Source organism: Corynebacterium lubricantis DSM 45231 (assembly GCF_000379425.1).
GTDB lineage: Bacteria > Actinomycetota > Actinomycetes > Mycobacteriales > Mycobacteriaceae > Corynebacterium > Corynebacterium lubricantis.
In genome coordinates, this window is sequence record NZ_KB902235.1 from 1 (window position 1) to 57529 (window position 57529).

54 protein-coding genes are annotated in these 57529 nt (G+C 59.9%); 23 read left to right on the plus strand and 31 right to left on the minus strand.

The features are described 5' to 3' along the window. Nucleotides 1-265, plus strand: a 265-nt coding sequence (locus A37O_RS0111500) for an integrase core domain-containing protein (RefSeq protein WP_018297649.1), incomplete at its 5' end; no start/stop codon positions are given. 222 nt (nucleotides 266-487) lie between these two features. Here A37O_RS0111500 and A37O_RS0111505 read toward each other — a convergent pair. The 4 genes from A37O_RS0111505 to prpD form a co-directional block, all read right to left on the minus strand. Beyond that, nucleotides 488-3901 (minus strand): pyruvate carboxylase, encoded by a 3414-nt coding sequence (locus A37O_RS0111505; protein ID WP_018297650.1) that lies wholly within the window; start codon nucleotides 3899-3901, stop codon nucleotides 488-490. 237 nt (nucleotides 3902-4138) lie between these two features. Continuing rightward, nucleotides 4139-5278 (minus strand): bifunctional 2-methylcitrate synthase/citrate synthase, encoded by a 1140-nt coding sequence (locus A37O_RS0111510; RefSeq protein ID WP_018297651.1) that lies wholly within the window; start codon nucleotides 5276-5278, stop codon nucleotides 4139-4141. Between the two features lie 33 nt (nucleotides 5279-5311). After that, nucleotides 5312-6232, minus strand: a complete 921-nt coding sequence (gene prpB, locus A37O_RS0111515) for a methylisocitrate lyase (RefSeq protein ID WP_018297652.1) — start codon at nucleotides 6230-6232, stop codon at nucleotides 5312-5314. Further along, nucleotides 6233-7744, minus strand: coding sequence for a 2-methylcitrate dehydratase PrpD (prpD, locus tag A37O_RS0111520; protein ID WP_018297653.1), 1512 nt, complete (start codon nucleotides 7742-7744; stop codon nucleotides 6233-6235). Between the two features lie 240 nt (nucleotides 7745-7984). Here prpD and A37O_RS0111525 point away from each other — a divergent pair, with 240 nt between their 5' ends. Next, entirely contained in the window at nucleotides 7985-9313 is a 1329-nt protein-coding gene (locus A37O_RS0111525) for a short-chain fatty acyl-CoA regulator family protein (RefSeq protein WP_018297654.1), read from the plus strand. Here the strand turns inward: A37O_RS0111525 and A37O_RS0111530 are convergent. The 4 genes from A37O_RS0111530 to upp all read right to left on the minus strand — a co-directional run bounded on the left by A37O_RS0111530 (nucleotide 9310) and on the right by upp (nucleotide 13300). After that, nucleotides 9310-10716, minus strand: coding sequence for an NAD(P)H-quinone dehydrogenase (locus A37O_RS0111530; protein ID WP_018297655.1), 1407 nt, complete (start codon nucleotides 10714-10716; stop codon nucleotides 9310-9312). The genes A37O_RS0111525 and A37O_RS0111530 overlap by 4 nt on opposite strands. A gap of 59 nt (nucleotides 10717-10775) precedes the next feature. After that, nucleotides 10776-11978: an amidohydrolase gene (locus tag A37O_RS0111535; RefSeq protein ID WP_018297656.1), complete on the minus strand. Its 1203-nt coding sequence runs from the start codon at nucleotides 11976-11978 to the stop codon at nucleotides 10776-10778. 94 nt (nucleotides 11979-12072) lie between these two features. Further along, entirely contained in the window at nucleotides 12073-12525 is a 453-nt protein-coding gene (locus A37O_RS0111540; RefSeq protein WP_051077995.1) for a helix-turn-helix transcriptional regulator, read from the minus strand. Between the two features lie 139 nt (nucleotides 12526-12664). Then, nucleotides 12665-13300, minus strand: a complete 636-nt coding sequence (gene upp / locus A37O_RS0111545) for a uracil phosphoribosyltransferase (protein ID WP_018297658.1) — start codon at nucleotides 13298-13300, stop codon at nucleotides 12665-12667. A 69-nt stretch (nucleotides 13301-13369) separates the two neighbouring features. On the opposite strand from upp, the gene A37O_RS0111550 reads away from it, so the two are divergent. Genes A37O_RS0111550 through A37O_RS0111560 form a run of 3 tightly spaced genes read left to right on the plus strand, consistent with a single transcriptional unit; the run spans nucleotide 13370 to nucleotide 15894 of the window. Then, nucleotides 13370-13681, plus strand: coding sequence for a hypothetical protein (locus tag A37O_RS0111550; RefSeq protein ID WP_018297659.1), 312 nt, complete (start codon nucleotides 13370-13372; stop codon nucleotides 13679-13681). Further along, the gene (locus tag A37O_RS16910; protein ID WP_018297660.1) at nucleotides 13678-14634 is read left to right on the plus strand and encodes a C40 family peptidase; all 957 of its coding nucleotides are present in this window, start codon (nucleotides 13678-13680) and stop codon (nucleotides 14632-14634) included. The genes A37O_RS0111550 and A37O_RS16910 overlap by 4 nt, the downstream gene beginning before the upstream one ends. Before the next feature lie 21 nt (nucleotides 14635-14655). After that, on the plus strand, nucleotides 14656-15894 hold the full coding sequence (locus A37O_RS0111560) for a hypothetical protein (protein WP_018297661.1): 1239 nt from the start codon (nucleotides 14656-14658) through the stop codon (nucleotides 15892-15894). Nucleotides 15895-15935: 41 nt separating this feature from the next. Here A37O_RS0111560 and A37O_RS0111565 read toward each other — a convergent pair whose 3' ends face one another. Next, nucleotides 15936-16652, minus strand: a complete 717-nt coding sequence (locus A37O_RS0111565; protein ID WP_018297662.1) for a VIT1/CCC1 transporter family protein — start codon at nucleotides 16650-16652, stop codon at nucleotides 15936-15938. A 169-nt stretch (nucleotides 16653-16821) separates the two neighbouring features. Between A37O_RS0111565 and A37O_RS0111570 the strand changes: the two genes are divergently transcribed. Beyond that, on the plus strand, nucleotides 16822-18102 hold the full coding sequence (locus A37O_RS0111570; protein ID WP_033378173.1) for a D-alanyl-D-alanine carboxypeptidase family protein: 1281 nt from the start codon (nucleotides 16822-16824) through the stop codon (nucleotides 18100-18102). On the opposite strand, the gene A37O_RS0111575 is transcribed toward A37O_RS0111570, so the two are convergent. Next, entirely contained in the window at nucleotides 18062-19147 is a 1086-nt protein-coding gene (locus A37O_RS0111575; protein WP_018297664.1) for a YhjD/YihY/BrkB family envelope integrity protein, read from the minus strand. The genes A37O_RS0111570 and A37O_RS0111575 overlap by 41 nt on opposite strands. Nucleotides 19148-19297: 150 nt before the next feature. Between A37O_RS0111575 and A37O_RS0111580 the strand changes: the two genes are divergently transcribed. Next, nucleotides 19298-19594: a hypothetical protein gene (locus tag A37O_RS0111580; RefSeq protein WP_018297665.1), complete on the plus strand. Its 297-nt coding sequence runs from the start codon at nucleotides 19298-19300 to the stop codon at nucleotides 19592-19594. Between the two features lie 73 nt (nucleotides 19595-19667). Here the strand turns inward: A37O_RS0111580 and trpS are convergent, their stop codons facing one another. Continuing rightward, on the minus strand, nucleotides 19668-20678 hold the full coding sequence (gene trpS / locus A37O_RS0111585; protein WP_026196333.1) for a tryptophan--tRNA ligase: 1011 nt from the start codon (nucleotides 20676-20678) through the stop codon (nucleotides 19668-19670). A gap of 79 nt (nucleotides 20679-20757) precedes the next feature. Beyond that, nucleotides 20758-21015 carry a hypothetical protein gene (locus A37O_RS0111590; RefSeq protein WP_018297667.1) on the minus strand — a complete coding sequence of 86 codons (258 nt, stop codon included), beginning with the start codon at nucleotides 21013-21015 and terminating at the stop codon, nucleotides 20758-20760. Nucleotides 21016-21102: 87 nt separating this feature from the next. On the opposite strand from A37O_RS0111590, the gene A37O_RS0111595 reads away from it, so the two are divergent. Genes A37O_RS0111595 through A37O_RS0111605 form a run of 3 tightly spaced genes read left to right on the plus strand, consistent with a single transcriptional unit; the run spans nucleotide 21103 to nucleotide 22855 of the window. Next, nucleotides 21103-21459: a GntR family transcriptional regulator gene (locus tag A37O_RS0111595; protein ID WP_018297668.1), complete on the plus strand. Its 357-nt coding sequence runs from the start codon at nucleotides 21103-21105 to the stop codon at nucleotides 21457-21459. Beyond that, a complete protein-coding gene (locus A37O_RS15465) occupies nucleotides 21456-22145 on the plus strand; it encodes an ATP-binding cassette domain-containing protein (protein WP_018297669.1) in 690 nt (229 codons plus the stop codon). The genes A37O_RS0111595 and A37O_RS15465 overlap by 4 nt, the downstream gene beginning before the upstream one ends. Continuing rightward, the gene (locus tag A37O_RS0111605; protein WP_018297670.1) at nucleotides 22142-22855 is read left to right on the plus strand and encodes a hypothetical protein; all 714 of its coding nucleotides are present in this window, start codon (nucleotides 22142-22144) and stop codon (nucleotides 22853-22855) included. Before A37O_RS15465 ends, A37O_RS0111605 begins: the two co-directional genes overlap by 4 nt. Here the strand turns inward: A37O_RS0111605 and A37O_RS0111610 are convergent. Both A37O_RS0111610 and A37O_RS0111615 read right to left on the minus strand, forming a co-directional pair. Beyond that, nucleotides 22852-23658, minus strand: a complete 807-nt coding sequence (locus A37O_RS0111610) for a trimeric intracellular cation channel family protein (RefSeq protein ID WP_018297671.1) — start codon at nucleotides 23656-23658, stop codon at nucleotides 22852-22854. The genes A37O_RS0111605 and A37O_RS0111610 overlap by 4 nt on opposite strands. A 49-nt stretch (nucleotides 23659-23707) precedes the next feature. Then, entirely contained in the window at nucleotides 23708-24604 is an 897-nt protein-coding gene (locus A37O_RS0111615) for an exodeoxyribonuclease III (RefSeq protein WP_018297672.1), read from the minus strand. Between the two features lie 231 nt (nucleotides 24605-24835). On the opposite strand from A37O_RS0111615, the gene A37O_RS0111620 reads away from it, so the two are divergent. Together A37O_RS0111620 and A37O_RS0111625 are read left to right on the plus strand one after the other, a co-directional pair. Beyond that, on the plus strand, nucleotides 24836-27052 hold the full coding sequence (locus A37O_RS0111620) for an NADP-dependent isocitrate dehydrogenase (RefSeq protein ID WP_026196334.1): 2217 nt from the start codon (nucleotides 24836-24838) through the stop codon (nucleotides 27050-27052). A gap of 88 nt (nucleotides 27053-27140) precedes the next feature. Continuing rightward, on the plus strand, nucleotides 27141-27737 hold the full coding sequence (locus tag A37O_RS0111625) for an MBL fold metallo-hydrolase (protein WP_018297674.1): 597 nt from the start codon (nucleotides 27141-27143) through the stop codon (nucleotides 27735-27737). A 13-nt stretch (nucleotides 27738-27750) separates the two neighbouring features. Here the strand turns inward: A37O_RS0111625 and A37O_RS15735 are convergent, their stop codons facing one another. Beyond that, on the minus strand, nucleotides 27751-29529 hold the full coding sequence (locus A37O_RS15735) for a BCCT family transporter (protein WP_018297675.1): 1779 nt from the start codon (nucleotides 29527-29529) through the stop codon (nucleotides 27751-27753). A 449-nt stretch (nucleotides 29530-29978) separates the two neighbouring features. Here A37O_RS15735 and A37O_RS0111635 point away from each other — a divergent pair, with 449 nt between their 5' ends. Together A37O_RS0111635 and metX are read left to right on the plus strand one after the other, a co-directional pair. Beyond that, nucleotides 29979-31301, plus strand: coding sequence for an O-acetylhomoserine/O-acetylserine sulfhydrylase (locus A37O_RS0111635; protein WP_018297676.1), 1323 nt, complete (start codon nucleotides 29979-29981; stop codon nucleotides 31299-31301). 68 nt (nucleotides 31302-31369) lie between these two features. After that, nucleotides 31370-32512 (plus strand): homoserine O-acetyltransferase MetX, encoded by a 1143-nt coding sequence (gene metX / locus A37O_RS15470; protein WP_018297677.1) that lies wholly within the window; start codon nucleotides 31370-31372, stop codon nucleotides 32510-32512. On the opposite strand, the gene A37O_RS0111645 is transcribed toward metX, so the two are convergent. Both A37O_RS0111645 and A37O_RS0111650 read right to left on the minus strand, forming a co-directional pair. After that, nucleotides 32509-32832: a DUF3017 domain-containing protein gene (locus A37O_RS0111645; RefSeq protein WP_018297678.1), complete on the minus strand. Its 324-nt coding sequence runs from the start codon at nucleotides 32830-32832 to the stop codon at nucleotides 32509-32511. The genes metX and A37O_RS0111645 overlap by 4 nt on opposite strands. A 2-nt stretch (nucleotides 32833-32834) precedes the next feature. Further along, nucleotides 32835-33695, minus strand: coding sequence for a bifunctional methylenetetrahydrofolate dehydrogenase/methenyltetrahydrofolate cyclohydrolase (locus A37O_RS0111650; protein ID WP_018297679.1), 861 nt, complete (start codon nucleotides 33693-33695; stop codon nucleotides 32835-32837). 24 nt (nucleotides 33696-33719) lie between these two features. Here A37O_RS0111650 and A37O_RS0111655 point away from each other — a divergent pair, with 24 nt between their 5' ends. Further along, nucleotides 33720-34190 carry a tRNA (cytidine(34)-2'-O)-methyltransferase gene (locus A37O_RS0111655; protein ID WP_018297680.1) on the plus strand — a complete coding sequence of 157 codons (471 nt, stop codon included), beginning with the start codon at nucleotides 33720-33722 and terminating at the stop codon, nucleotides 34188-34190. Between the two features lie 25 nt (nucleotides 34191-34215). On the opposite strand, the gene A37O_RS0111660 is transcribed toward A37O_RS0111655, so the two are convergent. The 4 genes from A37O_RS0111660 to A37O_RS0111675 are packed head-to-tail and all read right to left on the minus strand — an operon-like array spanning nucleotide 34216 to nucleotide 39933. Then, nucleotides 34216-34878 carry an MOSC domain-containing protein gene (locus A37O_RS0111660; RefSeq protein WP_026196335.1) on the minus strand — a complete coding sequence of 221 codons (663 nt, stop codon included), beginning with the start codon at nucleotides 34876-34878 and terminating at the stop codon, nucleotides 34216-34218. Nucleotides 34879-34882: 4 nt separating this feature from the next. Further along, nucleotides 34883-36274, minus strand: coding sequence for a PH domain-containing protein (locus A37O_RS0111665; protein WP_018297682.1), 1392 nt, complete (start codon nucleotides 36272-36274; stop codon nucleotides 34883-34885). Continuing rightward, nucleotides 36271-36774: a PH domain-containing protein gene (locus tag A37O_RS0111670; protein ID WP_018297683.1), complete on the minus strand. Its 504-nt coding sequence runs from the start codon at nucleotides 36772-36774 to the stop codon at nucleotides 36271-36273. The genes A37O_RS0111665 and A37O_RS0111670 overlap by 4 nt, the downstream gene beginning before the upstream one ends. Before the next feature lie 30 nt (nucleotides 36775-36804). Then, on the minus strand, nucleotides 36805-39933 hold the full coding sequence (locus A37O_RS0111675) for an error-prone DNA polymerase (RefSeq protein ID WP_026196337.1): 3129 nt from the start codon (nucleotides 39931-39933) through the stop codon (nucleotides 36805-36807). Nucleotides 39934-40073: 140 nt separating this feature from the next. Between A37O_RS0111675 and A37O_RS0111680 the strand changes: the two genes are divergently transcribed. From A37O_RS0111680 to A37O_RS0111695, 4 genes are read left to right on the plus strand one after another with little or no spacing between them, the layout of a single operon-like run. Then, on the plus strand, nucleotides 40074-40958 hold the full coding sequence (locus tag A37O_RS0111680) for a MetQ/NlpA family ABC transporter substrate-binding protein (protein ID WP_018297685.1): 885 nt from the start codon (nucleotides 40074-40076) through the stop codon (nucleotides 40956-40958). After that, entirely contained in the window at nucleotides 40958-41986 is a 1029-nt protein-coding gene (locus A37O_RS0111685; protein ID WP_018297686.1) for a methionine ABC transporter ATP-binding protein, read from the plus strand. Before A37O_RS0111680 ends, A37O_RS0111685 begins: the two co-directional genes overlap by 1 nt. After that, the gene (locus A37O_RS0111690) at nucleotides 41983-42663 is read left to right on the plus strand and encodes a methionine ABC transporter permease (protein ID WP_018297687.1); all 681 of its coding nucleotides are present in this window, start codon (nucleotides 41983-41985) and stop codon (nucleotides 42661-42663) included. The genes A37O_RS0111685 and A37O_RS0111690 overlap by 4 nt, the downstream gene beginning before the upstream one ends. 32 nt (nucleotides 42664-42695) lie before the next feature. Beyond that, the gene (locus A37O_RS0111695; protein ID WP_018297688.1) at nucleotides 42696-43472 is read left to right on the plus strand and encodes an HAD-IIB family hydrolase; all 777 of its coding nucleotides are present in this window, start codon (nucleotides 42696-42698) and stop codon (nucleotides 43470-43472) included. A 3-nt stretch (nucleotides 43473-43475) separates the two neighbouring features. On the opposite strand, the gene A37O_RS0111700 is transcribed toward A37O_RS0111695, so the two are convergent. After that, a complete protein-coding gene (locus tag A37O_RS0111700) occupies nucleotides 43476-44417 on the minus strand; it encodes a ferredoxin family protein (protein ID WP_018297689.1) in 942 nt (313 codons plus the stop codon). Nucleotides 44418-44543: 126 nt separating this feature from the next. Between A37O_RS0111700 and A37O_RS15475 the strand changes: the two genes are divergently transcribed. Next, entirely contained in the window at nucleotides 44544-45122 is a 579-nt protein-coding gene (locus A37O_RS15475) for an AMIN-like domain-containing (lipo)protein (protein ID WP_156802597.1), read from the plus strand. Between the two features lie 10 nt (nucleotides 45123-45132). On the opposite strand, the gene A37O_RS0111710 is transcribed toward A37O_RS15475, so the two are convergent. The 3 genes from A37O_RS0111710 to A37O_RS0111720 form a co-directional block, all read right to left on the minus strand. Beyond that, nucleotides 45133-46674 carry a Y-family DNA polymerase gene (locus A37O_RS0111710; protein ID WP_018297691.1) on the minus strand — a complete coding sequence of 514 codons (1542 nt, stop codon included), beginning with the start codon at nucleotides 46672-46674 and terminating at the stop codon, nucleotides 45133-45135. Further along, nucleotides 46675-47409 carry a hypothetical protein gene (locus A37O_RS0111715; protein WP_342661962.1) on the minus strand — a complete coding sequence of 245 codons (735 nt, stop codon included), beginning with the start codon at nucleotides 47407-47409 and terminating at the stop codon, nucleotides 46675-46677. Nucleotides 47410-47489: 80 nt separating this feature from the next. After that, on the minus strand, nucleotides 47490-48071 hold the full coding sequence (locus tag A37O_RS0111720; protein ID WP_018297693.1) for a cadmium resistance transporter: 582 nt from the start codon (nucleotides 48069-48071) through the stop codon (nucleotides 47490-47492). A 107-nt stretch (nucleotides 48072-48178) separates the two neighbouring features. Here A37O_RS0111720 and A37O_RS0111725 point away from each other — a divergent pair, with 107 nt between their 5' ends. Then, a complete protein-coding gene (locus tag A37O_RS0111725; RefSeq protein WP_018297694.1) occupies nucleotides 48179-48886 on the plus strand; it encodes a pirin family protein in 708 nt (235 codons plus the stop codon). A gap of 10 nt (nucleotides 48887-48896) precedes the next feature. On the opposite strand, the gene A37O_RS0111730 is transcribed toward A37O_RS0111725, so the two are convergent. Then, nucleotides 48897-49214: a hypothetical protein gene (locus A37O_RS0111730; RefSeq protein ID WP_026196340.1), complete on the minus strand. Its 318-nt coding sequence runs from the start codon at nucleotides 49212-49214 to the stop codon at nucleotides 48897-48899. A 64-nt stretch (nucleotides 49215-49278) separates the two neighbouring features. Between A37O_RS0111730 and A37O_RS0111735 the strand changes: the two genes are divergently transcribed. Further along, nucleotides 49279-49692 (plus strand): hypothetical protein, encoded by a 414-nt coding sequence (locus A37O_RS0111735; protein WP_018297696.1) that lies wholly within the window; start codon nucleotides 49279-49281, stop codon nucleotides 49690-49692. 15 nt (nucleotides 49693-49707) lie between these two features. Here A37O_RS0111735 and A37O_RS0111740 read toward each other — a convergent pair whose 3' ends face one another. Then, nucleotides 49708-50358, minus strand: a complete 651-nt coding sequence (locus A37O_RS0111740) for a response regulator (protein WP_018297697.1) — start codon at nucleotides 50356-50358, stop codon at nucleotides 49708-49710. Between the two features lie 6 nt (nucleotides 50359-50364). Further along, a complete protein-coding gene (locus A37O_RS0111745) occupies nucleotides 50365-51537 on the minus strand; it encodes an ATP-binding protein (protein ID WP_051077994.1) in 1173 nt (390 codons plus the stop codon). 110 nt (nucleotides 51538-51647) lie between these two features. Here A37O_RS0111745 and A37O_RS0111750 point away from each other — a divergent pair, with 110 nt between their 5' ends. Further along, complete coding sequence (locus tag A37O_RS0111750) at nucleotides 51648-52778, plus strand: PspC domain-containing protein (RefSeq protein ID WP_018297699.1); 1131 nt, start codon at nucleotides 51648-51650, stop codon at nucleotides 52776-52778. An 80-nt stretch (nucleotides 52779-52858) separates the two neighbouring features. Here the strand turns inward: A37O_RS0111750 and guaA are convergent, their stop codons facing one another. The 3 genes from guaA to A37O_RS0111765 form a co-directional block, all read right to left on the minus strand. Continuing rightward, nucleotides 52859-54415: a glutamine-hydrolyzing GMP synthase gene (gene guaA, locus A37O_RS0111755; RefSeq protein WP_026196341.1), complete on the minus strand. Its 1557-nt coding sequence runs from the start codon at nucleotides 54413-54415 to the stop codon at nucleotides 52859-52861. 23 nt (nucleotides 54416-54438) lie between these two features. Beyond that, nucleotides 54439-56214, minus strand: coding sequence for an APC family permease (locus A37O_RS0111760; protein WP_018297701.1), 1776 nt, complete (start codon nucleotides 56212-56214; stop codon nucleotides 54439-54441). Nucleotides 56215-56356: 142 nt separating this feature from the next. Next, a complete protein-coding gene (locus A37O_RS0111765) occupies nucleotides 56357-57490 on the minus strand; it encodes a GuaB3 family IMP dehydrogenase-related protein (RefSeq protein ID WP_018297702.1) in 1134 nt (377 codons plus the stop codon). Nucleotides 57491-57529: the final 39 nt, after the last annotated feature.

The window sequence follows — 57529 nt, forward strand, 5'->3', positions numbered from 1 at the left end:
AGCTGGGATCGATCCGTCCGTTGGCACCGTCGGCGATTCCTACGACAACGCGTTGGCGGAAACGGTCAACGGTCTCTACAAGACCGAGCTGATCTATCCCCACCGGCCGTGGGCGTCGGTTGGGGAAGTCGAGATCGCGACCCTTCGCTGGGTGTACTGGTGGAACAACCACCGCCTGCACGAGTCATTGGGATACATCACCCCACAAGAGATGGAAGACGCCTACTATCAACAATCACACGCCCAGCCGTTGGGCGTTCAATAAGCGGAACGAAAACCAGGACGCTTCATTGTGTATAGCTAATTAGCTCGGTTCTTGGCCCAAAACGGTGCTAATTAGCTATACACAATTAGCCCAAGTGCCGCATCAGGCCACCCAAACACCGGATCAAGCCCCCTTCCCCAACCAAAGCAGCAAGAAGGGGCCTGCCCGAGTCAGAATCAACTCGAACAGACCCCAAGGAACCAAGGCCCCGAAAAACGAACCCTAGCTAATCACGGCAACCAGGTCCCCGCCTTCCACCTTGGTTGGCTGGCTCAGCGCAACGCGCTCAATCGTGCCGCCCACCGGTGCTGAAATTGTGGCTTCCATCTTCATGGCCTCGATGGTGGCAATTGGGTCGCCAGCCTTGACTTCCTGGCCCACCTTCACGTTCGGGGTGACGGTGCCTGCGAACGGCGCTGCCACGTGGCCTGGCTTGGACGAGTCTGCCTTCTCTACCTCGGCAACGGTGGAGTCGACGTTTTCGTCGCGAACCTTGATCGGACGGATCTGGCCGTTAACGGTCAGCACAACCTGGCGCATGCCCTTCTCGTCTGCTTCGCCGACAGCATCCAGGCGCACGACCAGCGGGGTGGAGCCGGTGTTTGGCTCACCGTAGACCACGATGGTCTCCTCGCCCTCGCGCAGACCGTAGAAGAAGGTCGAGTCGGACAAGGTGTCGGTGTAGCCGTACTTGCGGCGGTGCTCCAGGAACTCCTCGTACTGCTTCGGGAAGAGCAGCTTATCCAGGGCAGCACGGCGAACCTCGTGGTCGTCGGAAAGCAATTCCTCGCCGAGCTCTGCTGGGACCTCAACCAAGTGATGATTGATCTCGCCGCGGCCTGCGAGTGCCTTCTCGCGCAGCGGTGGCCAGCCTCCCGGAGGGGTACCGAGCTCGCCGGAGAGGAAGCCGATGACGGAATCCGGGATGTCGAATTTCTGCGGATCAGCCTCGAAATCGGCCGGATCAACGTTGGCACCCACCAGGTGCAGGGCGAGGTCGCCGACGACCTTGGAGGATGGGGTGACCTTGGTTGGGCGACCCAGCATCTTGTTCACGGCAGCGTAGCGATCTTCGATGAGCTCGAAGCGGTCCTCGAGGCCAAGTGCCTTTGCCTGCGTGCGCAAGTTGGAGAGCTGACCACCTGGAATCTCGTGCTGGTAAACGCGACCGGTAGGTCCCGGAATGCCGGACTCAAATGGTGCGTAGACCTGGCGCACGGCCTCCCAGTAAGGCTCCATGTCGGCGACAGCCTTCTCGGAAATGCCGGTGTCGCGATCCGTGTTCGCAAACGCTGCAACCAGCGCGGACATGGATGGCTGCGAGGTGGTGCCAGCCAGCGGTGCGGAGGCAACGTCGACGGCGTCGGCGCCTGCTGCTGCAGCAGCGAGGTAAGTGGCCAACTGACCGCCGGCGGTGTCGTGGGTGTGCACGTGGACGGGCAGGTCGAATTCCTTGCGCAGCGCGGTCACCAGGGTGCGGGCGGCCTCTGGACGCAGCAGGCCTGCCATGTCCTTGATGGCAATGATGTGGGCACCGGAGTTGACGATTTCCTCAGCCAGCTTCAGGTAATAGTCCAGCGTGTAGATATCCTCGGCTGGGTTGAGCAGGTTGCCCGAGTACGCCATGGCTACCTCGGCGACGGTGGTGCCGGTTTCCAGCACGGCGTCGATGGCTGGGCGCATCTGGGACACGTCGTTGAGCGCGTCGAAGATGCGGAAGATGTCAATGCCCGACGATGCCGCTTCCTTGACGAAGGACTTGGTCACGGACTCTGGGTACGGGGTGTAGCCCACGGTGTTGCGACCACGCAGAAGCATCTGGATGTTCACGTTCGGCATGGCCTCGCGCAGGATGTCCAGGCGCTCCCAAGGAGATTCGTGCAGGAAGCGCATAGCAACGTCGTAGGTTGCGCCGCCCCAAGCCTCAACAGAAAGCAGTTCTGGGGTGAGGTAACCGGTGTGCTTTGCAGCGGCGAACAGGGTCTTGGTGCGCACACGCGTAGCCAACAAAGACTGGTGTGCGTCGCGGAAGGTCGTCTCGGTAACGGCAAGTGCGGACTGGTTGCGCAGCTTCTCAGCGAACGCCTTTGGGCCGAGCTCGAGGAGCTCGTCACGGGAACCGCGAGGGATCGCATCGTATTCCCACTTTGGCAGCTTGTCGGAAGGACGCACGGTTGCTGGGTGCGCGCCGTTGGGCTGGTTCACGGTGGTCTCGGCCAAGTAATCCAGGATGCGACCAGCTTCGTCGGTGGCAGGAGGCGCCTCAAGCAGGTGGATGTGCTCGGCGATGAAGCCGGTGGCAATGCGCTTTTCCTTGAAGTCTGCCTCGTTGAGCAGGGCACGCAGAAAGCCAATGTTGGTGGACACACCGGAGACGGTGAACTCGTTGAGTGCGCGCTGGGCACGTGCCACGGCAGTGGCGAAATCGGAGCCGCGGCAGGTCATCTTCACCAGCAACGAATCGAAGTTCGGGGTGATCTCGGTACCCACAGATACGGAACCGTCCAGGCGCACTCCAGCGCCACCTGGGGAACGGTAACCAGTAATGGTGCCGGAATCTGGGCGGAAGCCGTTGTTCGGGTCCTCGGTGGTGATACGGCACTGCAGGGCGGCACCGGTAACCTTAATGTCTTCTTGGCGCAGGTCAAGCTCCTCTAGCGTTGCCCCGGCTGCGATGTAGAGCTGGGACTTCACAATATCCACGCCGGTGACCTCTTCGGTCACCGTGTGCTCTACCTGCACGCGAGGGTTCATCTCGATGAAAACGTGGTTGCCGTTCTCGTCGACAAGGAACTCAACGGTGCCGGCACCCTCATACTTGATGTGCTGGCAGAACTTCACTGCGTCGGCGCAGATCTCGTCGCGAAGCGCTGCGTCGATGTGCTGTGCCGGAGCGATCTCTACCACCTTTTGGTGGCGGCGCTGCAGCGAGCAATCGCGCTCGTAGAGGTGGATCACGTTGCCCTGGGCATCGGCGAGGATCTGCACCTCGATGTGCTGCGGGTTGATCACGGCCTGCTCAACGTAGACGGCAGGGTCGCCGAATGCGGCCTCAGCTTCGCGGGAGGCCTCGGTGGCTAGGCGCTCAACGTCTTCTAGCTTTTCGACGAAGCGCATTCCTCGCCCACCGCCGCCGGCGACAGCCTTGACGAAGACTGGGAACTGGAAATCCTTCGCCCACTCGGCAAGCTGCTTCGGATCATCCGATGGCTCGGAGTCGTGGAGCACTGGCAGGCCAGCCTCCTGAGCCGCATGAACAGCAGCCGACTTATCGCCGGTCAGGTCCAAGGTCTCGGCGGTGGGGCCAATGAACTTGATACCGTTTTCCTTGCACTTACGTGCCAGATCGGCGCGCTCGGAGAGGAAGCCATAGCCCGGGTAAACGGCGTCCGCGCCGGACTTCTTCGCGGCACGGATCACCTCGTCAATGTCGAGGTAGGCCTTGACGGGCTGGCCTTCGACACCAATGCGGATCGCCTCATCGGCAAAGGGGCGGTGGAAGGAGTTGCGGTCTTCCTTCGGGTAGACGGCAACGGTTTTCGCGCCGGTTTCAAAAGCTGCGCGGAATGCGCGCACCGCGATTTCGCCGCGGTTGGCCACAAGGACCTTGTTGAACGAAGGCAAGGATGATGCCATGGAAGGTTATTCCTTTCAAGGATCCCACCGCACCTGAAGTCTTAGGGTTGGCTTAGGGCTGTGGGAGGTTTTCAGCAATATGTGTAATAAGAGTCTAACGTTACTTAGGCGATCGCAAGTGATGTATTGCTCAGCGGGACCGCCGAAGTGATACAGATGTGAGGCAAAAAGTGTGCCCCTGCCGAGATCACCTCGCGGGGAAGGATCGTCGACAGGGGCGATTCGAGCGGGTGAGAATTACTTCTCGATGTGACGCTCAGCTGGGCCGTTGTACGCTGCCAGCGGGCGGATCAGGGAGTTGTTCTCGTACTGCTCCAGGATGTGCGCGGTCCAGCCGGTGATACGGCTCATCACGAACAGCGGGGTGAAGAATGGGATATCGAAGCCCATGATGTAGTACGCAGGACCTGCGGGGAAGTCCAGGTTCGGGCGGATCTTGATCGAGGTGTTCTCGTACATGGTCTTTGCCATGATGTCGTACATCTCGACCCACTTCTGGGAGCCCTCGTGCTCGGAAGCGAGCTTCTTGAAAGCAGCTTCCATGGTTGGGACGCGGGAGTCGCCCTTCTTGTACACGCGGTGACCAAAGCCCATGACGAGCTCCTTGTTGGCCAGCTTGTCCTTGCACCACTGCTCAGCGTTAGCTGGGTCGTCGACCTCGATCATGTTGTACATGACGGCCTCGTTGGCGCCACCGTGCAGTGGGCCCTTGAGAGCGCCAACAGCACCGGTGAGAGCGGACCAGGTATCAGCCTGGGTGGAGGTGATCACGCGAGCGGTGAAGGTAGACGCGTTGAAGGAGTGCTCAGCGTAGAGGATCATCGACTTCTCGAAGCACTCAACATCGCCTGGCTTGTTCACTGGGGAATCTGGGCCGTCGCCGAAGACCATCCAGAGGAAGTTCTCGGAGAAACCGCGGGTTGGGTCTGGCTTGATGTAGCCCTCGCCGCGGCGACGACGGATATCCAGCGCCACGATGGTCGGGATCTTCGCCAGCAGGGAGCGAGCGATGTTGCGGATGTGATCCGCGTTCGGGGTGAAGTGCTCCTTGTCCTGGGTGCCCAGGTAGGAAATCGCGCTGCGCAGCACGTCCATTGGGTGGCAATCCTGTGGCATGGACTCGATGACGCGGATGGTGTCCTCGTCGAGCTCACGGTTGTCCCAGCAGCCCTGCTGGAATTCCTTCAGCTGCTCTTCGGTTGGAAGTTCGCTGTTCCACAGCAGGTATGCGACCTCTTCGAAGGTGCAGTTCTCTGCGAGTTCCTGGACTGGGTAGCCGCGGTAGAGCAGCGAGTTGGTCTCAGGGTTGACCTTGGAAATAGCGGTGTAGTCAGCGTAGACGCCGGCTAGGCCCTTCTTGATATCTGGCTCAGTCATGTTGATGCTCCTAAAGAAATTTGCTCAAGTGCTTTATTCAAATGTGGACTTGTAGGAATCCAGCGAGTAGGTAAATACCTGCTGGTCGAACTGGTTGTACTTTTCGTAGTCGACCAATTCGTACAAGCGGGAACGGTGCTGCATCTTGTCGAGCCAAGGCACCTGGGTACCAGTAGCAGAGATGTCGCGCAGCATTTCCTCGGTAGCGCCCATGGCGATGCGTAGGGTGGTCACCGGCCAGATCACGGCGTTGTAGCCAAGGTCTTCCAGCGTTTGGGCGGACAGAAGCTCGGTTTTTCCGAACTCGGTCATGTTTGCAAGCAGTGGGATGTCGACTGCCTTGCGGAACTTCTCGAAGTCTGCGGGTGAGTACAGAGCTTCGGTGAAGATCATGTCGGCGCCTGCGTCGGCGTATGCCTTCGCGCGCTCGATGGCGTTGTCGATGCCTTCGATGCCAGCTGCGTCCGTACGGGCACAGATGACGAAGGTGTCGTCGCGACGCTCATTGACCGCTGCGGTGATGCGGCGAACCATCAGGTCCTGCGGGACAACTTCCTTGCCGTCGAGGTGGCCGCAACGCTTCGGGTTGACCTGGTCCTCGAGGTGGAAACCGGCGATGCCTGCGTCCTCAAACTCGGAGATGGTGCGTGCGGCGCTCATTGGCTCGCCGAAGCCGGTGTCGGCGTCGACCAGGATGGGCAGGTTGGTGGCGCGTGCGATCTGGCGGGAGCGACCGGCAACCTCGGTAAGCGTGGTCAGGCCGATGTCTGGCAGGCCAAGGTCGTTGGCGAGCACGGCGCCCGAGACGTAGACGCCTTCAAATCCGCCGATGTCTTCGATCAACTTCGCAACCAGTGGGCTAAAGGCACCCGGCAGCTTGGTAATCGTGGAGGAATTCAGGGAGTCGCGCAGTGCTTGGCGGCGTTCGGTTGGTGTCTTTGCAGACGAGAACATTTAGAAGATCCCTTCAGGGGTTTCTGGTGCCTGTGCGAGAGCTTCGTCGGTGACAACGATGTTCAGCTCGTTCAGGTCGGTCAGGTTTTCCAGGTTCTGTGCAGCGGCAAGGAAGCGCTCCTGCTCCTCTTCGGAGACGAGGCCCTTAGCCAGGGTGCGGAACTTGTTGATGTACTGCTCACGAGCGAATGGGCGGGCACCGAGTGGGTGTGCGTCAGCAACAGCCATCTCGTCTTCGACGACGGTGCCGTCCTTGAAGGTGATGACAGCCTTGGCGCCGAATGCCTTCTCTGCTGGGTCGTGGGTGTGGTAGCGACGGGTCCACTCTGGGTCCTCGACGGTGGACACCTTGTGCCACAGCTCAACGGTGTCTGGGCGGCCTGCGCGCTCTGGTGCGTAGGAGTCAACGTGGTGCCAGGTGCCGTCCTGGAGAGCGACGGTGAACATGTACATGATGGAGTGATCCAGGGTCTCGCGGGACGCGGTTGGATCCATCTTCTGTGGGTCGTTGGCGCCGGTGCCGATGACGTAGTGGGTGTGGTGCGAGGTGTGCAGCACGATGGACTCGATGTCCTCGGTTGCCAGGCCCTTTTCTTCCAGGGTGGACTTCATGCGGCGAGCCAGGTCGATTGGTGCCTGTGCCTGGTACTCCGCGGAGTGCTCCTTGGTGTAGGTCTCCAGGATGGCGCGCTTTTCTTCGCCGTCTGCTGGCAGTGGCACGGTGTAGGTGTGCTCTGGGGAGTGCAGCATCCATGCGATGAAGCCGTCTTCACCTTCCCAGATTGGAGCTGGTGCGCCCTCGCCGCGCATTGCACGATCAACGGACTCGATGGCCATCTTGCCTGCGAATGCAGGAGCAGATGCCTTCCAGGAGGAGATCAGGCCCTTGCGGGACTGGCGGGTTGCGGTGGTGGTGTGCAGCGCCTGGCCGACAGCCTGGTAGATGGTGTCGATGTCCAGGTCCAGCATGGTTCCGATACCAGCGGCAACGGATGGGCCGAGGTGTGCGACGTGGTCGATCTTCCACTCGTGCAGGCAGATGCCCTTGACCAGGTTGACCTGGATTTCGTAGCCGGTTGCAATACCGCGGATCAGGGTCTTGCCGTCGAGGCCCTTGTGCTGTGCGACAGCGATCATTGGAGGAATGTTGTCGCCTGGGTGGGAGTACTCGGCAGCCAGGAAAGTGTCGTGGTAGTCGAGCTCGCGCACTGCGGTGCCGTTGGCGAATGCTACCCACTCAGCGGAGTAGTTGCCCTCAACGCCGAAGATCTTTGCACCGTTCTCGGTGACTGGGTGTGCCTGTGCGATGACGCGGGCGGAGGTGACTGGGCGGCGTGGTACGGAAGCCACTGCCACAGAAGCGTTGTCGATGATGCGGTTAATGATCATGTCGACGGTGTCAGCAGGCACCTCGACTGGGTCAGCTGCGACCTTTGCCACCTTGTAGGCAAAGTGCTCTTCGTACGGGAAGTCCTCTGCAGACTTGTGCGTGCGAATCTCGTGGTTGATCATTGATGACCTCTCTGTGGGGGAATCAGTGTGAATACGGTTTCTTCGAGCCGAGCTAGAAGACCGAGCTAGAAACCCGTAAATACGGATTTACGTGCGGTTTCTGCGTTGAATGTCATAGTAGTCAGAATGTTGTGTCACACGTCACGGTTAAGTGTGTGTAAAGTTGTGGCATGAGTTAGTAAACTTTGTAAAATCTGTGAAAGATACAGGTCAGGCAAGGAAAAGGACGGCGAGGCACCAATGAGCAAGCTCTTCGCGGGGGCACGGATCCACACGCTTCGGAAGCACCATGAGCTCACCCAGGTGGACATGGCCCGTCAGCTCGGCATTTCCACGAGCTATCTCAATCAGTTGGAAAATGATCAACGCCCACTGACCGCCACGGTGTTGATGCAGCTCACGGACTCTTTCGGTGTCGAGGCGTCGTATTTTTCCAGCGAGCACGACATCCGCACGGTCAACGAACTCGCCGAAATCCTCCCCGACATCCCCACCGAGGAGCTCAGCGATTTCGCCGCGCGCTTCCCCGCCCTGGCGCACCAGGTTTTACAACTTCCGCAACACGTCGGTGAGAACACGATCCACCCCTACGAGGTCGTGCGCGACTTCTTCTACGATGCGAATAACTATTTCCACGAGCTCGATACCGCCGCCGAGGACTTCGCCACGTGGGCCGGCTCCCCCCAGATCCGGCTCACGCGCATCGCCACCGCGCTCGATACCAACTTCGATGTCACCGTCCGCTTCAATCAACCGACCGGCGGGCTGCGCCGCGTCTACGATCCGGTACTACGAGAACTGCGCCTCCTGCCCGGAATGACAGAGGCGCAGCAGTGCTTCGAGTTGGCGTTTCAGCACGGTTTAATGAAAGAAGCATCGCTTATCGACGATTACGTGGATGGCCTACCGTCGGAGGAAACAAAGGAAATCGCCCGGCTGGGCCTCGCCCAGTACTACGCGGCTGCGGTGGTCATGCCTTATGGGGTGTTCTTGGCGCAGGCAGAGCGCACCCGCTACGACATCGATCTCATTGCAGCACGTTTTGGCACGAGCTTCGAGTCCACCTGCCAGCGCCTCTCTACGCTACAGCGACCGGGTTCGCGCTCGGTCCCGTTTTTCTTTGTGCGCACGGATCGCGCGGGCAATATTTCGAAGCGGCAATCGGCAACGTCGTTTCACTTCTCGCGCACCGGCGGCGGGTGCCCGTTGTGGGTGGTCCACCGCGCGTTTGAAACTCCGAACCGCATCACCAGGCAGGTCGCTGCGATGCCTGATGGGCGCACATATTTGTGGATCGCGCGCATGGTTCAAGGCTCTGCCCGCGGGTTCGGCACTCCCGCGAAGGAGTTCGCGGTGGGGCTGGGCTGTGACCTCGACCAGGCGCACCGCCTGGTCTATTCCGACCAGCTGAACTTAAGCCCGCAGTCCGCCATGCCCATTGGGCCTGGGTGCGGGACCTGCCAGCGCGAGGAATGCGTCCAGCGCGCCTTCCCAGTGGAGGGTCGAAAAGTCTCGCTCGATCTCAACCTCACCACCGAACTGGCTTATCGGACGGTGCGTGACAGCTAATCCAGGTCGCTCTTGGACACGAGGCGACGAGCCGCCTCGGTGATGGAACCAGACAGCGACGGGTAGACCGACATGGACTCGGCCAGGTCGCTGACGGTGAGGTTGTTCGTCACAGCAACGGTCAGCGAGAGGATCAGCTCGGATGCAGTTGGTGCCACGATCACGCCGCCGAGCAGCTGGCCGGAACCCTTGCGTGCGAACAGCTTCACGAAGCCGTGCTTCAGGGAACGCATCTTTGCGCGAGGATTCGTGCTCAGATCAAGCTTGACAATGTCTGCCTGAACTTCGCCGTCGAGGATCTCCTGCTCGGTCACGCCAACTGCAGCGATCTCGGGACGGGTAAACACTGCATTGCCCACAGTCTTCAAGCGAATTGGGGTCACGCCTTCGCCAAGCGCGTGGTAGACGGCAATACGTCCCTGCATCGCGGCGACGGAGGCCAGCGGGTACAAGTCGGAACAGTCACCAGCAGCATAGATACCCGGGACGTTCGTACGCGAGACGCGGTCAACCTGGATGTGGCCGGACTTCGACGTGTTCACCTTCACCGAGCTCAAGTTCAGACCCTCGGTGTTCGGGATGGAACCGATCGACATAATCGCGTGCGAACCATGGATTTCACGGCCGTCGGTGGTGCGCACAATAACACCGTCGCCGGTGTTCGTCACGGTTTCCACGCGTGCGTGCTTTTCCAGGGAAACGCCACGGCCAGCAAGGACAGTCTCCAGCACGTCGGCGGCATCGGCATCGTCGTGAGGCAGAATGCGGTCACGGGAAGCAACCATGGTGACCTTGACACCCAGCTCGGCGAATGCGGAGACGAACTCGGCACCGGTAACACCGGAACCCACAACGATGAGGTGTTCTGGCATCTCCATCAAGTCGTAGACCTGCTGCCAGGTCAAGATGCGCTTGTCGTCGGGCTTTGCGCCGTCGAGTTCGCGTGGGGAAGCACCAGTGGCAACCAGCACCATGTCCGCCTCCATGATGTATGCATCGCCTTCGTGCGGCATTACTTCAACGGAGTGGGTGGTGTGCGCCGACTGGTTCGCAGCGAAACGCGCACGACCAGTGATGACCTCCACACCAAGGTGGTTCAGCTGCTCGCGGATATCGCGGGACTGCTCGGAAGCCAGCGCGATCACGCGGTTGTTCAATGCTTGCAGAGAGAGGTCTGCGTGTCCGAGACCATGGTTGAGTCCCATGTCTTCGGCACGGCGCAAGTCGGTCTTGATATTTGCGCCGGAGATAAAGCTCTTGGAAGGCACTACGTCCTTGAGGACTCCAGAGCCACCGATGCCCTGTTCCTCGATCAGCGTGACGTCACCCTCAAATTTTGTTGCAGAAAGAGCGGCCTCATAACCAGCGGGTCCGCCGCCGATAATCACGATCTTTTTAGGCACAGAGGTATCTCCTTTATTGTCGTTAAATTCCGTGCCTAGTGTAGCGATATTTTTCTAAACTAGTGAAGTAAGCCTCCGCCGAAATCCCCAGGCTCTGACTGTTTTGCGACAAAACGTTCGACTACCGAACCGAATAAACGGATCCCGACACCAATCGAGCGCTCGTCGACAAGCAAATTTCCTTGGTGCAAATCCTGTTGTTCACCCTCGCCCGACCAACAACCCAACCGGGCCATCGAGCCCGGAACGTGCTCGAGATACCACGAAAAATCTTCGCCGCCCGAGGACTGTGGCGCATTGACAACGCCTTGCGGATCTACTGCCCTTCCGGCTTCGGCGAGAAGTGCGGTGGCGACATCGTCGTTAAGCACGGGAGGCACTCCGCGCAGGTAGTCGAGTTCAAACGTGCAGCCTGTGGGCGCGATGATCGAATCGATCAGGTTGTAGACGAGCGGCTCCAATTCGCGCCACGTGGCAATGTCGGCGGTGCGCAGCGTGCCCCGGATACGACCGGACTGTGGGATTGCGTTCGGGGCGAAGCCCGCCTCGACTTGACCGAAGACGAGCACGGTGCCGGTGCGCGGATCGACCCGGCGCGAGAGCAGCGCGGGGAGCTGAGTGATCACGGAGCCCAGTGCGTAGACTACGTCGCTTGTCAGGTGCGGACGTGAGGTGTGCCCACCGGCGCCCTGCACCTTGAGAGTAATCACATCGGTGGCGGAAGTGATCGCACCGGTGCGCACACCGACCTTTCCCACCTTCAATTTCGGCTCAGCGTGAAGGGCGAAAATGGACCCGACACCATGCAGTCCGCCGTGGGCGATGACATCGGAGGCTCCCCCGGTCATGATCTCCTCGGCCGGTTGGAAAATGACGCGCACGCCGTGCGGCAAATCGATCGTGGACAGCACACACGCCAAGGCGAGAGCCACAGTGGTGTGCACGTCATGCCCGCAGGAGTGCGAAACACCGGGGTGGGTGGAAGCGAACTCGAGGCCGGTGATCTCGTGGATCGGCAGCGCATCAATGTCGGCGCGGAACGCAAGGCGGTTGTCACCTGCGGGGCCGATATCAACGTAGAGGCCCGTACCTGGGAAGCGCACCGGGCTGAGGCCGTGTTCCATGAGGACTGCCTCGAGGAAATCGGTGGTTTCAAACTCTTTGTTGGACAGCTCTGGGTGGGAGTGCAGGTGGCGACGCCAGCCAATAACTTGATCACCATGTTCAAGCAACCAATTGTCCACTTCGGCTGCGATACCCACTTGCACACTCTCCTACCGCGTTGATCAATAAAGCCTCTTGGATAGGAAGTCTACAACTAGACCAAGCGGTATGGTTAACCGCTCTGCCAATTGCTTAACTTTCTTGGGGGAAAAGCCGGAAGCGTGGCGCCTGCCCGCGTCGGCCTTCGGCGATGAATTCGTCGTGATAGCGTGCCGTATCTTCCCGTGTGCGGGGCCACTGTAGATTCATGTTCGGCAATGATTGCGGGCCCGACTCGGAGGTACCCGCGTTGTCGGGGCAGACTTCCTCGACCATTTGCGCTACTCCTGGCAACAGCACCGCGGGCGGAACCGCCAGCCCTGCGGCCAGCTTATACATGGTGGACAGCGTGGGATCCGCGCTTTTGTCACTGTTGTAGTGATTGCGTTCCAGCATGGAGATCAGTGAACGCGACACTCCTGACAGTTCCGCCAGCCTGCTTTGCGAAAGTCCCCGCATGATCCGCAGGCGGCGGATCCGACTGGATAAATTGAACCCGTAGCTCGCCCAGTGTGGAATGACTTGATTATGAGCCCTACTCGACATGACGCCCCCGTCTCGCCAATCTACAAAAGCTTTATCTTTCAAATTCATCGTTAATAATATTTTCCTCACGAGAGTATCTCACGAGGCGAAAAACCTCAGCGCTGGGGAAACAGGAGGGACCGGCGGGGCAAACGGGGAATTAGAGATGGATGTTACGCGGGCCGTAAAGACGGTCACCCGCGTCGCCAAGTCCCGGCACGATGTAGGCATCCTCGTTCAACTCGGGATCGATCGCGGCAGTGACCAGGCGAATCGGGAAATTCGATTCCGCGAGCCTATCCACACCCGGCTGCGCGGAGACCATGCACACCACGGTGATGTCATCGGCGCCGCGTTCCACGAGTAGCTTGAGCGAGTGAATCAGCGACCCGCCGGTGGCCAGCATCGGATCAACAAGGAATACCGGCTGGCCCTTGAGGTCGTCGGGAAGCGCCTCCAAGTATGGGACCGGCTCGTGCGTTTCTTCGTCACGAGCCATTCCGATGAAGCCTACCTGTGCGTCCGGAATCATCGACAGCGCCGGGTCAATCATGCCCAGGCCAGCACGAATGATGGGAACGATGATCGGTGGGTTCTTCAGCCGCACGCCATCGGCCACCGCCACGGGAGTTTCGCAGTCAAAGTGCTCGGTCTCGAGTTCGCGTGACGCTTCGTAGATCAACATGGCGCCCAGATCGGAGAGCGCTGCGCGGAATCCCGCGTTATCCGTGCGCTTGTCGCGCATGATGGTCAGCCGCGAGGCGGCCAGGGGGTGATCAACCACAGTAATGTCCATGTCCTACATGCTAGAAGCAATTTGGCGACGAGAGGGAACCGAACCCTGAAAAATTGCGTCTAAGAGGGTATGAACACTTCCACAAACCCTGCACGTACCTCTGCGATCAATCTTGACCCCGCCCAATCTGCCGTGCTCATCGATTCCCTGCGCCTTGATGCCGCCGGCTTGCCCAGTGCGCCAGAGATTGCGTTGCCCGGCATTGGCCCGCTCGCCCGTATCAGCCATGCACTGACTCTCGCCTGGCAGCATTACAACGCCCAGTCCGCGCAGGTCCACGATCGCACGCACTTTCACGCCGATGAGATGACTACCTTGACCCACCAGGCCATGGCCTGCGACGACACGCTTGGCCAGCAGTTGCAGGGATTGGCACCATGATCGACCTTGTCTCCCCGATTACTGCCATCGCCGAGAAAATCCCTTCGCCCTTACCCGCCTCAACATTGGGCACCCTGCCCGGCTTCGACGCGGCGCTGCCCTTGGCCGACATCGTCGGCGGCGACCCGAGCTTGTTGTTCCGCCACGTCGAGCAGCTCGAGCACACGGGCACGCTTATCGACGATGTCGTGTCCTCTTCGACCGGCCCCATCCTGTCCGCGGGTGCCGATCTCTTCTCGATCGCGCAGGACTTCCTCACCTATGCCGTTACCCGCGCCGCGGCACTCGGCAATCCGCTAACGGCCCCGGCAGCCGCGATCGATGTTTCCGCCGAAGCCCTGCGCAGCGTGGCTGAGGCGGAACAGCGCCTCTTAGTACTCGAGCAGGAGTTGGCGCCTTTTGCCGCCCAGTTGGAATCACTCGTGGCGGATTCAGAGCCCATGGCCACACCGGTAAGTTCCGCCCCAGTAGACAGTCCGGTCTTTCAGGCAGCCTCGATGTCGGCACCGGCCTCCGTGCCCGCCCTACCCGCAGCCGAACCGGGCGAAGCTGCGCCGCACGACAGCGTTGTCACTGCCCCACCTAACTCCGAGGAAAGCTCCGGGGCCAATCCCGCGGGCCAGGCAGCCGTTGCCGCCGCCAAAAGCCAACTGGGCACACCATATGTCTGGGGTGGTTCCCAGCCCGGTGGCTTCGATTGTTCCGGTTTAACATCCTGGGCGTATGGCCAAGCCGGAGTGGAAATCCCGCGCACGGCAGAGAACCAGGCGGTGGGCAGGCAAGTCAGCTTTGATGAATTGCAGGCCGGTGACCTTGCGGTCTGGGACGGGCATGTGGCCATGTACGCCGAGGACGGGATGATGATTGAGGCGGGTGATCCTGTGCAGATGAACCCGGTGCGGACGGAAAATATTGGGATGGGCTTTCAGGGCTTCTGGCGACCAACGGGCTAACGTTTAGTAGAGTCGGTGTCTATGAGCACGCGCGCGATTCTCCCTGTCAAACTCTCGTTGACCGACGGTGATTTCTACACCTTGTGGGCACCCACGTGGAAAGAGGGTGGCTCCGAGTGGCAGGCCTTCTACGGCGATGACACAAAGGTGCTTGCGTTTAACTCCCCAGAGGAATTGCTTGTCCACCTTGAGAGCAACACCAGGCACGATCTTGCGTCGCATCCAGAGTGGGCAGATTTCACCGCCAAAGGCGCTGATCGAGTCGTCCCGTCCGACAAGCAGTACTACGACATCGTTGGTGCACCGGCATTGCTCGCGGGTCGCCCAAGCCACGAAAACGTGTCTACCCTGGCGCGCATTTTTAAGCTCACCTCCTCCCTGGCCGAGGTGGGCGGGGCCGAAGATGCCGTGATCTTCTTTGCTTCGCACTCGATTTTGGGCAACGTAACCCGTGGCTCTGACCACTACAACGGCGATCAAGGTGCCGGCGAGTGGTCCGCTGTCGGCCGTGTCGTGCTGGGCAATTGGGAAAAGGTCGTCAAGTCGCTCGACGAGGTGGTGCGCGTCGTCGATACTTCTGACCTCGACGAGGCTGCCATCTCCGCGGCGTCCGCTCGAATCTCTCAGGCTGGCAATGACCGCGAAGAGGCCCGAAAGGCAGCCGAGGCCGAGCGCGAAGCCGAACGTGCCGCGGCAGATCCCTATGACACCTCGGCCTGGGCCGCCGCGGGCATCGACCCTGTCAAGATCACGGCGCAGGGCACGTCCGTGTACACGCTGCGCACCTACCTGGAAGGTCAGCCCGTATTTTTGGGCCGCTTCGGCGAGATTTTCACCTTCCCGACCAGCAAACAGCTCCTGCGCTGGATGTTGGACAACAACGAACACGACCTAGCGAATGTGTCTACGTGGGAGGACTTGGTCAGCGCGGCGCACGCAGGTGAGCTGGAATTTAGCGTGCACAAGGATAATTCCTACTCACTCAATGGCATCGCTGAAGACATTGAAAAAGGCCCAGATGCCGTGGATACACAGCAGCTGGGCAAGGCCTACGAGCTCATGGCTGACGCCGCCGACTGGGCGCAGGATGATTCCTTGAATTCATTCTTGCTGGCCAACCCACGGATGCAGGAATACTTGGGGTACATGCTCGGCTCGAATGAACAAGCCGGTTATGTTCCTTCCGCACCGTTCACCGACAAGGTGGACGGCTGGAAGGAAATGGAGAACATGCTGATCAAGCGGTTCTCCAAGTTTTAGAGTGACGTCCCAGATCTAGGCTACGGACTTGGGCTTCAGTCCTACATAACGGTGGTTCCGAACAACCAACCCACAGCCCAGGTCAGCACCAAGGCAAGCGCTCCGCCGATCACTAGGCGCACGGCCGCCTTGCCTTGGTTCGCGCCACCCAATCGTGCAGAAATCACGCCGGTAATCGCCAACGCCACGAGGGTGACGAAGAAGACGAACGGAACGCGCCACGTATCCGATGGGAAAAGGATCGCCAGCATCGGCAGCATGGCGCCAAGGAAGAACGCAATAAACGAGGACACGGCAGCCGACCAGGGGCTCACAATGTCAGATTGGTCGATGCCGTAGTGCATTTCCAGGTGCGTGGCTAGTGGGTTATGAGCGGTGGCTTCCCGTGCCACTTGCTCCGCGGTTTCCCGCGAGATCCCCTTCTTCTCGTACTCTTGGACCAGCACCTCGAATTCGCCGTCTGGGTCTTCGGAGTGGAGGCGCTTTTCTTTCTCAATAATCGCGTTTTCCGCATCGCGTTGCGACGACACCGAGACATACTCGCCCAATGCCATAGAGATTGCACCGCCCACAACCGCGGCGATGCCTGCAGTGGCGATGGCTCGGATATCGGAACTTGCACCGGCCACACCGACGATGACTGCAGCCGTAGAGACGATGCCATCGTTGGCACCAAGGACGCCTGCACGTAGTTTGTTTAGTCTTTCATTCAAGCCGCCGGTTACTTCCGACGGAGTCTGCGCTGTTAGCTCACTCATATCTATAGTTTTAACCCATTGCGCAGGTTTCAACAACGAAGGTAACCCTATCCAAACTGCAGGTCACAGCCTATTTTTGGTAAGGCTCCCCTACCATCTGCCGTCTTTGGTATTTCTATTGCGAGCCGTTCGACGCTCAATGACCGAAAAGGTCTACAATAACGATTCGATGAAGACTGTTTCTTACTTCGCGGCTACCCTCGCGTGCGCCACTGTCCTTGCCGTCACTCCCGTGGCGAACGCGCAAGAAGATGCAACTCCGCAGCCTCCCGAGGAGTCGGTGACCTCCATTCCGACTCGTGAAACCGCGCCGGATACTAATCGATGCCCGAACAAGACCTCACCTCCTCAGGCGAAAACTACGTCTGAGGCACCCGTCGATGGTGTCACTCCGACACCGATCGCGCCGGTCTATGACGGACCCTGTGGGGTGATTGCGGCTGAGGGTTATCAGGTGCCCGACAGTGTGTTGGCTTCCAGTTGGCTTGTGGCCGACATCGATACCGGTGAGGTCATTGCGATGAAGGATCCGCATGGCAGGTACCGCCCTGCTTCGATCATCAAGGTGCTGCTTGCGCTGACCGTGATCGATGAGTTGACCATGGATCGCAAGGTGATTGTCTCCCATGAATCCGCTTCCCAGGACGGGTCCGCGGTGGGCATCGGCGAAGGTGGGGAGTACACCGTGGAGCAGCTTCTTTACGGGCTGCTGCTGGCCTCGGGAAACGATACTGCCCACGCTCTCGCGCAGGAACTTGGCGGTGATGCAGCGACGTTAGAGAAGGTCAATAGCCTCGCCCGCGAGCTCGGCGCAGAGGAAACTCGCGCGGCAACATACTCAGGTTTGGATGCTCCGGGAATGCAAACCACCGCCTGGGACCTGGCGAAAATCTACCAGGTAGCCTATGAAAACCCGACGTTCGTGAAGATCACCAACACCGAGCATTACGATTTTCCTGGTTACGGCGACCTCGAGGGGTACCAGTTGTGGAATGATAACCAGCTCTTCATGAACGACCCTAACGGTATCGGCGGAAAAACGGGTTTTACCGACGACGCGAACCATACGTTCGTCGGTGCCCTAGACCGCAATGGTCGCCGCATCATGGCGATCGTTTTAGATACCACGGTAGATAAGGCCCGTCCGTGGGAACAGGCACAGTCGCTTATCGACGAGGCGTACAACTTTACAAGCACCGATCAGGTGGCTTCACTCAACGAGGAGGCCGCACCCGTTAAGCAGGATGCTGACAATATCCAACAAACCCCCGCCCCCGAGGTCCCCTCCGAGGCGGCAAGCAGCACCTTTGACTCGGATTTCTCCACCAAAGTGGGAATAGGCGCCATCGCCGTCGTGGCCTTGGCTGCTATCGCGCTCGCAGCCTTGGCTCTGCGTTCTAGGCGGGCGTCTACTTCCTCCGGAGCAAGGCCAAAGCACCGGCGCCGATAGCACCTGCTGCAGCACCGATACCCAGCATCTTCCCATTGCTGACTGCCGGCTCCTGACGAACCTCGTGGCGCACCCGGATCACAGCAGGATCCGGCGCTTCCACGGTTGCTTCCTCCAAGGCCTCATCGGTGGTCGCTGTCCACGCCGAGACATAGAGCACGACGCGCCAGATCAAGTACAGCACGATCATGAGCGCGATAATCGGGCCGAAGGCAGCACCCGCCGGGTTGCCCAAAGCAGACGACACGATCACAGTGGATAGCTGCTTGATCACTTCAAAGATGATCGCGCCTAAGAAAGCACCCTTCAGGCCGGACTTCCGAGGCACCTTGGTGCGCGGCAGGTACATAATCAGCCACACCATGACCAGGAAGTTCGCCAGAATACCGACGATGATGGCAACGCCGAAGATGATCCAGCGCAGACCCGGTAGATCACCGAGTCCGATTTGTTCGAGCACCCAGGAGGTTGCCCCAGAGGAACCGATGGCTGTCACGAGGAATGCCACGGCCAGTGCGATGAGCAGGCCGATCAGCGCGACAAGGTCCCAGAGCTTCTTCATGACGAAGTTTCCGCCCTTGGTCGGCGATAGATTCCACATCGCGCCAATGCCGGCACGCAGGTTATTCATCCATCCCAGTCCTGACCACAAAGCTGTCAGAGCACCAACACCCAAGACGGCGTTGCGCTGGGCAATGGCTTGATCGATGATGTCGTTGACCATCGTGCCCAGTTCTCCCTCCAACGAGGAAGAAATTGAGTCTTGGATTTGCTGCAGCAGATCAGGGCGACCTGCGAGGAAGATGGCCATTCCGCCGAAGAGCAACATGGCCAACGGGAAGACCGACATTACTGAGAAATAAGTAATGCCCGCTGAGTACTGGTTACCACCAGATTCCCCGAAGCGGTCTTGCATGCGCATGAGGTGATCCAGGACGGGTGCTTTCTCGCGCACCTTGTCTACTGCCCCCTTGTCGTCTGCGTGGGCTCGTTCGATTCCGTATTCGTCAGTTTTCTCGGCATTGGGCGCCGTACGTGTAGCCATGCTCCTCCTTCCGAAAAATTAAATGAGTCATTATTGATGGTAAATCAATTCACTGTCAGCGTGCAGACAGTGAACTGTAACAATCGAGATTCAGGACGTAAGATAGCCTAAGGATGTTATCTAATTAATTCTTTTCGAAAGGGACTTCCCATGGCACGTTCTAAGGATCAGAAGCGCATTAGCCCTGCAGCCCTCGGCGCAGCAGGCCTGACTGGCTCCGTTGTTGCACTGGGCGGCGCTGCAACCGCGACCGCTGCAGACATCGCAGTGGTCGCACAGCAGGCTGGCGAGCAATACCCAAACTATGGTGCGTGGGCTAGTTCTGGCCTGCAGTGGGAGTGGTTCTATGTCATTATCGCTGTGCTCGCAGTGGTCTCGTTGGTCGTGACCATCTACCTCTCCGGTAAGAACAGCCGTCGCAACGGTCGTCGTGAAGGCGGCCTCTAAGCCTGAGCAAGACACAGAAAAGCGTTAGCTGAATTCGTATCGGATCCAGCTAACGCTTTTTTAGTGCGCGCATTTAGCGCTTCGGGCGCAGGAAACCAGTCTTTTCGTAAACGTCTTCAAGGACTGGCTCCGAGACCTCGCGGGCACGCTCGGCGCCTTGAGCGAGGATGTCCTCTAACTGGGCGCGGTCGGCCATGAGCTCGTCGTAACGCGCCTTGAGTGGTGTGGTAAACGCCTCGAGTGCGTCGGCGGTATCGACCTTGAGCGCGCCATAGCCTTGGCCCTCGTAGCCTGCGACGAGATCCTCTGTGCTCGTTCCGGTCAGCGCAGACTGGATGGCCAGCAAGTTGGACACGCCAGGCTTGTTCTCGCGATCGAAGGCGATGACGCCATCATTGTCTGTGACGGCGCTGCGCACACGCTTAGCGGAGACCTTTGGCTCGTCAAGGAGATTAATCAGGCCCTTCGGGTTTTCTCCCGACTTGCTCATCTTCGAGGTCGGATCCTGTAGGTCGTAGATCTTGGCGGAGCCCTGTGGGATAAACGCGTCAGGGACCACGAAGGTCTCGCTGTAGCGGGAATTGAAACGCTCAGCAAGCGTGCGGGTGAGCTCCAAGTGCTGGCGCTGATCTTCGCCCACCGGAACCAGCTGAGGCTTGTACAGCAAGATATCGGCCGCCATGAGCACGGGGTAGGTAAACAATCCAACCGTGGTGCGATCCTGGCCCTGCTTCTGCGACTTGTCCTTGAACTGCGTCATACGAGAAGCCTCACCGAAACCGGTGAGGCACTGCAGTACCCAAGTCAGCTCTGCATGCTGAGGGACGTGCGACTGGACAAAAAGGGTGGATTTTGCTGGGTCAATGCCCAGCGCAATGAGCTGCGCAGCGCCCGCAACGGTGCGGTGGCGCAGCTCTTCTGGATCCTGCTCAACGGTGATCGCGTGCAGGTCGGGGATGAAGTAAAACGCGTCGAACTCTTCTTGCAGCTCGATCCACTGCTTCAGGGCTCCGAGGTAGTTGCCCAGGTGGTAGGAATCGGCTGTGGGTTGGATGCCGGATAGTACGCGTTGCTTTTCACTCATGACCATTTAGTCTAGTCAGGTCGCAGCACGCGCGACGCTTTAACCCGGCAAGCTACTCATGCTACCTGCAGCAGCATGATTACTGTGCTGTGGTGTCACCCTTGTGCTTGTAGTGCGATGCGTCATCGTCGCGGCCATCGTAGATAGGCACGCCACTGGCAAGACCACGTGGGGTCTTGATCTTGCCGGTGGAGACGAGGTAGAGAACGTGACCGAGCATGACCAACGAGAACGCCAGACCAATCCAACCGAGCACCGTGTAGTTAAACATGATGCCAAGGATGGACAGGGTGAGTATTAGGAACGCCACAAGCAATTCGATAATAACTAGGACCATGCCCAATAGTTTAGTCTATAAGTCCCGGTAACACCATATTTTTTCAAACCCTTGCGGTGCAGGTCATAACAATCTAAGGTTACCCACATGAGTGGTAAACCCATATACCGACAGATTGCCGACGAGCTACGTGATCTCATCGGATCAGGCCAGCTCGCGGCCGGTGATCGCATGCCCTCGACCAACGAGTTGTCCAAATATCACTCGGTCAATCCCACCACTTCAGCCAAAGCACTGACCACGCTGTTCGATGAGGGACTCCTAGAAAAGCGCCGCGGGCTGGGCATGTTTGTCCTCCCCACCGCCCAGGCAAAAGTACTGGCCACCAGGCGCGACAATTTCGCAACGGACTTCATCAGGCCGCTCCTTGCCGAGGCCGCTCACCTGCACATCTACCCCGACCAGCTCACCGCCATGATCGCCCTTGAGAGGAGCAAGCTATGACTTCCCCACTTCCTGCCGGTAGCTACGGGCTCATCGGACCCAATGGCGCCGGAAAAACCTACTATCTGCGCTCCCTTTTCGGCCCAGGCACAGCTTCTGTCCCCGCCAGCGCGGATGCACTCTTTGCCGGGGACACCGTCGGCCACCACCTTGCGGTCGCGCGCAGTGCTAAAGCCTTAAACAACGCTTACCTCGACGAATTCGATGAAAGCGCACACATCACCGACCTGTCGGTGGGTCAACGTCGCCTGCTCACTATCGCAGTAGCGCTCGCCGCCGAGGAAGAGATCGTGCTTCTCGACGAGCCCTTTGACGGCCTCGACATTGATAGCCGCTCGCGGATCCGAGAGCTCTTAATTGACAGTCATTCCGACAAGCAGACGTTAATCATTGCCTCGCATCGTGCTGAAGATTTCGTCGGTCTCGTCGATTCCATTATCACCGTTTTCGACCGGCAGGTGTCCACACCGGTCGCGCTCGATGAGGTGCGCTACCAATTCCCTACGTTCAAGGGGCCAAAGTACGAGATGCAGGCGCTCGTCGCAAAGCGTCGTGTCATTGCTAGCGAAGAGCTCGGTCCGATCGTGCGTGTCACGTTGGCAGAGCCGCTTGACGACGAGCGGGCGAGCTACCCCGACGACTTCGAATTGATCAATCTTCTCGCCTCACGAAAGGACGCACGATGAAACAGTTCATAGGCCCCACCCACGGGGCACTTCCCTGGGGGTGCTTCCTATTCATCGGCCTCGTCGCTGCTGCCGGGCGCTTTTTCCTTCTCGACGGCGGATTGTGGACCTACCTAGCCATGGTCGGCATCACCCTAGTCATGGCGTATCTGGCGCGGAACTGGCAGGCCAAAAACCAACTCGGCATGGAGTTTGGCCGCTGGCTGCGCGGCGGGTTGACCCTCGGTGCCGGTGGCGCGCTCATCATCGCGGCCTGCACCACACCGGCCGCCGTGATCATGCAACGCAACAGTCCCTATTACACCTGGTACGACCGTTTCCTGATCACCTACGGGGATACGTGGACCATGGATACCAACGGGGCGCCGTACGTGGCGAACCGCTCGGGACAAGACGTGGGAACGGTGACATTGACGATTGTACTCACGCTGTTTGTCGCAGCCGTGGCGGCCACTGCGGGCATCGCGCTAGGACTGCTTGCGGGCCGTGTAAAGCGCGCGATGGGATTTGTAGCGGCGCTCATTGCGATCCCACTTGTGGTGGCTGCGATTATCTTCGTGTTGATCCCTCGGAATCAAGGCATGGCCACGATGGATCTCACGTCCACACCCGTACTGCAATTCCTGTCGCTCGGGATGAGCGCCGCCATCATTCTTGTGCTCAGCGCGCGGATCATTAACAAGGCGCGCAGCGCAGCTGCGAACCCCTAAGTGGCGGGCTCGGGTTCTGGGCCTTCGTCGTCACGCTTTTTGCGACTCGTGGGCTTGGTCTCCTGGATCTTGCGCACCTTGCGCACTACCTTGCGCGCTCCAGGCAGACGCTTCGCCTGGCGGCGCAGCACCTGATACGAGATGCGACTCCGCGGGTCATAATTGGCCACCTGCTCGTCGTCATATTCATAAACCGGCAGCGACCAGTTGAACTTCAGCGACAGCAGGCGCGTGATGAACACGAACAGCACGGTGATAATCGCCGTCGCCCATTCATCGACACCCACCCACGTCAGGAACATATACAGCAGCGCACCGAGGACCGCGATGGAGGCGTAGAGCTCCTGGCGGAAGACAAGTGGCACGCGATCGGAGAGCACGTCGCGCAAGATACCGCCGGAAACACCCGTGGCCACCGAGGCAACAATAGTGATGATGATGCCGTGGCCCATCGACATCGCCGTTTGGGCGCCAAGCACCACGAAGGCTGACAGGCCCACTGCGTCGGCAACCATGAAGAACTTGCGCAGCTGATACATCAGCCAACTAATCCGCACCGTCACCACGGAGGCAATCACCACAATGAGGAGATAGAGCGGTTGCTCCACCCAGGTCAGCGGGTAATTATCCAAAATAATGTCGCGGACAGTACCGCCGCCGAGCGCTGTGAGGGCACCCAAGGTGATCACACCGAACAGGTCCATCCGCATGCGGCCGGCCGCCACCGCTGCCGTCATTGCCTCGGCGACAATGCCGATCACGAAAAGCACCGTGAGCAGGTCAGCGGTGTCGAACTCTCCCATCAATTCCCCCCAAGTTGCAGGCTATTAGCTCGCCTAACCTTACTGCGCCCTAAGCGTAAGTTACTAGTAGTGGCGCGTGGTCGCTCCACCGCTCCTCCACCGTGGGGACCTTCTCCACCCAGGTCCGCTCGGCGCGCTCCAGCATGGCCTTGGTGGCCGCTTGGTAATCGATGCGCCACCCGGCGTTGTTGTTGAAGGCCTGGCCGCGGTAGGTCCACCAGGTGTATGGCGCATCTTCGGGGTGCAGGCGACGCGCGACGTCGAACCACTGCGGGTTCGCATTCGCTTCACGACGAAGGTCCGACCGGTAGTCCACCGCACCGAAGTATTCACCCGCGGTGGGTTTGGGCTGTGGCTCCTCGTCTGGGAAGGAACCGAAGATGGAATCCATAAACGCCCGCTCATCCGGCAGCACACCGGACTTCTTCTGGTTTGTCTTGAAATTCTTCAGGTCCTGCTGGCGGTGACAGATATTCCAGTCACCGGCGATGATCATGTTCGGGTTGGCTTCTGCGAGCTCGCCCAACTTCGGTTCGAATTCATCGAGGAAGCGGTATTTTTCGTCCTGCTTCTCGGTGCCCGTGCTGCCGGATGGCAGGTACAGGCTGCCCACGCGCACGTCTCCTGCGGTGGCGGTGATCAACCGGCCCGCGTCAGCAAAGCTGCCAAAGCCTACCTCCACATCGGTCAGTGGGGTGCGGGACAAAATGCCCACACCAGCACGGCCCTTCGCTGCGGCCGGAGCCACGGCTAGGTGCCAGCCGTTGTCCAGCGCTGGGGCGAGCGCTTCTTCGGATTGCTCCTCGGTGGCGCGCACTTCCTGCATTAACACGATGTCAGCTGGGGTCTGATCAAGCCAGGCGATCATGCCGGGATTGATGTCACTGCGGATTTTTGTTGCGGCACGGATGCCGTTCACATTCACACTTGCGATGGTCACACTCATGGTTGCTTATGGTAGCTGAGTGCCTCGACATGGCCCGAGACGCGACCTAATAGCCGGCCTAGTACCCTGCCCTGTACCCGACCTAGTACCCGATTGTGATGTAACACGTTTCTAGTTCAACCGTGGGATCGGACACACTTTCTCCCCTAAACGGACTTAACAGTACGTCCATTCTGTTGAATCCGGGTAAGGTAGTGAGCGAATTGCTCATTAATTATATAGGGAGTGACATTGGCTAAGATTATCTGGACCCGTACAGACGAGGCGCCGTTGCTGGCAACCTACTCGTTCAAGCCTATCGTTGAGGCATTTGCTTCCAACGCAGGCATCGACGTTGAAACCCGCGATATTTCGCTGGCAGGCCGCATCATTGCACAGTTCCCTGAACGTCTGAACGACAACCAGAAGCTCGACGATGCCCTGGCAGGACTTGGCGATCTGGCAAAGACTCCAGAAGCTAACATCATCAAGCTGCCAAACATCTCGGCATCCCTGGTTCAGCTCAAGGCTGCCATCGCCGAGCTGCAGGCAGCAGGCTACGACGTACCTGACTACCCAGACAACCCAACCACCGACGAGGAAAAGGACATCGCGTCCCGCTACTCCAAGGTCACCGGTTCCGCAGTGAACCCAGTGCTGCGCGAAGGTAACTCCGATCGCCGCGCACCACAGGCTGTGAAGAACTTTGCGAAGAAGCACCCACACTCCATGGGCGCATGGTCGAAGGACTCCAAGACCGCTGTGGCCACCATGGATGACAACGACTTCCGCCACAACGAGAAGTCCGTCATCTTCGATTCTGCAGACACCCTGAAGATCCAGCTGGTTGCTGCTGACGGCACCACCCAGGTTCTCAAGGATGACCTAAAGGTGCTCGAAGGCGAGGTGCTTGACGCAACCTTCATGTCCGCCAAGGCACTTGATGCATTCCTGCTCGAGCAGGTTGCAAAGGCTAAGGAGCAGGGCGTTCTCTTCTCCACCCACCTCAAGGCCACCATGATGAAGGTCTCCGACCCCATCCTCTTCGGCCACGTCGTGCGCGCATTCTTCAAGGATGTCTTCGACAAGTACGGCGAGGAGCTGCTGGCAGCTGGCCTCAACGGCGAAAACGGCCTCGGCGCAATTTACGCCGGTCTGGAGAAGCTGGACAACGGTGCAGAAATCAAGGCTGCTTTCGATCAGGCTCTGCAGGACGGACCTGACCTGGCCATGGTGAATTCCAGCAAGGGCATCACCAACCTGCATGTTCCTTCCGACGTCATCGTCGATGCGTCCATGCCTGCGATGATCCGCACCTCCGGCCACATGTGGAACGCAGACGACCAGGAGCAGGACACCCTCGCTGTTATCCCTGACTCCTCCTACGCTGGTGTCTACCAGACTGTCATCGAGGACTGCCAGGCAAACGGCGCTTACGACCCAACCACCATGGGCACCGTGCCAAACGTTGGCCTGATGGCTCAGAAGGCTGAAGAGTACGGCTCCCACGACAAGACCTTCAAGGTTGCCAACGACGGCACCATGCAGGTTGTCGATTCCTCTGGCAACGTTGTGCTTGAGCACGAGGTTGAAGAGGGCGATATCTGGCGCGCAGTGCAGACCAAGGATGCTCCAATCCGCGACTGGGTCAAGCTCGCCGTCAACCGCGCACGCCTGTCCGGAATGAAGACCATCTTCTGGCTGGACCCAGAGCGCGCACACGATCGCAACATCTCCGACCTGGTACAGAAGTACCTGGGCGACCACGACACCGAGGGCCTGGACATCTCCATCCTCAGCCCAGTGGAAGCAACCCAGGTCACCATCGATCGCATCCGCAAGGGCGAGGACACCATCTCGGTGACCGGTAACGTCCTGCGTGACTACAACACCGACCTCTTCCCTATCCTCGAGCTGGGTACCTCTGCGAAGATGCTGTCTGTGGTTCCACTGATGGCTGGCGGCGGCCTCTTCGAGACCGGTGCAGGCGGCTCCGCACCCAAGCACGTCCAGCAGGTTCAGGCAGAAAACCACCTGCGCTGGGACTCCCTGGGTGAGTACCTCGCGCTGGCTGAGTCTTTCCGCCACGAGCAGAACAACAACGACAACGCTCAGGCTGGCGTGTTGGCTGACACCCTGGATCGCGCAACCGAAACCCTGCTCAACGAGGGCAAGAGCCCTTCGCGCAAGGTCGGCGAGATCGACGACCGTGGCTCCCACTTCTACCTGGCTAAGTACTGGGCTGAGGAGCTGGCTGCACAGACCGAGGATGCTTCCTTGGCTGAGACCTTCAAGCCAGTCGCTGAGGTACTCGGTGCCGGCGAAGAGCAGATCGCGCAAGAGCTGCTCGACGTGCAGGGCTCCGCTGCTGATCTCGGCGGTTACTACCTGCCAAGCGAAGAGAAGCTCAACGAAGTGATGCGTCCTTCCGCAACCTTCAACAAGGTCATCGACGAGCTAAAGAAGTAATTCTTCACCTTTAACTGATCTTCACCGATGAAGCGGGGCCCTGAACGGGTCCCGCTTTTTCGTGCGTTTTTTCGTTAGTGTTTGAGGTATGAAACTCACACTTTTTGGCCAGTCCACCGTCCAGCTCGCAGCCCCTCAGGGCCGCATTGTCATCGACCCGGGTAACCTCACCGATAATCCGCGTCTCGACGACGCCGACGCCATTCTTGTCACGCATATCCATCCGGATCATTGCGACGAGGAGGCGATTCTCGCCTCCGGCTTGCCTGTCTGGGGTCCGCAGTCGGTCGTCGATAAGCTTGGTACTGGAACGGTAGTGAAATCCGGCGAAACTGTTAATGTGCTTGGCCAGGAAATCCAGGTCGTCGGCGAGATTCATGAGGTGATTCACCCGGATCTGCCACGTCCGGAGAATGTCGGTTACTTCATCGACGGTGTGCTCCACCCCGGCGACGAATTCATTGAGCTCGACGGTGTACGCGTGCTACTGATGCCGATTGCGTGCCCGTGGGTCAAGGGCGAGTACGCCGCCGATTGGGCCCGTGGCATTAATGCCGAGCTGACTATTCCGATCCACGACGAAGTTCTTTCCGCGAAGGGCAAGAACCTCTACGACAACGTGTATAAGAATCTGCAGGTGCCCGGCTACCAGCGCGTGGACCATGGCGTCGAGGTTGACGTATAAACGCCTGCCCCAATTACTCCTTGTGTTGAGGGTCGACACCGTCCCAGGAATCATCCACTTCACCGGAGACCTTGAGATCACCATCGACGTGGATGTCACCCTCGAGGGCCCAGGTGCCGTCCTCTTGCAAAATCCAATTCGGTGGCGGTACGGGGTTGCCGGCCTCGTCGTAACCCGGCGCTGGTTTGCTGTGCCCCTCCTCGAGGGCATCCGCGTCGAACGTCTCGTCCCACTTCCTCGTGCGCACGGGGCGCTTCGCCGCGGCGTCTTCGTTCATCGCCTTGACCAGGGCCCACATCATGATGAACTCGATGATGAAGAACGGGAAGGCGACAATGAGCACCACTTCTTGGATCGCCGCGATGCTGTTATCTGGATCGATGAGCACCATTGCAGCGGTCACTGCGCCGATTCCGACGACCCAGCCCACGCGGTAATACGTCGGTGCGACGTTTTCTTTGCCCGTGGCAAACATGTCCATCACCAGGCCTGCGGAGTCCATCGAGGTGACGAAGAAGATGACAATGACGAGAAGCGCCAAGGGGCCCACGATGTTGTAGAGCGGATACTGCTCCAGCAGGCTAAAGAGCGCGACCTCGGTGCGGCCTTCCTCCACGACGGGGATGGTCAAGACGCCGGGATCGTCGAGCTCCATTTCAATGGCAGCGCGGCCGAAGATGGAGAACCAGACCAGCACGAAAATCGAGATCAAACCAAGCACGCCACCGATGAAGCCTCGCACGGTGCGCCCGCGCGAAATGCGTGCGATAAACATGCCCACAAACGGGCCCCAGCAGATCGTCCACGCCCAGTAGAAAGCGGTCCATGTCGCCTGGAAGCCAGGGTTTTCGTTGTGACTATCCACCCAGAACATCAGCTCGGGCAGCGAGGAAACGTAAATGCCCACGGATTCGACGGATTGGTTGATCAGTGTCAGTGTCGGACCTGCAGCGAGTACGAAAACAGCCAGGCCAATCGCCATAATAATGTTGATATTCGACAGGATCTTAATACCCTTATCCAGGCCTGTCGCCACTGAAATACACGCGGCGACAGTGATCACCATAATGATGGCCAAGTGGACCCACGAGGCGATCGGCACGCCCCACAAAATGTTCATGCCCGCGTTGATCTGCAGCACACCGAGGCCAACGGACACGGCGATGCCGAAGGTCGTGCCGATGATCGCGAGAGCGTCGATCAGCTTGCCCGGCCAGCGGTAGATGTGGCCTTTGAGCAGTGGCGCGAACACCGAGGAGAAGCGCTCGGGGAGCTTGCGCTTGTAAATGAAGTAGCCGAGCGCCAGTCCCGGCAGCGCGAAGACGACCCACATGTGTGCCGCAAAGTGATAGTAGGTGAACTCAAACGCCTGGACGATGGCTTCCTGCGACATCGGATCCATGTCGCCGCGCGGCGGGTTGTACGCGTGGTGAATCGGCTCGGCCGCGCCCCAGAACATCAGGGTCGCGCCGAGGCCTGCCGCGAAGAGCATCGCAAACCATACGGGTGTCGAGTATTCGGGTTCATCGTCGTCGTCGCCAAGCTTTAAATTGCCGTAGCGCGAAACAAACAGGACGATCAAGAAGACGAAGATCGCCGAGACACCGCCAATATAGAGCCAAGTGAAGTTGTCCATGATGGAGCCGGACACTGCGGCGTAGACATTGCGCGCGCCCGCGCCGAAGGCGAGGGTTCCGGCCACGAAGATCACAATGAAGCCGGCGGCGACGAATAAAATGAGGGGGTCAGTTTTGAGCCCCAGGAATCTTTTTTTGGTTGAAGGGGACGACATATGAGTCTCCTCTAATAGAAAACAAGAACACCCCCACGTTATGGAGGATCGGCTCCCATGTCGGCCCCTTTGGTCACCTCATTCACGATCGAAGCGTTCGGACGCACTCGCTTGACGACGACGCTCCCGCCTCGAAAAACCACCACTGCCCAGTCGGTTCCACCGATGGTTAGGTGTCCCGTCACGTATTTTTGACACTATTCTTTCATTTCTGCAACAACTTAGTTTCGCGACTCTTGAGCTCCATTCACTCCCCCAAATTGGTGACTGCAAAAGTCGGATCACTTCGACGAATTCGCGAAACCCGCACGATAAAGACTGCTTTGTCTAATTAAATTCACACCCTTTGACGGGCTATCGTTGGAAAATAGACAGAGCGGTTTATTTTTTGCATTCCACGACCTAGACTTTGTGAAAATCATTAGTTCACATTGAAGGAGTGCACACTCGTGCCAAAGTACGACAATTCCAACGCTGCAGAATGGTCTTTTGAGACTCAGGCGATCCACGCCGGACAACCCGTTGATTCAGATTTCGGTGCACGTAACCAGCCGATCTACATGACCACGTCGTACGTCTTCGACGACGCGCAGCACGCGGAGAACCGCTTCAACCTCTCCGATGCGGGCCCGATTTACACCCGCCTGAACAACCCCACCACCAGCGCACTCGAGGACCGTATCGCAGTGCTCGAGGGTGGCGTTGCAGCCCTAGCTTTCGCTTCCGGCATGGCTGCAGAGACCGCAGCGATCATTAACCTGGCCTCTGCTGGCGACCATATTGTCACCTCCCCTCGCCTCTACGGCGGCACCGAGACCCTCTTCCAAATCACGCTGCAGCGCCTCGGCATCGACGTGTCCTTCGTGGAGAACCCAGACGACCCTGAGTCCTGGCAGGCAGCGGTCCAGCCCAACACCAAGGCATTCTTCGGCGAGACCTTCGGCAACCCGATTGCCGACGTACTCGATATTCCCGCCGTCGCCGAGGTCGCGCACAACAACCAGGTGCCGCTGATTATCGACAACACCATGGCTACCGCCGCCCTGGCTCGCCCCATCGAGCTCGGCGCCGACATTGTCATTTCTTCCCTGACCAAGTTCTACACCGGCAACGGCGCGGCCATCGGCGGCATCTTGGTCGATGGTGGCAAGTTCGACTGGACCGTTGAGCGAAACGGCGAGCCCGTCTTCCCTTATTTCGTCAACCCAGATCCTGCCTACCACGGCCTGAAGTACGCGGATCTCGGCGCACCTGCCTTCGCACTGAAGGCCCGCGCCGGAATCCTCCGCGACACCGGTGCTTCCCTGTCGCCGTTCCACGCATGGCTGACCCTGCAGGGCCTGGACACCCTCTCCCTGCGCGTCGAGCGCCACAACGAGAACGCCCTGAAGGTGGCACAGTTCCTGGCCGACCACGACAAGGTCGAGTCCGTGAACTTCGCTGGTCTGGAGGATTCCCCGTGGTACGCCGTGAAGGAGAAACTGGGCTACAAGTACACCGGTTCTGTTTTGTCGTTTAATATTGCAGGCGACCAGAATGATCGTACCAACGCCTGGGCATTTATCGATGCACTGAAGTTGCACTCCAACCTGGCCAATATCGGTGACGTGCGCTCCCTCGTTGTTCACCCAGCATCGACCACTCACTCGCAGTCCGACGCAGCTGGACACGAGCGCGCAGGCATCACCCAGGCCACGGTGCGTCTGTCTGTGGGCATCGAGAATATCGACGACATCATCGCCGATCTGGAGCGTGGCTTCGCCGCAATCTAGGCAGCCATCACGGCAGCGTTCTCGAACCTGCGTAGTAGTTGATCACAAGTAAGCACAAAGGACACCCGATGATTGATCTCTCCCCCGAGGGCGAACTCGGCTTTCAAAAAATCGGCACGGTAAAAACCGAGGCCGGAGCCGACATTGCCGATGTCACCATCGCCTACCAGCGGTGGGGAGAGTTCAAGGGTGATCCGCACGGCGAGAACAATGTCATCCTCGTCGAGCACGCACTCACCGGAGATTCCGACGCAGCCACCTGGTGGGCCGGCCTCGTCGGACCGGGTCTTGCCTTAGATACCGACACCTGGTGTGTCATCTGCACCAACGTCCTCGGCGGGTGTTCCGGTTCCACCGGTCCGGCCAGCCCGCACCCCGACGGCGGGGTCTGGGGCTCACGCTTCCCGGCGACCTCAATCCGCGATCAGGTGCATGCGGAATTCGAGTTTTTGCTTTCGCTCGGCTTATCCAAGATCCATGCTGTGCTCGGTGGCTCCATGGGCGGGGCGCGCTCGTTGGAATGGGCGGTCAGCCTTCCGGAAGTCGTGGGTTATGCCTGCGTAATTGCGGTGTCCGCGCGCTCGAGTGCCTGGCAGATTGGTATCCAATCGGCGCAGATTTCCGCCATTGAACGCGACCCCAATTGGGCCGATGGGGATTATTATGACACCGGCGCGCAGCCTGAAGCGGGGCTGGCGGCAGCTCGTCGTATAGCGCACTTGACGTACCGCGGAGAGCAGGAAATCGACGAGCGCTTCGGCACCACCCCACAAGCCGGGGAAAACCCGCTGGGTCCGTTTCGCTCCGACAAGCAGCGCTTCGCTGTGCAAAGTTACCTGGACTATCAAGGGGACAAACTCGTGGAGCGCTTCGACGCGGGGTCTTATGTCGCGTTGACCGATGCGCTCAACCGCCACGATATTGGGCGCGGACGCGGGGGTTTAAACAAGGCCCTGGCGAGTTCGCTCGTGCCCACCATGGTCGTGGGTGTGGACACCGATATTTTGTACCCGTATCACCAGCAGGAGCACCTCTCGCGCAACCTGGGTAATCTGCTGGCGATGTCGAAGGTGGTCTCTCCCGTCGGCCACGACGCCTTCTTGGTGGAGACGCGTCAGATGGACCGGATTCTGCGCAATTTCCTCACGCTGACCCAGCAATTCCCGTCCTCGACGGCGCTGGCCGAGGACCTAGGCCTCTACGAGATTTAGCTGCCCAGCGCGTCGATGGAGATGGACAGCCACACCATCGATGCGCCCAACAGGGTGGAGAAGAACACGTCGAAACGCCTGGAGCGCACCGCGATCAGCGCGATGACGTGAGAATCACAGAGCAGTCGCAGGACCGCGACCCAGAGCATCGAGATGCCCAGGCCGAACGTGGCGCGTCGCCAGTGTTCGGTGAGTGCGAAGATTACGCTCAGCACTAACCCAACGACCAGCACCACAACCCCCAGCTGCTGCACGCGCAACGGCAGTTTCGAGGGAGGGTTGTTCAGGTCGTGCGGGTTGGCTAGCGAGAGGTTCTGCACGTTTAAGAGCTCAATCCAGTCTGACGCTCGGCGCTTTCGACCACGTTGCGCACCAGGAACGCGCGGGTCAGAGGGCCAACCCCGCCTGGGTTCGGGGACACCGCGCCCGCGACTTCCCACACATCAGGGTGGACATCGCCGGTGGTCTTGCCATCGACGCGAGACACACCCACGTCGAGGATGGCAGCACCAGGCTTGACCATGTCCGCGGTGAGCATGTGTGGCTTACCCGCAGCAGCGATGATGACATCGGCGTTGACGGTTTCCGCCTTGAGGTCCTTCGTACCGGTGTGGCACAGGGTCACGGTGGCATTCTCTGAGCGACGGGTCAGCATCAGACCAATTGGGCGGCCCACGGTCACGCCGCGGCCGATGACAACCACCTTCGCGCCGTCCAGTTCAACACCGAAGCGGCGCAGCAAGTGAATCGAGCCGTTCGGGGTACATGGCAGGGGTGCATCCTCCATGAGCACGAGCTTGCCCAGGTTGACTGGGTGCAGGCCGTCGGCATCCTTGGCGGGATCGATGCGCTCGAGGATTGCGTTCTCGTCGATCTGCTTCGGCAGTGGCAACTGCACGATGTAGCCGGTCACAGAATCGTCGGCATTGAGCTCATCGACGACCGCCTCGACCTCTTCCTGCGTCGCATCCGCTGGCAGCTGCTTCTGGATGGAGCGAATGCCCAACATCTCGCAGTCTGCGTGCTTCATGCGCACGTAATTTTGCGACGCCGGGTCATCGCCCACCAGCACCGTTGCCAGTCCTGGGGTCACGCCTCGCTCCCGCAGCGCGGCAACGCGCACCTTCAGGTCTGCAAAGATCTCGTCGCGGTACAGTTTTCCATCCAATTTGATAGCAGTCACGCCCACTATCCTAGACTGAACCGCGTGTCCCAACTGCATGTCATCTTCGATAATCCCGTAATTCCTTCAAACACCGGCAACGCGATCCGCCTCGCGGCGATTACAGGCGCGACGCTGCACCTCGTTGAACCGCTCGGGTTTTCCCTGGAAGACAAGTACCTGCGCCGCTCCGGGCTGGACTATCACGACTTGGCTGACCTGAAGATTCACAAAGATATCGACGAATGCTTCGCCTCGTTACCGGACGCACGCATTTTCGCCTTTACGACGCCTGCGACCACGCATTACCACACCATTTCCTATCAGCCCGGCGATGCGTTGTTATTCGGTACCGAACCCACCGGGCTGCCGAAGGAGCACGCCGAGCACGAGCGCGTCACCGAGCAGGTGCGCATTCCTATGTTGCCCGCGCGCCGCTCAATGAACCTAGCCAACTCGGCTGCCGTGGCCACCTTCGAGGCCTGGCGCCAGATGGGTTTTGTCGGCGGAGTGTAGCCCTTCGGGCTACGCGGCTATGAAATCAGGCGCGCTCTCCCGCGAACTGTTTGTCCATGCGCGCCTGAAACATCGCGGGCATCACCTTGGCCTGCCACACTTTTCTTGCCAGCTCCCGGTCCCCCATTTTGGCGCGAAACGCGATCCCCATCGTGATCCCATGCTCGGGTGTATCGAGTGCGATCAGTGCGTCGCCCGGCGCGATTTCTCCTGGCACGACGACGCGGAAATAGGCCCCGCAGTCGCCCGATTGTGTGAAGCGTTTCTGCCAACTCGCCTCCCCCATCCAGCCCGCGAATGTCTTACACGGCGAACGCGGCACCGAGACCTCAAGTTCGGCGGTGCCAACACGAAAACGCTGGTTAATCAGCAATTCGGCAAGATCTACACCAATGGTGGTGAGGTTTTCGCCGAAGGAGCCATTGGCAAACTCACGGCCTAACTCCCCTTGCCACCAATCAAGGCGCTCACGGGAAAACGCATACACCGCTTTGTGACGACCTCCGTGATGCTCAAAGTCTCCCACCACATCGCCGGCCACCCCGGAACCATCGCCATAATCGGGGCCGGGATCGCTGACCACCAAGCGTTCTACCGGAACCTTGTTAATCCCCGAGACCCGATCCGCCCCACCGGGGTCGCGCATCGGGTTGGCCGTATTCGTGCTCAAAACGCTGGGTGATTCCATGCGTTTAAGTGTAATCCGTCATCATCGGGGTCAATTCCGGTAGCTTACGGTTGCGTAGCAGATCTACAAGCTCCCGCGCCTCCGTGTGGTCCATATCCCTGCCCGCCATATTCACGGGGCCGGGCACCAAATCCATGCGCACCGTGGAGAGCCCGAGTGCGTTTTGTACCGGGCCTCGTCGCAAGCTGAGCTCTTGAATATGCGACGCCTCGATCAACGCCACCCGGCGCACGATCAGCCCGTGGTGCACGATGACGACGTTGTCGATAAGAGTCGTTGCCTGGCGATGCGCGTCCACCGGCGACGCCCAGCGTGCCCGAGGTGGCGACGTATATGTCGGGTGCGCCGCCCCTTCCGGATCCGCGTAGGTTTCCAGGTCTGCCTGTTCCAACGGCCCCACACGCGCGACCAACTCCAGTGCCTGCGCTTTCGATCCCACCGGCAGGATGCGCGAGGTGGCTCCCTGACTCGATTCCGCGCCGTAGCCCGCAATAGAGACAGATACGCTCCACCACCCCAGCGGGCGCCACAACACCGGCTGCATGACGGAGATCGCATGAATGCGGGCCAGAGGAATTGCTTGACGACGACGCGACGCCAACCCGTACGCGAGGTGCAACACGTCGTCCTGATCCAGGCGGGCATTGAAGCGCCAGGAACGATTGATCATGTTCCACACCGGCACAACAATGGCCAACAGGACGGGGACCGCCGCGGTAAAGGCGAGGGGGCCGAGGAGGGAAAAGGCCGTCCACACGATGCCGAAGAGGGTGGTGCCGCGCAGTACTGTTCCCGCTATCGAGCGCCAGATGGGAATCGGTGGCACGACATAGCCGGCAGCCTCGTCCGCGGGCTCTTCTTTGAGCAGGTCAGCGGGATGTTCCTCCTGTTCGAGGTCGTCCGGCCCCTCCCCCCGCACCCGGGCCAAGAGTTCCTGGCGTAATTCTTCCGCTTCGCTGCGTGGGAGGTAGCCAATGTCGATCGCAGAACGATTGCCGCCCGCTGTTTCCACACGCACAGAGGCGAGCCCAAAGATCCTGGCGATAAATGGTTCCACCACATCGACGGCCTGGATCCGGTCGTAGCGCGCGCTGCGCAGCTGGGTGGAAATGACGCCGCGTTTAAGTTGCACACCTTCGTCGTCAAGCTTGTATCCCATGGCCGCCCACCAGATCTGCGACACTAAAAACACGACAACGAAGAAGACAATTGCGATCCCGACTCCCGCGGCCAACGGCATGAGCCATCCGCCGTCGCCGATAAGTCCTGAGATACGGGCAATCATCGCCTGGTTAACGTTGGCAATCAGGATGGCGAGGAAGGCGAAGATCACAGTCCACAGCTTCAGCAGCGGTGTGAGGCGGTGGACTTTGCGGTAGGCCGGTTGGTCGCTCACAGCCCGCTCATCCTCTCGCGGGCCTTGACTGTGAGGCGCTCGCGCAGTGCGTCCGCCTCCTCCGCGGGGAGTCCATGCACCGTGGAATCTGAGGTCGACGATGCGGTGTGCAGCACCACGTTTTTCAGACCGAAGGCGCGCATGATGGGGCCTGCGGTGACATCCACGAACTGGATCCGGCCATAGGGCACGACGGTAAAGACGTGCCAGAGTTTGCCCTTGGTGATCAGGAGTTCGTCGTCGGTTTCTTGCCAGCGATGCAGGCGCACCCGTGCCGGGATGATCCAGAGTTCCCACAGCGTCCAGACCGCGACGGCGACGATGCCGACCCACCACCAGCCACCCCAGCGCACGTACGCAAAGGTGAATGCCGCGGCGAAGAGCAGGATCCAGATTGCAGTGTTGAGGTAGTTGACATAGGTCAGCTTGGGGGAAACAGGGTTCATCTCCTTTAACTCGACAGGCTGGCTGGTCTGTTCACTGGATGGCATGTGGCTCATTTTAGCGTTGCCTCCTTTCTGCGGTTTTTCCTAACGGAAGTCACGCGAACCTCGAGAGAGCACCTCGCTGAGCTCGAGTGGTTCTAACTTGTCCGCCACCACCGTTACCGCCCCGGTGGCGTTTTGCACGATGCCACGCACCACGAGCGCCTTCGATGTTCTGGCGAGGATGCGCTGGCGCTTCCATAAACCCGGAGAAATCATCACGTTGATCAGGCCGGTTTCGTCTTCCATACCCAAAAATGTCACCCCGGAGGCGGTCTGCGGGCGCTGGCGGTGCGTGATCACCCCACCGACGCGGATCCGCGAGCCGTCCTCGGCGTGGCGCAGCTCCTCCGCGGAGAGCACACCGCGCTGCGTGAGTGTCTCACGCACGAACGCGACCGGTTGGGTATCTGGGGTGACCCCCGTGGAGCTGACATCGGCGGCGAGTAGTTCCAGCGCCGTCATCCCCGGCAGCGCGGGCGCCTCGACGGTGGACAGGTTCGGCAGCATGCCCTCCTTCTCCGTCGCGGCTACTCCTGCTTGCCACAGGGCCTGCCTGCGATCCACACCGAAACACTCCAGCGCGCCAGCTTTCGCTAGGGCTTCGACGTGTTCCACGCTCAGGTCCGCCCGGCGCGATAGATCCGGGATCCCCTCATACGGTTGGTGCGCCTCGATGCGCTCGGCGGGTTTATCGCCTAGACCTGTGACCAAGTTGAGCCCCACCCGGATCGTTGCAGTATCCAGCACGCGGGCCTCTTTCCCGGAATCATTCACACTGACAGGCAGGACCTTGACTCCGTGCCGCCGGGCATCCTGAATCAGCGACTGGGGTGAGTAGAACCCCATCGGTTGAGCACGCAGCAAACCCACGCAGAACTCCGCCGGGTGGTAGCACTTAAACCACGCGGAGAAGTACACGATGGACGCGAACGACTGGGAGTGCGATTCCGGGAACCCGTAGGCAGCAAAGGCCACCACCTTGTTCCACAACCGCAGCGCGGTCTCCTCATCGATCTGGTTGGTTGTCCAACATCCGTCGAAGAAACGCTGACGCAGGGCCTCCATTTTTGCCGGTGAGCGCTTGGAGCCCATCGCTCGTCGTAAAGCGTCTGCTTCCGTGCCCGAAAAGCCTGCCGCATCCACGGCGATCTGCATGAGCTGCTCCTGGAACAGCGGGATGCCCAGCGTCTTGCCCAGGGATTTCTCCAGCACCGGATGGTCGTAGGTGACTTCCTCTTCCCCATTGCGGCGCCGCAGGTAGGGGTGCACCGAACCGCCCTGGATCGGGCCGGGCCGGATCAGCGCCACCTCGACGACGAGGTCGAAAAACGTCCGAGGCTTGAGCCGCGGCAGCGTAGAGAGCTGCGCGCGCGACTCCACCTGGAACACACCCACGGCATCGGCGCGACACAACATGTCGTAGACCGTGGAATCAGCCAGATCCAGCTCCCACAGCTCAACGCGCGTACCCGTGGTCTCTTCCACCAGATCGATCATGTGATGCAGCGCCTCGAGCATGCCCAAGCCCAACAGGTCGAACTTGACCAGACCTGCCGAGGCACAATCATCCTTGTCCCATTGCACCACCGAGCGATCTTCCATGCGCGCCCACTCGGTGGGCACTACATCGGCGATCGGCCGGTCACAGATCACCATGCCACCGGAGTGAATACCCAGGTGACGAGGTTGGCCCTTGAACTCGGCGGCAAGCTCGGTGACCTTCTCCGGCGGGTCGCTCAATCCCTTCGCCCACGAGTCAATCGCGCCCTGGGGATACCCCAGGGCGCGTGCGGCATCGCGGATGGCGCCTTTCGTGCGATAGGTGATCACGTTGGCCACCTGCGCCGCATTGTCGCGGCCGTGCTTGGTGTAGACGTACTGAATCACCTGTTCGCGGCGGCCGGATTCAATATCAATGTCGATATCGGGAGGCCCGTCGCGCTCTGGGGACAGGAAACGCTCGAACAACAAACCCGCGCTGATTGGCTCCGCGTTCGTGATGCCCAGGGCGAAACACACGGCGGAGTTCGCCGCCGACCCGCGGCCCTGGCACAAGATGTTGTTCTCGTGGCAGAAATCCACCAGATCATTCACGATGAGGAAGTAACCCGGGAACGTGAGTTGTTCGATCACGCTGAGCTCATAGTCGATCTGCTTCATCGCCTTCTCCCGCACCTCGTGCGGGCGCGAGGCGTAGCGCACCTGACCGCGCTCGCGCACGAGGTACGTCAGCCAACTCATTTCATCGTGGCCCTCAGGCGTATCAAACCGCGGCAGATTCGGGGCGACAAGATCTAAGGTAAAAGCGCATTCGCGGGCAATGTCCACGGTGCGTTCAATCTGGGCGCGACGCTCAGGCGCCATCTGCAGCATCCGCTCACCGGAGCGCAGCCAATTCGCGCCCATCGGGTGCAAGTGACCCTGGGCATGCGCCAGCGACTGGCGTCTGCCCAGCGCACGCTTGGCCGCAGCCAGCCTGGAATGGCCCCGGGTGGCGGCGGCCGGTTGTGCCGTGAGGATGCTGGAAACATGTGGATATTGATCTAATAACGCGTGGTGATCCGCATCTTCCGGGGTCATGGATACCTCGTACTCCAAAACCACTCTGTCTACCCCGAAAATTTCGACCACACGATCGATTTCCTCCGCCCAGGGCCAGCCCACAAGCACGTAGCACTGCCCGCCCAGTTGCTCAGCAATCCCCTCTAACGGCGGGTAGCGCACCTCATCCTTTTCACCTGTGACCATCCGCGCCTGAGTAATCAGGTGCGACAGGCGCTTATATCCGTCTATATTCCTGGCCAGCACGGGCAGCACCCGCTGCCCCACAGTTAGTTCCGCACCGAATACCGTCGGCAAATCCACCTTCGCCGCGGCCTCCGCAAACTTCACCGCGCCATAGAAACCATCACGGTCTAACAGCGCTAACGCTTCAATTCCTAACTCTTTCGCCCGAACAACGAGCTCTTCCGGTTCGCTCGCCCCGCCTAAAAAGCTATACGACGACACAGCGTGCAGCTCAGCAAACGAGACCGTTGCCTGCTGGGGCGAAGAAACATCTTCGAGATCAGGGGCAAGGTGGTCGACGGAAATTGGCGTGGGCGACGGGCGCCCCGACAAAATCCGCTCCAACCGCGACCACGATAGCGGCGCGCCTCCATTAAATCTCATGCGTTTTACGCTAGCACTATTAGAACATATGTGCCATAGTGGGTTTATCGAAAAGGCCCAAAGCGACTAGACTAAGCTGTCCAGAAAGTGCTAGGTTATTGCCCATCACTTCCATTCCATCTACCTACAGGGAGAATACGATGCGTTTGACCCGTTTTGTCGCAACCGCTGCGGCAGCAACCATCGCAGCTACCGGCCTCGTGGCATGCTCCAATGATTCATCCACTGACGGCGCGTCCGGTGACGGCGATACCACCATCAAGATCGGCACCACCGATGCCGATCAGCAGGCTTGGTCCGTCTTTTCCGATCTAGCTGCAGAAGAAGGCATCACCCTAGAGATCATTCCTTTCTCTGACTACGCACCGGTCAATGAGGCACTCGCACAGGGCGAGCTGGACGTGAACAAGTTCCAGCACATCAAGTACCTTGCGGAATACAACGTCGGCTCCGGCGAGGACCTCAAGGTTGTGGGCTCCACCGAGATCTACCCGCTGGCTCTGTTCTGGAAGGACCACACCTCCCTCGACGGCATTGAGGGCCAGGACGTTGCCATCCCGAACGACCCATCTAACCAGGGTCGCGCCATCAACGTACTCGTCCAGGCCGGCCTGGTCACCTTGGCTGAAGAAGATCTGACCGATCCAACCCCAGCTGACATCGACACTGAGGCTTCCAAGGTCAACGTCACCCCGATTGATGCAGCGCAGACCCCCACCGTGTTCGAGGAAGGCCGCCCGTCCATCATCAACAACTCCTGGCTCGGTCGCGCTGGCATCACCCCAGAAGAAGCAGTCTTCGAGGACGATCCAAATTCCACCCAGGCAGAGCCATACATCAACGTCTTTGCCTCCCGTGCAGAAGACATCAGCGACCCAACCCTGAACAAGCTGGTCGAGCTGTGGCACTCCCCTGAGGTCACCGAGGCAGTTGCACAAGACTCCGAGGGCACCGCAGTCCAGGTCACCCGCGACCAGGCTGAGCTCAATGACGTCCTGGCTCGCCTCGAGGAGGAGTCAAAGTAGTGAGCTCTACCGGCACCCGGATCGAATTCCGGGACATCACGAAGGTGTTCACCTCCGGATCCAGCGAGGTCCGGGCACTCGATAATATCAATCTCACTGTCGAACCAGGCGAAATCTTAGGTGTCATCGGTTACTCCGGTGCTGGTAAGTCCACACTGGTTCGGCTCATCAACGGGCTGGACACCCCTACTTCTGGTGAACTCTTGCTCGATGGCACCGACATCGTCGGCATGCCCGAGTCCAAGCTGCGCACCATGCGCCGTAATATCGGCATGATTTTCCAACAGTTCAACTTGTTCTCTTCGCGCAGCGCGGCGGGCAATATCGAATACCCGCTCAAACTCGCGGGAATGGAAAAGCAACAGCGCAAGGCCCGCGTCGCCGACCTCCTTGAGTTCGTCGGCCTCGCGGATAAAGGCAAGAGCTACCCCGAGCAGCTCTCCGGTGGCCAGAAGCAGCGCGTCGGCATCGCCCGCGCGCTGGCGACGGATCCCACCTTGTTGCTTGCCGACGAGGCCACCAGCGCCCTTGACCCGGAGACCACCCAAGAAGTCCTGTCGCTGTTGCGTCGCGTCAATCAGGAACTGGGGTTGACCATCGTGGTCATTACCCACGAGATGGACGTCGTGCGCTCCATCGCCGACAAGGTTGCGGTGATGGAAAATGGCCACATCGTGGAATATGGCAGCGTCTACGAGGTGTTTTCTGATCCGCAGACCCATGTGGCGCAGCGGTTCGTGTCATCCTCTCTGCGCAATACCCCCGACCAAGTCGAGGCAGAAGACCTGCTCACGCACGACGGTCGCCTCTTTACCATTGACCTGACGGAAGACTCCGGTTTCTTCGAAGCAGCCTCCGATCTCAAGGCACACGGTGGCACGATTTCGATCGTGCACGGTGGTGTGACCACACTGCAGCACCACTCCTTCGGCAAGATGACGGTCCGCCTCGGCGGCGATGGAACCGCCGTGCAACAGTTCTACACCACGCTGCAGAAAACCACCGATATCCAGGAGATTATGCGATGAACGAAATGATCTTAGCTGAACCCAACTGGGAACGTTTGCAGCCAGTGTTCATCGAGGCGATCGGTGACACCCTCTACATGGTGGCCATCACCATGGTCGTCGGCGGTTTCTTCGGCCTGCTATTGGGTGTGCTGCTGTATACCACTCGTCCGAGCGGAATCTTAAAGAATTCCTTCGTGTATTGGACCATCAATATCCTGGTCAACTTCTTCCGCCCGATCCCGTTTATCATCATGATCGCCATGATGTACCCGATCACGGTGGCGGTCGTGGGTACGTCTATTGGTACCAATGCCGCGACCTTCGTGATGTGTTTCGCCGCAACATTTACGGTGGCGCGCATTGTCGAGCAGAACCTCGTCGCCATTGACCCCGGGGTCATTGAGGCTGCCCGGTCTATGGGTGCCGGCCCGTGGAAAATCATCACGTCGGTGATCCTTCCCGAGGCACTCGGCCCGTTGATCCTGGGCTACACCTTCATCTTCATCGCGGTGATCGACATGTCCGCAATGTCGGGCTACATCGGCGGTGGCGGCCTGGGTGACTTCGCTATTGTCTACGGCTACCGTTCCTTTGAACCGCAGGTCACCTTCGCCGCCGTGATCGTCATCGTGATCATCGTGCAGCTCGCCCAGTTCCTGGGCAACTGGCTGTCCAAGAAGGTCATGCGCCGCTAGAAAACTTCGGCAAAGAAGTTACACTGACACGCATGACCGTGAAAGTTGCTGCCTTTGACATCGATGGAACATTGCGCCGCGGCGGTGACATCGCCGCCAAGGACATCGCGGCAATAGATGCCTGGCGAAACGCCGGGCATCTTGCTATTTCCGCAACCGGGAGGTCGCGATCGTCGTTAAGCCGTGCACTTCACGGCATTGACATCTCCTTTGACTACAACGTGCTCTCCAACGGCGGAGCAGGAACAACGCGTGACGACGAGCTCCTGTTCGGTCACCCGATCGACTCGGACATGGTGCACGAAGCGGTCACCGAATTTCAGGACGTCGAGGGCATCGCAGTCTACGGCACCACCTTCGGGCCCCGCGACGGGATCTTTACCAACAACACTGCGATCCCCGGTGTGGGAAGTTCCCTCGCGCAGGGCTTCATCCCGATGACGCGGGCGGACATTACCGACCACCAATTCGGTGTGGTGCCTTTGTGGGTGCCCGATAACCCGGCGCTGCGGGTGGAATTGATCGAGCGGATTCACACGCAGCTGCCGCATGCTACCTACACCACGAACCACGAGTTCGTGGACATCATCGCCCCGGGTGTGAATAAGGGCAAGGGCATCCTGCAGGTCATGGAGCTCGCGGGGATCGATTCCTTTGAGCTCTATACCTTTGGAGATTCATGGAATGATCTGCCGATGCACGAGGTGGCGCATCACTCGCACAGCTTCACTCTCTCCCCGGATGACGTGCAGCATGCCACGGATCACGTCATTGAACACGTCGCCGACGCGCTGCTGGAATACGTCTAAAAGCTAGTTAACTGCTTCCTCCACCGAGTCCACGTCCCAGACGTTACCCCGCTTCGGTTCTGCACCGCAGGAAGAAATGATCCCGTCGACGGTGCGCGAGGCGAGCGTGACCGCGAAGTTGCGCCCCGATGCGGTATCAACCACGGTGAGTTTCGCCGACTTAGCATCCGCGGCAATTTCATCCGAAACCACGTCGAACTGTCCGTACTTCACGGGTTCGTGGGCAAGGGCGAGCTCGCTGGCCACTGCAAGTTCCGCAACCTGCGCCGTGGGGGTCAACGTGCCGCGCCCGCGGTTGCCTGCGATGAAGTAGGCGCCCTGCAAGGAGGCCTCAATCATCGATTCGGTGGCCTCGACGTTCATCCGCCCGAAGCTATATCCCCACGGCATCAACAGCATCGAGGGGGCGAATCGGTGGCCCTTCGTGTGCGAGGTTTCCCACACAATGTCGCCGTTTTCCGAGAACGGGTAGCGCTTCTCCAACTCGGTCACCAATGGACGACCCTTGATCGCACAGCAGGCATCGCGCTTGGCATGGGTGCAGATCAGCACGAGCGGGTGCGTGCGCTGCTCAAGGTTATTGCGTCCAGGCCCCGACAGATCCAGCTCCAGCAACTCCTCAGGGGAGCTGACGTGCGTGACCTCCATGATATTGTCCTCGGCGAAGACTAGGTAGAGGTGGTGGTCGGTGATCTGGCGTCGCTCCCGCGTCGGATGGCGAATCAACTGCAGGCTGGCCCCATACTTCTTCAGGTGAGCTTTAAGCCGAGCGGTGAATTCTTCCCCCAGCGTGCCTCCATCGAGCACGTCATGGCTCCAGCTCAATGGCCATTCGAAGATGACGTAGGTTCCTGCCTGCTTTGCCGTCCCGGGGAGAGGTTCTGGTGCTACGTCGGAACACCGCACGAGCGGTTGCTTCCCCTCTTGTGGTGCAGGCATGGTCATGCGCCCAGCCTAGTGCTTTTCTTCACAAGGCGGAAGTTGTTGACTTTACAACGTTTTGATTACCTTTTTGGTTTTTGTACCGTTCTGGTTTTCCATTTATGGGCATGAATATTACCCTTTGTATTCGTGTTTACGATTCGTCATTCCGCAGTCTGCGGCATCGCCCTCGTGGCAATGTTCGCAACTTCGGCATGCGCGGGTGATGGAACAGTAGCAACCCAGGCCGTCAGCAGCCCCAGCAGTTCGAGCACGACCGCAGGCGTCATGCCTTTAGGCGATGCCAGCTTGACTGAGAAAACGCAGCGCCCGGAAGCCCCCAGCCAGCTGGTGGTGACCCATGTGCGCACGGGTGCGCACGATCATTTCGACCGGGTTGTTTTTGACCTGGCTGGCAGCGGTCAACCCGGCTGGTACGTCGACTATGTCGATTCCCCTTCCCAACAGGCCTCTGGTTCTGCCGTCCCCGTCAAGGGCAAAGCGTTTTTGAACGTCAACATTGACGGGGTCGTCCCGGCTAAGGAACTGGGCATCCCAGACCCCCAGCTGCGTACCATCGCCGGAACCGGCTGCGTGGTCGAGGTCGTCAAGGCATCCAATGGTGGCGGCCGCGCTCAGTTCATTATTGGCGTTGATAAAGAGCACCCGTATTCGGTGGAAATGTTGGAGAATCCGCTGCGCCTCGTCGTGGATATCCACGCTAAGTAGCACGCACCTTTTAGCCATACATCGCCTCGATCCTCCACCCGCCTTGTACCCATAACAGCAGCCATGCTTGTTGCGCTTCGCCTTCTCGCTTTCCGACGATTTGGAGGCGCGCAACCTTCCGCGGGTGCGCCTCCCACCAACCTCCATCGACGGGCCACGGTCCCGCCCACGCCGTCACAAGATAGTGGTTCTTTCCCCACCCAAGCGCATAGGGGCGGGAGCTCAGCACCGCCTCCGCGGTCACCCCAACCCGCTTCGCCTCCGCGTCGATCAGCACAACACGCGCCACTGGGTGCGTCGGCCCTCCGCCGAGCCGCGCCGGCAACGGGGCCGGAATGGCTCCCGGCCACTCCCCTTCGACAGGTTCTGGGGCTTGTTCCCCAAAAGGCACCAGTTCGATGCGCTCGAGCACTCCCCGCCCGCCGACGAGGACAGGCTGTACTACCGCGTCGAGGCCGAGTGTGGATTGCACTCGCTCGACAACCCGGCGCGCAGCATCGGTTGTGGTCCCATCGCGCCAGAGTTCACCGACGGGTTCGGGTGCGGCCAGCTCCAAAGGCTCCAGGATCAAGGACGCGATGGCACCTGCCCCGCCACTGGTCAGCCAACCATCGAGTTGCCAGCGCACACGATCCGCGGTGGCGGCCTCAGTCAGTGCTTCCTTGGTTCGCCAGACCCGCTCCACCTGCCTGCCATCGGTGAGCTCCGCAATGATTTTCAAGCGCACACAGTTCTGCCCGACGGCGGAGAGCTTCTCATGAAGCGCGGCTGCCAATCCGCGCGCGGCGAAGGCTGCCGCGTCGACGCGCTCGATGGGATCCTCCGGGGTCAGCCCAACGGCGAGGTCTGCAACGGGTAGTTCAGGCGCTACTCGCCGGTCGGGTGCTGCGCGAGCGATTTTATGGCAGGTGATTCCTCCCACGCCGAAACGAGTAGACACTGCGGTCGACGGCAGTGCGGCTAAGTCTCCCAGGGTACGCACCCCTAATTGGCTCAGCGCGCGCACCAGCTCCGGGTCCACCCCCAAGGCTGTTTCTGCGACCAAGACGGAAACCGGTTGCTGGGCTAAGAAGCCCGCGGATTCGCCGGCGGGGACGATTTGGCCTGCACGCGAGGCGATGATTGCTGTGGCAATTTCGTCTGCGGCACCCGCCAGCGCATCGATCCCTTTGCGCGCTGCCGCGTCGAGGAGCATCTCTACTGCGATCGCTTCACCACCATGAAATTTCGCAACCGCTGCTAAATCCACAACGACCAACCCGGGCCGGATTACCTCCACGGACGAGGCCACGTCGTCAAAGCTTGCTGCAAGCGAGCTGAACATCCGCCCATCCCGATCCACGTCACTGTCCAGCACGGTCAGACTCGGGCAGACCGCTTGTGCCGCCCGCACTTTCATGCCCCGGCGCACGCCTTGGGCACGAGCCACGGACGAGCACACGGTGATGCGATGTTGTTCACCGATGGCTAGAGGCTCGGCGAGTGCGTCCTCGGCGCTGAGGCGCGCGGCTTGGATCGGCCAGTCCGGAAACCATAATGCTGCCACCCGCATTTATCGCACCGCCCTTAAATGCCGCTGTGGGGCCGTACCAGCAGCGTGTCCAGCAGCCTGACCGCCTGCCTGACCCACAGTGAGAATTCCGGAGGATGGCCGGTGTCCCTTGGACTCTGTCCGCACGTTCAAGTCCATCCCGGTGATTCTTCCGCTGCCCTGACCGATGCCACGGAAATCGGCAACCTGCGCGGAAATACTCAGAGCAGGCGATTGCACCTTCGTGCCTACCAGCAGCAAGGCGGCGTGCCCGGCGCGGAGTCGCGCCAATATTGGTCTCGCACGTACAGGCGAAATGGTAAGGTCGACGGCGCTGCGATAGATCACCAGATCGAGCCCCTCCACCAAAACGGAAGCAACGGAGAGGGGTTCCGTGCCCGGATCCGGGACGGCCACCACGCGCTGCAGTTCCCCGATGCCCGCATAGGACAGTTCCGGCCACCCCACAACCCCAGCAAACCCGCCACGGGAGGTAACCTGGTCGATCAATTCCACCGCGAGAGCGGGGGTATCGCTTAAGTGTGTTACCGATCGTCGAGGTAGACCACCTTGTGCAAGGAGTCGCTCCAGCCCATCACCAACAGGGAGAATATCCGTCTCTTCAGCAACTTGTTCTACAACTTCCCCTCCGAGCGCGGCCATGCGGGAGCGCAAAGTGGCGATCTTGTCGGCCCTGCTGAGCCCTGCACCAAGATCACCAAATTCCTCTACGTTCCGAACATATGTTCCCTCCACACCCTGTAGTATGCTCTTCGATTTCGACGCGCGCAACACCCCTGCTCGAACATATTTTCGACGGGGTTATATCCGGGACACTACCCGCCCGCGAGAATGAGCGCACCCACGCCAATCAACACCGTTGGGTAAATAATATGCTCCCAGCGGTGGAACGTTCGGGCCACCAACGGGTGCCTCGCCACAACATATGCAAGATACAGGAGCAGACCGTCTAAGACTATAAAGATCGCGCAGTAGATCAGCATCGTGGATATTTCAACGTTCGCAAATACTGGCACGTAGAGGCCGATATTGTTGCCGCCGTGGGCAAAGCTGACAACGCTGACGGCACGAAAGCTAATCGCCTTTCCCTGCGCGTCCTCTTCGGGGTCGTGATCCTTGCCCCGCAGGTGAACATAGATAAACCAGAGGCCCATCGCAATCGGAATAAGACCAAACAACGGGATCCATTCAGGGCGAATGAGGAGCTCTACTCCCAGGGCCAACAGCACCGAAATGGCAAGAATGGCAGTGAATCCGGCATATTGCCCGAGGACAATTTTCCAGATCGCGCCTTTTTGACCGGCTCCGCGGGCGAAAAAGATCGACAGCATCAAAAGGTCATCGATATTGGTCGCCGCGAACAATCCGAGGGCAGACAGAACAACCGCTAGAGTCATGGACCCACCCCTCTCGCCCGATCAACGTCGCATTAATTCATCACCTCTTCAATGCTATCGCGACACCCCCCTGCCAATTTGGATAACGAATTGCTAGGATTGTGTACATGACAACAACCGAGCTTATCCGCGCAGCTGATCGGCATTTCTGGCGTGATGCGGCAGTAGATTCGCGGCAATCATTCCTTGCTACCGGCAACTTCGATCTCGCTGCCAACGCCTTCGGGCTCCTCATGGTGCATAACGACGACATCGTCGCCCCCGGCGAGGGATTCGACATGCACCATCACCAGGATGCCGAAATTATCACCTGGGTCCTCGACGGAGCCCTCGAACATCGCGATTCGGGCAGTGCAGAATCGACCATCGTCGAAACCGGCATGGCCCAACACATCAGCGCAGGCGCCGGCGTCCGCCACTCCGAGGTCAACGCCGCGGGCTACACCAGCAGACAAAAAGTCCGGGTGGTCCAGAGCTGGTTGCCCGCCGATGTTTTAGGAACCACGCCCTCGCATGACCATCACGATTACAATGACACGCTCGCCTCGGGCGATTTCGTTCAGGTGGCAGGGCCCAGCTCCCCGCTTCCATTGGGAGTCGAGGGTGCCGCGTTATGGGTCGCACGGCTTCACGACGATCTCCCACGCGAACTTTCGGGTGGGGCCTTCGTCCACTTCTTCGTCGCTACGGGCGAGGCTCACGTGGATGGCGAGCACCTACATGCAGGCGACACCCTCCGCCTGACTGACGCGGGTCCCCTCAAGGTCACCGGTTCAGGCGAGGTATTGGCGTGGGTCATGGACCGGGCGGTGTAAACACAGGTAATTACGCGTTGGAGTCTGGCCACCACGTCTTCCTGGCCCGTCGATTGTGCGCGCGGGTCATCATCAACGAGGGGAAGGCTCCGATTACAACGAGTAACAGCGCCCACAGGCCTAACACGGGTTGTGCCATGGCAGCCGCCACGATCAGGAGGAAGAATCCCACAGCCCGGGTCAGGTACCAGGGAAACTCAATGTCGAGGCACTCCCCAATGAAATAGGGAATCATCCCATAGGGATCGCGCGCGCTGAACTTCCCTGTGGCCACAATTGCCAGGGCGGCACCTGCTACCAAGAACAGCACGCTTGTGATGATGGTCATGAAGAAATCATGACAGTCTTTTGCATTCCGATCAATCCTCTTCAAGCTGATAGCCTGATATTTCATGACTGCCTACGGTGACATGAAAGCCCGCAAAACCCCGATTCCTACACCGACGCTTGTGCGTGGAGTGGGATCCATCCTCGTCGGATTGTCCGTGGCCTTCATGCTCAGTGGAATGGGAATCGGGCTGCGCGTTGCGCTGGCTGGAACGGCTGCCGTAGCTGCCATTGCGCTGACTCTGTTGCATCCCTATCGTCGCGAAATGAAGTACTTCGCGCTGGCGAACAACGTGGACACCTTCCCCACCATCGGCCAGATGGTGCCACTCATGGTGTGGTGGCTGCTGCTGATGATCTCGCCGGTTCTTGCGCCGTGGCCCTCCTGGGGTGCCGCGCTTGCCTTCCTCATCATCGGCGGGCTCGCGTGGATGCTGTATCCACATGTCGACGGCACGCGAAAACTCGCCTACGCATAAGCCTCTAATCAGGCGCTAATCCAGATCGCGATCCGCCGCCCACCGGGTGAGCTGATGCCTATTCGATTGCTGCGTCTTACGCAGGATATTCGACGCGTGCGTTTCCACCGTCTTAATGGAAATGAAGAGCTTCTCGCCGATTTCCTTGTAGGTATATCCGCGCGCCAGAAGCCGTAGCACTTCCAGCTCGCGCCGGGTCAGTGCGTCAACGACCGGATCATCGATCTTCTCCGGTTCTCCCTCCGGGTCGTCGACCACCCCTCCTGAGGCGAAGGCATCGAGCACAAAACCCGCCAGGCGCGGCGAGAAATAGGCATCTCCGCCGTTGACCCGGTTAACGGCTTCGGCGAGCTCAACCCCATCGATATTCTTCGTCACGTAACCACGCGCACCCGCCCGGATGAGCGCAATCACGTCCTCTGCCGCGTCAGAGACCGACAGGGCGAGGAATTTTGTCTCGACCTGGGTTTGTTTGATCACGGCGAGACCGCCGCCGTCGGGCATGTGCACGTCCAGCAGCACAACATCGGGGTGCGTGGAGTTGATTCCCGCGACCGCCTCGCGCACCGTGCCCGCATCGCCGACAATGTCGACTTTGTCGGCTAACTCTGCACGGACACCGGCCCGGAACACGGAATGATCATCAACTAGGAAAACTCGCACCATAGTTGTTTAGGTTACCGCCAAGGTGAGAGTAATTTCTGTCCCGGCAGACGAGGAGCGGATTGTCACTTCCCCACCTGCGCGTTCCATCCGCCCGATAATCGAGTCGCGCACACCGTGGCGATCATCCGGAATGTCTTCAGGGTCGAAGCCTTTACCGCGGTCCCGCACAAAGATGGTGAGCTCGCCAGCCAGGTGTTCGGCGTAGACATCAAGGGTATCTACCCCTGCGTGCTTGCCGGCGTTGAGCATTGCTTCGCGGGCAGCCAACACAAGTGGTTCGGTATCTTCGTTGAAGCTCACGTCATCGCCGACGGTGACGGGGCTGATCCGCACACCCACTAGATCTTCCACTTCGCCGGCGGCCTTATTCAGGGCCGCGAACACTGTCGTGGAGGTCTTTTCTTCGGCGTCAAAGAGCCAGGCTCGCAGCTCTCGTTCTTGTCCGCGCGCGAGCCGGGTGACTTCGTCGGGGTCGTCGGCACGCTTTTGAATCAGTGCCAAGGTTTGCAGCACCGAGTCATGCAGCCGGGACGCGATTTCGGAACGCTGATTCGCCACGGCTTTCTCCTCGCGGGCGCTGACCAGCGAGGATGTCAGGCGCATCATCAGCGGGATGACCAAAATTCCCACGCCGAGGAGGGTAAGAATCACAGAGGCGACGGCACCGCCGAATCCACCGTCCTCCCACAGCACTGCCATGGCGACCACGCCGGCGAACACCAAAGTCACGCCCGCCACCAACGCAATGATATTGCCAACGGATCTCTTCTCCCGGTCGAAGGCCTGCCAGGAGAGGAAGGCACCAACGGCCACCACGCCCAACGCGATGAGCACAAAAGCGCTCACGCCACTGAGCAGTCCCGTCGTCGCCACAGCACCGACAATGCCGATCGCAGCCAAACCGATGTAGCTGGCCATGCCCATCTTCTGATTCGACGGAACGGGATCATTGCGGTTATTGGGCTCCGAGAACATCCACACCAGGGCATAGACCCAGACTCCGGCGCCGGAAAGAAATGCAGCGACCACCAGCGCAACGCGCACCCAGCCGACGTCCACGCCAAGGTGTTGCGCTAAGCCCGCAGCAACGCCCGCGACTACTCGCCCGTTTTTCGGGCGTGTGTAGCGCGGGTACAGCATCGGCTTTTCCGCGGAGATATACGGTGATCGTTGAGGCATACACTAATTGTTCCACGCCCTCGGGAGAAAAGAATCGGGGTAAACCCTGAAGCAAAAGTTCAGGGCAGATCCCGATTCACAACCAGGCGGATCTCAGCGAAACTTAAAGCATGAGCACCTTCAACGACACCCTCAAAGACATCTGGGCCACCCGACCACCCCGCATCCCGAAGAAGCAAGGCGGCAACGCCTACCTCGGCGGTGTCTGCGAGGGCCTTGGAGCCCGCTACCGCATCGACCCCACCCTCATCCGCATCATCTTCGTTGTCACCTTCTTCGCATGGGGTGGCAGCCTCCTCGTCTACCTACTCCTCATGCTGGTTATGCCCCGCTACGGCATGACAACGTCTCCTTGGGACGCAGTTGCCGCAGAAAAGGACACGCTCAATCCCACCGAAAAGGAAGAACGCAACACCGGCTGGGTTCTCATCGTGTTCTCCTCTATTATGACCATCGGTTTGCTCGGCGGGATGGGCGCAAGCTCGACCTCCCTGAGCGGACTGCTCACACTTGTGGTGTTCGGCGCGCTGATCTACTTCCTGCACCAGCGCACTCCTGAAGCACCGGATGGCTTGCTGGCAAACCCTCCACAGGGCACAAGCAAGGGCATGAGCGCCCCGGAAACAAGCGCAAGCGAGGGCGCAAGCGCCCAGGGGGAAACGACTTCGTCGCAAAGCTTCTCCCCTGACTTCTCCACCCTGCACCCTGTCGACGGCTACCCTCACCCCGACGTCGGGCGCAACACGCCCCCTGCCTGGGATCCGCTGGGCACCGTGCCCGAGCTGTGGGACCTGCCTGAGCCCGCTCAGCCACAGCCCGAGCCCCCGAAGAAGCGCAAGCACGGCTGGGCATGGATCATCGGCACCACCACCGTTGTGGTCCTGATCTTCTCCGCCACAGGCTTCGGCATCGTCCGCAATGTGGACCTCGGCGACACCTCCGGTGACCGCATGGTCACCATGTCCAGCGAGGCTGATCTAACCAATATTGAGCACAGCATTGGCGAACTCACCGTCGACATGTCGAACCTGCCCGTGCTCGACAGCGATCGCACCATCACCATCGACAACAGCCTGGGCGAAACCCACATCACTCCGTCGAGCGAGGCTCGCACCCAGTTCGAATGTTCGGTGAGTCTCGGCACCGCGCACTGCCCGGGGCTAGTCAACCCTGATGCAGAAGGTGGCACGCTTACCGTGCGCATCGACAACAGTCTGGGAGACATCAACGTGCGCAACTAACCTCTCAGCTAGCTGCACCGAGCACCAAAAGCGCACCGGGCGCTAAAGATCGCAAGATCCTTAGCGCCCGGTGGTTGCTTTTATTCCCACTCAATGGTTCCCGGTGGCTTGGAGGTAATGTCCAACACCACGCGGTTGACGTCGTCGACCTCGTTGGTGATGCGGGTAGAGATGATCTCCAGCGTCTCGTACGGCACGCGGACCCAGTCCGCGGTCATGGCGTCCTCGGAGGCCACGGGGCGCAGCACGATTGGGTGGCCGTAGGTACGGCCGTCGCCCTGCACACCAACGGAGCGCACGTCTGCTAGAAGGACCACTGGGCACTGCCAGATGGTGTTGTCCAGGCCAGCCTTGGTCAGCTCTTCGCGGGCGATGGCATCTGCCTTACGCAGCAGGTCGAGGCGATCTTTGGTGACCTCACCGATGATGCGGATACCCAGACCAGGGCCAGGGAATGGCTGACGGTTGACAATCACCTCGGGCAGGCCGAGCTCGCGGCCAACGGCGCGGACCTCGTCCTTGAACAGCAGGCGCAGTGGCTCGACGAGCTCGAACTCAACATCGTCGGGCAGGCCGCCCACGTTGTGGTGGCTCTTGATATTGGCAGTGCCGGTGCCGCCGCCGGACTCGACGACGTCGGGGTACAGGGTGCCCTGGACCAGGTAGTCCACCTGCTCGCCTTCCAGCACGCCTGCGACGGCGCGCTCGAACGCGCGGATGAACTCCGCACCGATCGCCTTGCGCTTCGCCTCTGGGTCGGTCACGCCGGCCAGCTTGTTCAGGAAGTTCTCGCGCTCGTCCATGGTGACAAGGCGGACATCAGTAGCAGCCACGTAGTCCTGCTCCACCTGCTCGCGCTCACCCTGGCGCAGCAGACCGTGATCCACGAACACACAGGTCAAACGATCACCGATGGCGCGCTGCACGATAGCTGCGGCCACGGCGGAGTCGACGCCACCAGACAGGCCACAGATTGCCTTGCCCTCGGGGCCGATCTGCTCGCGGACCTGCTCGATGAGCTGCTCGGCGATATTCGCTGGGGTCCAATCCTGCTTCAGTCCTGCGACCTCGGTGAGGAAGCGAGTCAGCACTTCCTGGCCATGCGGGGAGTGCATGACCTCAGGGTGGTATTGCACACCCGCCATCTTCTTCTCCACGTTCTCAAACGCAGCCACCGGCGCGCCAGGAGAGGACGCGGTCACGGTAAAGCCCTCCGGTGCGGACGTCACGGAATCGCCGTGGCTCATCCAGACCGGGTGCTCGTCGTTAAGCCCGGCGTGCAGCACGCCACCGTCAACCGACAGCGGGGTGCGACCGTATTCGCGGGTACCGGTCTTTTCCACGGTGCCGCCGAGCGCCGCCGTCATAGACTGGAAGCCGTAGCAAATGCCGAAGACGGGCAGGTCGAGCTCGAGGATTTCTGGGTCTAGTTTCGGTGCACCATCCTCGTACACCGACGAGGGGCCACCGGAGAGGACCAGGGCTGCAGGGTTTTTAGCTTTGACTTCTTCTGCGGTGGCGGTATGCGGGATGACCTCAGAATAAATTCTGGCCTCACGCACACGGCGAGCAATCAGCTGAGCGTACTGGGCGCCGAAATCGACGACGAGCACGGGGCGAGGATTAGGTGTATTCACGTTCCAAAGTGTAGTCGACGCCCCTACCCCACGTGAATTCTAGGTCTTTTCGATTCGTCGGCGATGGCGCGGCGCAAGATCTCACGTGTCTCCGTGGCCACTTGGCCCTTGCCCAGAAAGATATAGCGCAGCGTCTGCAGCCATGGGCTTCCCTGCGCCCAATCGAAGTAGAGCGTGGGTAGAACGTTGAAGTTCTTTCCAATATGGATCGCGATCACAGCCAGCGAGTTTGCTACCGAGGACGCACACACCGACAGGATTGCCCGGCCGTCCTCGTCGGTGCGCCCTTCGACGTGGAGTTGCTCCGAGAAGGCCGAGGGGTCGCGGAGTTGAATTTCCAGGTAGACCACGGATTCTTCATCCAGGTGGTTATTCTGCCGGATCTCTTGGTCCTTCGAGCGGAGTTCGTCCTCATCCGTGTTTGTAACCAGGTGGGGAGCAAAAGGCACAATATTGATGCGGTTGCCGGTGGTATGTGCCGAGAGGATTGTTTCTGCTTTCTCGTCCCAGGTCACGCCGACGTCGCGAAGCTCGTAGGCCCGCCACATGCGCGAGGCAAACGAGAAAACGATGATGCAGAGGATGAACCAGGCGGCGACCCGGATGCCGTCGGGGCGCTCAATAATATTGGCCACGGTGGTCGCGATGAAAATCACCGACACAACTGCGAAGTACCCGCGTGCTGCGCCCTTCGCGTACAAGGTGACGGCGATCGCGCCCGAGGTGATGACCACCAACACGCCGGTGGCATACGCCCCGGCCTGCTGCGTCACGGAAGCACGGAACACGAGCGTGACGACGATTGCCGCCGCCGCCAATACTCCCACCATCGGACGGGAGCGCTGCGCCCACCGCGGTGCCATGCCATACCGGGGCAAGTACTTCGGGATCAGGGCGAGCAAACCACTCATGGCGGAGGCCCCGGCAAACCACAAAATGGCGACCGTCGAGATATCGTAGACCGCACCAAAGGTGCTCCCTAGGTACTCGTGGGCGACCCAGGCCAGCGCGCGGCCTTCGGCGGTGCCTCCCGCTTGAAACTGCGCTGCGGGAATCAGCGTGACCGCAACGAATGAAGACAATAGGAGGAACACGCACATGATCAGCGCAGAGGTGGTGAGCAAGCGGTGCGCACCTCGAACGCGCTCCTCTGTGGAATTGGCGCGAATGAGTGGCATCACGGACACGCCGGTTTCAAACCCGGACAGTCCCAGCGCGAGCTTTGGGAAGACGATCAGGGAAATTAGCACGATGGCCCAGGGGCTCGCATGCGAGTGCGCGAGTGCATTGGCCCAGTTACCAATCAACTCCGGGTGCTGGTACAGCTGGTACACGCCAGCGCCGAGAACGATCAGGGTCAGCGTCAGATAAGTGCTTACCAGGACCACTGCGACGGAGACGGCTTCCTTGAAGCCTCGCATGAATACCAGCGCCAGCAGGACGATCAGGCCAATGGTCAGTGGGAGCTGCCATGGGGATTCCGTCGTGTGCAATAGGTGCGCGGAGGCATCCGCTGAGGACAGCGTGATGGTGATCATGAAGTCCGTGGCGGCAAATCCCAGCAGGACGAGCACGATCAGTTTGCCGAGCCAACCATGGGTGAGCCCTTCGATGAGCGCGATTGATCCCATTCCGTGTGGCGAATGCCGAGCGACCCGGCGGTAGACCGGAACGGCACACAATATGGTCACCAAGACCAGCACGAGGGTGGCGGGCGGGGCCAACGCGCCTACGGCAATAATGGCGATGCTGGGCTGGTAGCCGAGCGTGGAAAAATAATCCACGCCGGACAGGCACATCACTTTCCACCAGGAGTAATGGCGTTCTTTCGACGGCCGCGTAGTGAAGTTATCTCGGCGGACTGGGCGGTAGGGCTTGCCTACTCTGTTAGTCACACCTGGAAAATTACGCCTCCCTGTGGCCCAACACAATAGGGCATCACTAGTTCAGCGAAAGCTGCACTTTCTGGAAGCTCTTCACATCGGTGTAGCCGCACTTCGCCATTGCTCGACGCAGGCCGCCGACCACGTTAAACATGCCCAGTGGGTCTGACGATGGGCCGTGCAGAACTTCCTCGAGCGAGGCCACATTCTCCTCAGCATCGGCTTCGAAGCTCTCGGTCATCTCCACGTAGCCGCGCGGGAACTGCGGGTGCGCTGCCGAGGACTGCCAGTACAATCCCTTGCCTGCTGCCTCAGCGGTGCGAGCCAGCGGTGCGCCCAGCATGACGGCGTCGGCGCCGCAGGCGATGGCGCGAGCAATGTCGCCGGAGAGTGCGATCTCGCCGTCGGCAATGATATGGACGTAGCGACCACCGGTCTCGTCTAGGTATTCCCGGCGCGCAGCGGCAGCGTCAGCAATCGCGGTGGCCATCGGGGTACCAATACCCAGAGCGCTCTCGGAGGTGGTGTCGCCCGAGCCGACGATGATGCCTGCTGCGCCGGAGCGCATGAGGTGCAAAGCAGTCGTGTAATCGGAGACGCCGCCAGCGATGACAGGGATCTCCAAAGAACCGATGAACTCCTTCAGGTTCAGCGGTTCGCCGCCTTCTTGAACATGCTCAGCGGAGATCATGGTGCCCTGGATGAAGAGCAGCTCGGCGCCGGCCTTGATCACCACAGGTGCGATCTCGCGGGCGTATTGCGGGCTCACGCGCACCGCAACGGTCGCCCCGGATTCACGAATCTGGGTGATGTGCTCGGTGAGCAGGTCGGTATCGACGGGCGCCTTGTGCAGTTCCTGCAGCGCGCGCGTTGCCGCGCGGTCGCCCTGCTTGACGGCCTCTGCGATAGAGGCAATCGCGGCATCGGCATCCGCGTGGCGTCCGTACACGCCTTCAGCGTTGAGCACCGCCAGGCCACCCTGCTTGTCCATTTCGATGGCAAACTCGGGGCTGACCACGGCGTCGGTGGGATGTGCCACCACGGGAATATCAAAGGTATAAGCGTCGATATTCCAGGTGGTATCCACGTCCTTGGACGATCGTGTCCTACGGGTTGGCACGATCGAGACGTCGCTGAGGTGGTAGGTTGAGCGGGCTTCGCGCCCAATTCCGATTTCTACGTAATCACGCATGGGGCCTATTCTACGGGCCTTCCCCACCTGCGAGAGAGA

Coding starts and splice junctions, on each gene's coding strand:
- A37O_RS0111505 (WP_018297650.1), bottom strand. CDS start 3,901: ATGGCATCATCCTTGCCTTCGTTCAACAAGGTCCTTGTGGCCAACCGC.
- A37O_RS0111510 (WP_018297651.1), bottom strand. CDS start 5,278: ATGACTGAGCCAGATATCAAGAAGGGCCTAGCCGGCGTCTACGCTGAC.
- prpB (WP_018297652.1), bottom strand. CDS start 6,232: ATGTTCTCGTCTGCAAAGACACCAACCGAACGCCGCCAAGCACTGCGC.
- prpD (WP_018297653.1), bottom strand. CDS start 7,744: ATGATCAACCACGAGATTCGCACGCACAAGTCTGCAGAGGACTTCCCG.
- A37O_RS0111525 (WP_018297654.1), top strand. CDS start 7,985: ATGAGCAAGCTCTTCGCGGGGGCACGGATCCACACGCTTCGGAAGCAC.
- A37O_RS0111540 (WP_051077995.1), bottom strand. CDS start 12,525: ATGTCGAGTAGGGCTCATAATCAAGTCATTCCACACTGGGCGAGCTAC.
- upp (WP_018297658.1), bottom strand. CDS start 13,300: ATGGACATTACTGTGGTTGATCACCCCCTGGCCGCCTCGCGGCTGACC.
- A37O_RS0111550 (WP_018297659.1), top strand. CDS start 13,370: ATGAACACTTCCACAAACCCTGCACGTACCTCTGCGATCAATCTTGAC.
- A37O_RS16910 (WP_018297660.1), top strand. CDS start 13,678: ATGATCGACCTTGTCTCCCCGATTACTGCCATCGCCGAGAAAATCCCT.
- A37O_RS0111560 (WP_018297661.1), top strand. CDS start 14,656: ATGAGCACGCGCGCGATTCTCCCTGTCAAACTCTCGTTGACCGACGGT.
- A37O_RS0111565 (WP_018297662.1), bottom strand. CDS start 16,652: ATGAGTGAGCTAACAGCGCAGACTCCGTCGGAAGTAACCGGCGGCTTG.
- A37O_RS0111570 (WP_033378173.1), top strand. CDS start 16,822: ATGAAGACTGTTTCTTACTTCGCGGCTACCCTCGCGTGCGCCACTGTC.
- A37O_RS0111575 (WP_018297664.1), bottom strand. CDS start 19,147: ATGGCTACACGTACGGCGCCCAATGCCGAGAAAACTGACGAATACGGA.
- A37O_RS0111580 (WP_018297665.1), top strand. CDS start 19,298: ATGGCACGTTCTAAGGATCAGAAGCGCATTAGCCCTGCAGCCCTCGGC.
- trpS (WP_026196333.1), bottom strand. CDS start 20,678: ATGAGTGAAAAGCAACGCGTACTATCCGGCATCCAACCCACAGCCGAT.
- A37O_RS0111590 (WP_018297667.1), bottom strand. CDS start 21,015: ATGGTCCTAGTTATTATCGAATTGCTTGTGGCGTTCCTAATACTCACC.
- A37O_RS0111595 (WP_018297668.1), top strand. CDS start 21,103: ATGAGTGGTAAACCCATATACCGACAGATTGCCGACGAGCTACGTGAT.
- A37O_RS15465 (WP_018297669.1), top strand. CDS start 21,456: ATGACTTCCCCACTTCCTGCCGGTAGCTACGGGCTCATCGGACCCAAT.
- A37O_RS0111605 (WP_018297670.1), top strand. CDS start 22,142: ATGAAACAGTTCATAGGCCCCACCCACGGGGCACTTCCCTGGGGGTGC.
- A37O_RS0111610 (WP_018297671.1), bottom strand. CDS start 23,658: ATGGGAGAGTTCGACACCGCTGACCTGCTCACGGTGCTTTTCGTGATC.
- A37O_RS0111615 (WP_018297672.1), bottom strand. CDS start 24,604: ATGAGTGTGACCATCGCAAGTGTGAATGTGAACGGCATCCGTGCCGCA.
- A37O_RS0111625 (WP_018297674.1), top strand. CDS start 27,141: ATGAAACTCACACTTTTTGGCCAGTCCACCGTCCAGCTCGCAGCCCCT.
- A37O_RS15735 (WP_018297675.1), bottom strand. CDS start 29,529: ATGTCGTCCCCTTCAACCAAAAAAAGATTCCTGGGGCTCAAAACTGAC.
- metX (WP_018297677.1), top strand. CDS start 31,370: ATGATTGATCTCTCCCCCGAGGGCGAACTCGGCTTTCAAAAAATCGGC.
- A37O_RS0111660 (WP_026196335.1), bottom strand. CDS start 34,878: ATGGAATCACCCAGCGTTTTGAGCACGAATACGGCCAACCCGATGCGC.
- A37O_RS0111670 (WP_018297683.1), bottom strand. CDS start 36,774: ATGAGCCACATGCCATCCAGTGAACAGACCAGCCAGCCTGTCGAGTTA.
- A37O_RS0111675 (WP_026196337.1), bottom strand. CDS start 39,933: ATGAGATTTAATGGAGGCGCGCCGCTATCGTGGTCGCGGTTGGAGCGG.
- A37O_RS0111680 (WP_018297685.1), top strand. CDS start 40,074: ATGCGTTTGACCCGTTTTGTCGCAACCGCTGCGGCAGCAACCATCGCA.
- A37O_RS0111690 (WP_018297687.1), top strand. CDS start 41,983: ATGAACGAAATGATCTTAGCTGAACCCAACTGGGAACGTTTGCAGCCA.
- A37O_RS0111695 (WP_018297688.1), top strand. CDS start 42,696: ATGACCGTGAAAGTTGCTGCCTTTGACATCGATGGAACATTGCGCCGC.
- A37O_RS0111700 (WP_018297689.1), bottom strand. CDS start 44,417: ATGACCATGCCTGCACCACAAGAGGGGAAGCAACCGCTCGTGCGGTGT.
- A37O_RS0111710 (WP_018297691.1), bottom strand. CDS start 46,674: ATGCGGGTGGCAGCATTATGGTTTCCGGACTGGCCGATCCAAGCCGCG.
- A37O_RS0111720 (WP_018297693.1), bottom strand. CDS start 48,071: ATGACTCTAGCGGTTGTTCTGTCTGCCCTCGGATTGTTCGCGGCGACC.
- A37O_RS0111725 (WP_018297694.1), top strand. CDS start 48,179: ATGACAACAACCGAGCTTATCCGCGCAGCTGATCGGCATTTCTGGCGT.
- A37O_RS0111730 (WP_026196340.1), bottom strand. CDS start 49,214: ATGACCATCATCACAAGCGTGCTGTTCTTGGTAGCAGGTGCCGCCCTG.
- A37O_RS0111735 (WP_018297696.1), top strand. CDS start 49,279: ATGACTGCCTACGGTGACATGAAAGCCCGCAAAACCCCGATTCCTACA.
- A37O_RS0111740 (WP_018297697.1), bottom strand. CDS start 50,358: ATGGTGCGAGTTTTCCTAGTTGATGATCATTCCGTGTTCCGGGCCGGT.
- A37O_RS0111745 (WP_051077994.1), bottom strand. CDS start 51,537: ATGCCTCAACGATCACCGTATATCTCCGCGGAAAAGCCGATGCTGTAC.
- A37O_RS0111750 (WP_018297699.1), top strand. CDS start 51,648: ATGAGCACCTTCAACGACACCCTCAAAGACATCTGGGCCACCCGACCA.
- A37O_RS0111760 (WP_018297701.1), bottom strand. CDS start 56,214: ATGTGCCTGTCCGGCGTGGATTATTTTTCCACGCTCGGCTACCAGCCC.
- A37O_RS0111765 (WP_018297702.1), bottom strand. CDS start 57,490: ATGCGTGATTACGTAGAAATCGGAATTGGGCGCGAAGCCCGCTCAACC.